Source organism: Mycobacterium sp. KBS0706 (genome assembly GCF_005938675.2).
GTDB lineage: Bacteria > Pseudomonadota > Alphaproteobacteria > DSM-16000 > Inquilinaceae > Inquilinus.
Window position 1 is genome coordinate 1 of record NZ_VCCH02000059.1, and the last position, 54,703, is coordinate 54,703.

At 69.3% G+C, this 54,703-nt stretch carries 46 protein-coding genes and 1 pseudogene; 15 read left to right on the forward strand and 32 right to left on the reverse strand.

The genetic code is table 11. From position 1 onward, the window contains the following. Together FFK22_RS26970 and FFK22_RS26975 are read left to right on the forward strand one after the other, a co-directional pair. A partial coding sequence (locus tag FFK22_RS26970; RefSeq protein ID WP_221938883.1) for a S8 family peptidase occupies nucleotides 1–2,005 on the forward strand: 2,005 nt, incomplete at its 5' end. Nucleotides 2,006–2,017: 12 nt separating this feature from the next. Next, nucleotides 2,018–3,220, forward strand: coding sequence for a hypothetical protein (locus FFK22_RS26975; RefSeq protein ID WP_138890778.1), 1,203 nt, complete (start codon nucleotides 2,018–2,020; stop codon nucleotides 3,218–3,220). Nucleotides 3,221–3,356: 136 nt separating this feature from the next. On the opposite strand, the gene FFK22_RS26980 is transcribed toward FFK22_RS26975, so the two are convergent. The 8 genes from FFK22_RS26980 to FFK22_RS27015 all read right to left on the reverse strand — a co-directional run bounded on the left by FFK22_RS26980 (nucleotide 3,357) and on the right by FFK22_RS27015 (nucleotide 13,210). Then, nucleotides 3,357–4,361: an ABC transporter ATP-binding protein gene (locus FFK22_RS26980; RefSeq protein ID WP_138890777.1), complete on the reverse strand. Its 1,005-nt coding sequence runs from the start codon at nucleotides 4,359–4,361 to the stop codon at nucleotides 3,357–3,359. After that, nucleotides 4,358–5,371 (reverse strand): ABC transporter ATP-binding protein, encoded by a 1,014-nt coding sequence (locus FFK22_RS26985; RefSeq protein WP_138890776.1) that lies wholly within the window; start codon nucleotides 5,369–5,371, stop codon nucleotides 4,358–4,360. Before FFK22_RS26985 ends, FFK22_RS26980 begins: the two co-directional genes overlap by 4 nt. Beyond that, complete coding sequence (locus FFK22_RS26990; protein WP_138890775.1) at nucleotides 5,368–6,249, reverse strand: ABC transporter permease; 882 nt, start codon at nucleotides 6,247–6,249, stop codon at nucleotides 5,368–5,370. The genes FFK22_RS26985 and FFK22_RS26990 overlap by 4 nt, the downstream gene beginning before the upstream one ends. Next, nucleotides 6,249–7,184 (reverse strand): ABC transporter permease, encoded by a 936-nt coding sequence (locus FFK22_RS26995; RefSeq protein ID WP_138890774.1) that lies wholly within the window; start codon nucleotides 7,182–7,184, stop codon nucleotides 6,249–6,251. Before FFK22_RS26995 ends, FFK22_RS26990 begins: the two co-directional genes overlap by 1 nt. Nucleotides 7,185–7,207: 23 nt before the next feature. Then, nucleotides 7,208–8,809 carry an ABC transporter substrate-binding protein gene (locus FFK22_RS27000; protein WP_138890773.1) on the reverse strand — a complete coding sequence of 534 codons (1,602 nt, stop codon included), beginning with the start codon at nucleotides 8,807–8,809 and terminating at the stop codon, nucleotides 7,208–7,210. A 33-nt stretch (nucleotides 8,810–8,842) separates the two neighbouring features. Next, nucleotides 8,843–9,955 (reverse strand): mandelate racemase/muconate lactonizing enzyme family protein, encoded by a 1,113-nt coding sequence (locus FFK22_RS27005; protein WP_138890772.1) that lies wholly within the window; start codon nucleotides 9,953–9,955, stop codon nucleotides 8,843–8,845. Nucleotides 9,956–10,028: 73 nt separating this feature from the next. Next, nucleotides 10,029–10,832 (reverse strand): MaoC family dehydratase, encoded by an 804-nt coding sequence (locus FFK22_RS27010; protein WP_138890771.1) that lies wholly within the window; start codon nucleotides 10,830–10,832, stop codon nucleotides 10,029–10,031. Between the two features lie 2 nt (nucleotides 10,833–10,834). Continuing rightward, the gene (locus FFK22_RS27015; RefSeq protein WP_138890770.1) at nucleotides 10,835–13,210 is read right to left on the reverse strand and encodes a CaiB/BaiF CoA-transferase family protein; all 2,376 of its coding nucleotides are present in this window, start codon (nucleotides 13,208–13,210) and stop codon (nucleotides 10,835–10,837) included. 160 nt (nucleotides 13,211–13,370) lie between these two features. Between FFK22_RS27015 and FFK22_RS27020 the strand changes: the two genes are divergently transcribed. Together FFK22_RS27020 and FFK22_RS27025 are read left to right on the forward strand one after the other, a co-directional pair. After that, nucleotides 13,371–14,378, forward strand: a complete 1,008-nt coding sequence (locus FFK22_RS27020; RefSeq protein ID WP_138890769.1) for a LacI family DNA-binding transcriptional regulator — start codon at nucleotides 13,371–13,373, stop codon at nucleotides 14,376–14,378. A gap of 462 nt (nucleotides 14,379–14,840) precedes the next feature. Further along, nucleotides 14,841–15,752 (forward strand): agmatinase, encoded by a 912-nt coding sequence (locus FFK22_RS27025; RefSeq protein ID WP_138890768.1) that lies wholly within the window; start codon nucleotides 14,841–14,843, stop codon nucleotides 15,750–15,752. 773 nt (nucleotides 15,753–16,525) lie between these two features. On the opposite strand, the pseudogene FFK22_RS27030 reads toward FFK22_RS27025, so the two are convergent. Further along, nucleotides 16,526–16,687 (reverse strand): annotated as a pseudogene (locus FFK22_RS27030) (sensor histidine kinase); the annotation flags it as partial. Nucleotides 16,688–16,701: 14 nt separating this feature from the next. On the opposite strand from FFK22_RS27030, the gene FFK22_RS27035 reads away from it, so the two are divergent. Then, nucleotides 16,702–17,025 (forward strand): M10 family metallopeptidase C-terminal domain-containing protein, encoded by a 324-nt coding sequence (locus tag FFK22_RS27035; protein WP_138890767.1) that lies wholly within the window; start codon nucleotides 16,702–16,704, stop codon nucleotides 17,023–17,025. Nucleotides 17,026–17,171: 146 nt separating this feature from the next. Here FFK22_RS27035 and FFK22_RS27040 read toward each other — a convergent pair whose 3' ends face one another. The 6 genes from FFK22_RS27040 to FFK22_RS27065 form a co-directional block, all read right to left on the reverse strand. Next, nucleotides 17,172–17,909 (reverse strand): ABC transporter ATP-binding protein, encoded by a 738-nt coding sequence (locus FFK22_RS27040; RefSeq protein WP_221938884.1) that lies wholly within the window; start codon nucleotides 17,907–17,909, stop codon nucleotides 17,172–17,174. Then, nucleotides 17,899–18,642: an ABC transporter ATP-binding protein gene (locus tag FFK22_RS27045; protein ID WP_138890766.1), complete on the reverse strand. Its 744-nt coding sequence runs from the start codon at nucleotides 18,640–18,642 to the stop codon at nucleotides 17,899–17,901. Before FFK22_RS27045 ends, FFK22_RS27040 begins: the two co-directional genes overlap by 11 nt. Then, nucleotides 18,639–19,613 (reverse strand): branched-chain amino acid ABC transporter permease, encoded by a 975-nt coding sequence (locus FFK22_RS27050; protein WP_138890765.1) that lies wholly within the window; start codon nucleotides 19,611–19,613, stop codon nucleotides 18,639–18,641. Before FFK22_RS27050 ends, FFK22_RS27045 begins: the two co-directional genes overlap by 4 nt. Then, nucleotides 19,610–20,488 (reverse strand): branched-chain amino acid ABC transporter permease, encoded by an 879-nt coding sequence (locus FFK22_RS27055; RefSeq protein WP_138890764.1) that lies wholly within the window; start codon nucleotides 20,486–20,488, stop codon nucleotides 19,610–19,612. The genes FFK22_RS27050 and FFK22_RS27055 overlap by 4 nt, the downstream gene beginning before the upstream one ends. Nucleotides 20,489–20,539: 51 nt before the next feature. Continuing rightward, on the reverse strand, nucleotides 20,540–21,682 hold the full coding sequence (locus tag FFK22_RS27060) for an ABC transporter substrate-binding protein (protein WP_138890763.1): 1,143 nt from the start codon (nucleotides 21,680–21,682) through the stop codon (nucleotides 20,540–20,542). A gap of 122 nt (nucleotides 21,683–21,804) precedes the next feature. Continuing rightward, the gene (locus tag FFK22_RS27065) at nucleotides 21,805–22,815 is read right to left on the reverse strand and encodes a LacI family DNA-binding transcriptional regulator (RefSeq protein ID WP_186002672.1); all 1,011 of its coding nucleotides are present in this window, start codon (nucleotides 22,813–22,815) and stop codon (nucleotides 21,805–21,807) included. A 172-nt stretch (nucleotides 22,816–22,987) separates the two neighbouring features. Between FFK22_RS27065 and FFK22_RS27070 the strand changes: the two genes are divergently transcribed. The 4 genes from FFK22_RS27070 (at nucleotide 22,988) to FFK22_RS27085 (ending at nucleotide 27,593) form a co-directional block, all read left to right on the forward strand. After that, a complete protein-coding gene (locus tag FFK22_RS27070) occupies nucleotides 22,988–24,334 on the forward strand; it encodes a sugar ABC transporter substrate-binding protein (RefSeq protein ID WP_138890761.1) in 1,347 nt (448 codons plus the stop codon). A gap of 280 nt (nucleotides 24,335–24,614) precedes the next feature. Then, nucleotides 24,615–25,562, forward strand: a complete 948-nt coding sequence (locus FFK22_RS27075) for a carbohydrate ABC transporter permease (RefSeq protein WP_138890760.1) — start codon at nucleotides 24,615–24,617, stop codon at nucleotides 25,560–25,562. Further along, nucleotides 25,555–26,394 carry a carbohydrate ABC transporter permease gene (locus FFK22_RS27080; RefSeq protein WP_138890759.1) on the forward strand — a complete coding sequence of 280 codons (840 nt, stop codon included), beginning with the start codon at nucleotides 25,555–25,557 and terminating at the stop codon, nucleotides 26,392–26,394. The genes FFK22_RS27075 and FFK22_RS27080 overlap by 8 nt, the downstream gene beginning before the upstream one ends. Nucleotides 26,395–26,417: 23 nt before the next feature. Beyond that, nucleotides 26,418–27,593: a glycoside hydrolase family 172 protein gene (locus tag FFK22_RS27085; protein ID WP_138890758.1), complete on the forward strand. Its 1,176-nt coding sequence runs from the start codon at nucleotides 26,418–26,420 to the stop codon at nucleotides 27,591–27,593. A gap of 161 nt (nucleotides 27,594–27,754) precedes the next feature. Here the strand turns inward: FFK22_RS27085 and FFK22_RS27090 are convergent, their stop codons facing one another. Next, nucleotides 27,755–28,126 carry a helix-turn-helix domain-containing protein gene (locus tag FFK22_RS27090; RefSeq protein WP_138890757.1) on the reverse strand — a complete coding sequence of 124 codons (372 nt, stop codon included), beginning with the start codon at nucleotides 28,124–28,126 and terminating at the stop codon, nucleotides 27,755–27,757. A gap of 156 nt (nucleotides 28,127–28,282) precedes the next feature. Between FFK22_RS27090 and FFK22_RS27095 the strand changes: the two genes are divergently transcribed. From FFK22_RS27095 to FFK22_RS27105, 3 genes are read left to right on the forward strand one after another with little or no spacing between them, the layout of a single operon-like run. Then, nucleotides 28,283–28,792 carry a (2Fe-2S)-binding protein gene (locus tag FFK22_RS27095; RefSeq protein WP_138890756.1) on the forward strand — a complete coding sequence of 170 codons (510 nt, stop codon included), beginning with the start codon at nucleotides 28,283–28,285 and terminating at the stop codon, nucleotides 28,790–28,792. A gap of 3 nt (nucleotides 28,793–28,795) precedes the next feature. Further along, a complete protein-coding gene (locus FFK22_RS27100) occupies nucleotides 28,796–29,785 on the forward strand; it encodes a xanthine dehydrogenase family protein subunit M (RefSeq protein ID WP_138890755.1) in 990 nt (329 codons plus the stop codon). Then, the gene (locus tag FFK22_RS27105; RefSeq protein ID WP_138890754.1) at nucleotides 29,782–31,899 is read left to right on the forward strand and encodes a xanthine dehydrogenase family protein molybdopterin-binding subunit; all 2,118 of its coding nucleotides are present in this window, start codon (nucleotides 29,782–29,784) and stop codon (nucleotides 31,897–31,899) included. Before FFK22_RS27100 ends, FFK22_RS27105 begins: the two co-directional genes overlap by 4 nt. 34 nt (nucleotides 31,900–31,933) lie before the next feature. Here FFK22_RS27105 and FFK22_RS27110 read toward each other — a convergent pair whose 3' ends face one another. The 6 genes from FFK22_RS27110 to FFK22_RS43995 all read right to left on the reverse strand — a co-directional run bounded on the left by FFK22_RS27110 (nucleotide 31,934) and on the right by FFK22_RS43995 (nucleotide 38,491). Continuing rightward, the gene (locus FFK22_RS27110; protein ID WP_138890753.1) at nucleotides 31,934–32,776 is read right to left on the reverse strand and encodes a carbohydrate ABC transporter permease; all 843 of its coding nucleotides are present in this window, start codon (nucleotides 32,774–32,776) and stop codon (nucleotides 31,934–31,936) included. Then, the gene (locus FFK22_RS27115; RefSeq protein WP_138890752.1) at nucleotides 32,766–33,698 is read right to left on the reverse strand and encodes a carbohydrate ABC transporter permease; all 933 of its coding nucleotides are present in this window, start codon (nucleotides 33,696–33,698) and stop codon (nucleotides 32,766–32,768) included. Before FFK22_RS27115 ends, FFK22_RS27110 begins: the two co-directional genes overlap by 11 nt. A gap of 20 nt (nucleotides 33,699–33,718) precedes the next feature. Further along, nucleotides 33,719–34,987, reverse strand: coding sequence for an extracellular solute-binding protein (locus FFK22_RS27120; protein WP_138890751.1), 1,269 nt, complete (start codon nucleotides 34,985–34,987; stop codon nucleotides 33,719–33,721). Between the two features lie 44 nt (nucleotides 34,988–35,031). Continuing rightward, nucleotides 35,032–36,645: an FAD-dependent oxidoreductase gene (locus FFK22_RS27125; protein ID WP_138890750.1), complete on the reverse strand. Its 1,614-nt coding sequence runs from the start codon at nucleotides 36,643–36,645 to the stop codon at nucleotides 35,032–35,034. Further along, entirely contained in the window at nucleotides 36,642–37,694 is a 1,053-nt protein-coding gene (locus FFK22_RS27130; RefSeq protein WP_138890749.1) for a LacI family DNA-binding transcriptional regulator, read from the reverse strand. The genes FFK22_RS27125 and FFK22_RS27130 overlap by 4 nt, the downstream gene beginning before the upstream one ends. Nucleotides 37,695–37,900: 206 nt before the next feature. Then, on the reverse strand, nucleotides 37,901–38,491 hold the full coding sequence (locus FFK22_RS43995) for a molybdopterin cofactor-binding domain-containing protein (protein WP_373683762.1): 591 nt from the start codon (nucleotides 38,489–38,491) through the stop codon (nucleotides 37,901–37,903). On the opposite strand from FFK22_RS43995, the gene FFK22_RS44855 reads away from it, so the two are divergent. From FFK22_RS44855 to FFK22_RS27150, 3 genes are all read left to right on the forward strand, one after another. Further along, the gene (locus tag FFK22_RS44855; protein ID WP_373683763.1) at nucleotides 38,441–38,557 is read left to right on the forward strand and encodes a DUF2188 domain-containing protein; all 117 of its coding nucleotides are present in this window, start codon (nucleotides 38,441–38,443) and stop codon (nucleotides 38,555–38,557) included. The genes FFK22_RS43995 and FFK22_RS44855 overlap by 51 nt on opposite strands. A gap of 306 nt (nucleotides 38,558–38,863) precedes the next feature. After that, complete coding sequence (locus FFK22_RS27145; RefSeq protein ID WP_138890748.1) at nucleotides 38,864–41,731, forward strand: winged helix-turn-helix domain-containing protein; 2,868 nt, start codon at nucleotides 38,864–38,866, stop codon at nucleotides 41,729–41,731. 383 nt (nucleotides 41,732–42,114) lie between these two features. Then, nucleotides 42,115–43,008 carry a sensor histidine kinase gene (locus FFK22_RS27150; RefSeq protein ID WP_138890747.1) on the forward strand — a complete coding sequence of 298 codons (894 nt, stop codon included), beginning with the start codon at nucleotides 42,115–42,117 and terminating at the stop codon, nucleotides 43,006–43,008. Here FFK22_RS27150 and FFK22_RS27155 read toward each other — a convergent pair. The 10 genes from FFK22_RS27155 to FFK22_RS27200 all read right to left on the reverse strand — a co-directional run bounded on the left by FFK22_RS27155 (nucleotide 42,974) and on the right by FFK22_RS27200 (nucleotide 54,427). Next, on the reverse strand, nucleotides 42,974–46,114 hold the full coding sequence (locus tag FFK22_RS27155) for an efflux RND transporter permease subunit (protein WP_138890746.1): 3,141 nt from the start codon (nucleotides 46,112–46,114) through the stop codon (nucleotides 42,974–42,976). The two genes, FFK22_RS27150 and FFK22_RS27155, sit on opposite strands and share 35 nt — an antisense overlap. After that, nucleotides 46,111–47,307 carry an efflux RND transporter periplasmic adaptor subunit gene (locus tag FFK22_RS27160; protein ID WP_186002674.1) on the reverse strand — a complete coding sequence of 399 codons (1,197 nt, stop codon included), beginning with the start codon at nucleotides 47,305–47,307 and terminating at the stop codon, nucleotides 46,111–46,113. The genes FFK22_RS27155 and FFK22_RS27160 overlap by 4 nt, the downstream gene beginning before the upstream one ends. A 153-nt stretch (nucleotides 47,308–47,460) precedes the next feature. Then, nucleotides 47,461–48,390, reverse strand: a complete 930-nt coding sequence (locus FFK22_RS27165; RefSeq protein ID WP_306770179.1) for an ACP S-malonyltransferase — start codon at nucleotides 48,388–48,390, stop codon at nucleotides 47,461–47,463. After that, complete coding sequence (mdcB, locus tag FFK22_RS27170) at nucleotides 48,387–49,181, reverse strand: triphosphoribosyl-dephospho-CoA synthase MdcB (protein WP_221938886.1); 795 nt, start codon at nucleotides 49,179–49,181, stop codon at nucleotides 48,387–48,389. The genes FFK22_RS27165 and mdcB overlap by 4 nt, the downstream gene beginning before the upstream one ends. An 83-nt stretch (nucleotides 49,182–49,264) precedes the next feature. Next, nucleotides 49,265–49,930: a malonate decarboxylase holo-[acyl-carrier-protein] synthase gene (gene mdcG, locus FFK22_RS27175; protein WP_138890742.1), complete on the reverse strand. Its 666-nt coding sequence runs from the start codon at nucleotides 49,928–49,930 to the stop codon at nucleotides 49,265–49,267. Then, nucleotides 49,914–50,654 (reverse strand): biotin-independent malonate decarboxylase subunit gamma, encoded by a 741-nt coding sequence (locus tag FFK22_RS27180; protein WP_138890741.1) that lies wholly within the window; start codon nucleotides 50,652–50,654, stop codon nucleotides 49,914–49,916. The genes mdcG and FFK22_RS27180 overlap by 17 nt, the downstream gene beginning before the upstream one ends. Next, nucleotides 50,641–51,573, reverse strand: coding sequence for a biotin-independent malonate decarboxylase subunit beta (locus FFK22_RS27185; protein WP_138890740.1), 933 nt, complete (start codon nucleotides 51,571–51,573; stop codon nucleotides 50,641–50,643). Before FFK22_RS27185 ends, FFK22_RS27180 begins: the two co-directional genes overlap by 14 nt. Next, nucleotides 51,570–51,884 carry a malonate decarboxylase acyl carrier protein gene (gene mdcC, locus FFK22_RS27190; protein ID WP_138890739.1) on the reverse strand — a complete coding sequence of 105 codons (315 nt, stop codon included), beginning with the start codon at nucleotides 51,882–51,884 and terminating at the stop codon, nucleotides 51,570–51,572. Before mdcC ends, FFK22_RS27185 begins: the two co-directional genes overlap by 4 nt. 9 nt (nucleotides 51,885–51,893) lie before the next feature. Next, the gene (gene mdcA, locus FFK22_RS27195) at nucleotides 51,894–53,561 is read right to left on the reverse strand and encodes a malonate decarboxylase subunit alpha (protein ID WP_138890738.1); all 1,668 of its coding nucleotides are present in this window, start codon (nucleotides 53,559–53,561) and stop codon (nucleotides 51,894–51,896) included. Between the two features lie 71 nt (nucleotides 53,562–53,632). Further along, nucleotides 53,633–54,427 carry an alpha/beta hydrolase gene (locus FFK22_RS27200; RefSeq protein WP_138890737.1) on the reverse strand — a complete coding sequence of 265 codons (795 nt, stop codon included), beginning with the start codon at nucleotides 54,425–54,427 and terminating at the stop codon, nucleotides 53,633–53,635. Nucleotides 54,428–54,703: the final 276 nt, after the last annotated feature.

Consider the following 54,703-nt stretch of genomic DNA (forward strand, 5'->3'; position numbering starts at 1 on the left):
GCGGCCGCAGGACTCTGTCCAGAGGTGGCCCCCGCTGCTGGGGGAGGAGGAGGTCCGGAACCTTCTGCTTCGGACGTTCGGCCAGACGCGATGGACCCAGGACAGCCCGATCGTGGCGGATGTCTGGATCGGCTACCTGCGCATCGCCGAGAAGGCCGCACGACGGCGCATCCTGGGGCCCCGGGATCTCGCCCTGGACGTCCTGCTGACGCCATGGACCGGCGTCACGCCCGGCCAGGTCGCGTTGTCCCTGAGGGAGCGCCTGGTATCGGAGACCCTTGCGCGGGCACGCATCGCGACGAGCTCGACCCGGGTCGTGGCGGAGATCGATTTTCAGGCATTCGTGCAGGCCGTGGTGCCGCTCACCGGCTGGTGGCAGGACCTGTGGAGCCGTCTGACATCGTTCGGAGGCGCAGGAGTGGCACGCGTCAGAGCCCCGGACAAGTCGGATGCCGCGACCCTGCTCGCAGACTACCGAGGCCCTGCGCTCGAATTGCTGCGCTACATGACCATTGTCGGCTTCGTGGCGCGATTGCAGGCGGCGAGGTCCGCGGCGGAAATCAAGGGGCTGCATGAAGTCGCCGGACGCCTGCAGCGCAGCTTCGACATGACATCTCCTGCCGCAGGACGCCAGGCGACGGGCGCGGATCTCAATTTCCTGTTCGACGGATTCCGTGACGTCGCCGGAGCTAGCCTGCAAGCAGCCGAGGCTGCCGAGGCAGCCCCGAAGCCTGGGGAGGCCAAGATCTGGCTCGCCACCTGCAACAGGGAGGCATCGCAAACGATATTCGACTCGTGCAAGACGGTGAAAGCCGACGCCGCACAGCGGGTCTTCGACACGGCCGGAAAAGGCATCACGATCGCGGTCATCGACGATGGGATCGATGCTCGGCACGCGGCTTTTCTGAGGCGGGCCGACCCTGCTGTCTCGCAGCGCCTGAAGTGCGGCCCTCCATTTACCGAAGCAGACCTGGAGTCCTCTTCGCGGATCCAGGCGACCTATGACTTCTCGGTCCTGAGGGATATTCTGGCTGCCGGAGCAAACGGCGACGCGGCGACTGTCCGGCAACTTCATCCGCGATCCACTAAGATCGACAAGCTGGTCTCCGCCGCCGTGGATTATCTCAAGATCCGGGCCGATACCGGCCGGGGCATCGACTGGGCCCTGGTGTCACCGCTCATCCTCGTCCCGCATGACGACAACTATCAGCCTCCGGCCGCCGACCACGGCACGCATGTGGCAGGCATTCTTGCCGCGGACCTGCCGAAGCCGGACGACCTGGCGCAGCCTCTGTACGGGATGTGCAAAGAGCTGAGCCTGTACGACCTGAGGGTCTTTGCGCCGGATGGAAGCGCGGACGAGTTCGCCATCGTCTCGGCCATCGAGTTCGTCGGCTGGCTGAACCGCGATCGCGCCAGTCCCGTCATTCACGGCGTGAACCTCTCTCTGGCGCTGCGCCACGATGTCGACAGCTTTGCCTGCGGCCACACGCCCGTCTGCGACGCCTGCAACCAACTGGTGGGAGCAGGGACCGTCGTCGTCGCGGCGGCCGGCAACACTGGATTCGATGGCGAGCCGGGCGAGGCGAAGCAAAGTCTGGGGACCGGTTACCGGACGGTCAGCATCACCGATCCGGGCAACGCGGAGGCTGTCATTACCGTCGGATCCACCCACCGGCGCGATCCTCATGCCTATGGCGTCAGCTACTTCTCGAGCCGAGGCCCCACCGGCGACGGTCGACTCAAGCCCGACCTTCTTGCGCCGGGGGAGAAGATCACCTCGACCATCCGGGAAAACCGGACCCAGCGGCTCGACGGCACCTCCATGGCAGCCCCGCATGTATGCGGGGCCGCGGCTTTGCTGATGGCCCGTTATCCGGAACTGATCGGTCAGCCACGCCGGATCAAGGAGATCCTGATGAAGACAGCGACCGATCTCGGCCGCCACGTCGATTTCCAGGGCGCCGGGCTGCTGGACGTCCTGCGTGCGCTGCAACTGGTCTAGGGAACGAAGCTCATGACTGTCGTTTTTGAAGCGCTCAACACCCTGTATGGAGACTGCCTGCTGCTGCGGTATCCGGGGCCGGACGGCAATGAGAGGCTGTGGATCGTCGATGGAGGGCCGAGGTCCGAACGTGTCGGCGAGGCCAGCATAGCCGTCTGGCGCGACGTGCTGCTGCCACGGCTGCGGGCCTTGAGCCCGAACCATCCGTTGCCTGTTGCGCTCGGAATGGTCAGCCACATCGACGACGATCACATCAATGGAATCTTGAGGATCACTCAGGGGCTCGTCGCCGCCTCCCCGGCCAACCCGGCCGAACTCGTCTTCAAGCGGTTCTGGTTCAATTCCTTCGACGCGATCGTTGGCCCGACGCCGTTCACCGCGCATCGGGCGAGCGCGACCCCGGCCGCGCTCGCGGGCGCGATCCTGCCCCAGATCGGCGGAGGGGACGGAGAGGCCGTGATTCAGAGCGTGGGGCAAGGAATATCCTTGAGGGCCGATCTCGAAACGCTGCATCTGGGCGGAAACCAGCCCGTCAACGGCCTGATCTCCGCGAAGGAGGGGCAGGCGTCCTACAATATCGACGGTGCCAAAGTCACGGTGCTGGGACCGCGGCAGAAGCAGTTGGACGAGTTGCGCAAGGATTGGCTGAAGGCCCTCTCGAAGCCGACCAAAGAGGCCCGCGAGACTGCGTTGCTTTCGCTGTTCCTGCCGGAGAGCAAGTTGGATCATGCCGTCGCCAATCTCTCGTCGATCGTGGTCTGGGTGGAAGTCGCGGGCAAGACGCTGCTGCTCACCGGCGACGCCCGCGGCGACGACATCGTCAAGGCCTGGTCGGAGTTGGGGCTTCCGCCGCCGCCGGTAGCGCTCGATATCCTCAAGCTTCCTCATCATGGCAGCAGCCGGAACAATCCGGAGAGTTTTCTCGATCATTTCGCCGCAACACACTACGTGTTCTCGGCGAATGGAAAATATGACAATCCGGACCCGCCGGTCATCGAAGCCGTCGTGAAGAAGCATGGGATGCGGCCCATCGTTCTTCACTTTACCAATGCGGATGTGATGTGGTCGGCGCCATACAAGCTGGAGAAATCAGGAGCCGCCGTTCAGTCTCTCCCGGCGATGCTTTCCGCCCTGCAGGCCGCCTATCCGGGACCGTGGTCGTTCCGGTGCCGGCCACACGAAGCGCCGGGCGTCGCCATCACCCTGGATGCCTAGCTGTTTCGGGAACTCTGCCCGCCCGCACCTCATCTGGATGGGGTGACGGCAGCCGGGACCGGGGGGGACGAGCACGGCGGATCCCGGCTTCCCGTTCCGGGGATCTGCTCAGGAGCGGCCGCTAAGATCGGCGCCCTCAGATCGGGATCGGGTTGGCCTTGGCGAAATGGCAGGCGGCAAAATGGCCGTCGCCGACCGGCGCCAGGGCTGGCCGCTCGCGGGCGCAGATCTCCTGCGCCAGCGGGCAGCGGGTGCGGAAGCTGCAGCCGGACGGGACGGCGGACGGGCTGGGCACGTCGCCCTGCAGGATGATGCGCGTCTGCGGCCGGTCGGGGTCGGGCTCCGGCGCGGCCGACAGCAGCGCCTGGGTGTAGGGATGGTGCGGCGCGCCATACACCGCGGCCTTCGGCCCGGTCTCGACGATCCGCCCGAGATACATCACCGCGACCCGGTCGGCGATGTGCCGCACCACCGCCAGGTCATGAGCGATGAACAGGTAGGACAGGTTCTTCCGCTCCTGCAGGTCCTGCAGCAGGTTGACGATCTGCGCCTGGATCGAGACGTCGAGGGCCGAGACCGGCTCGTCCGCCACGATGAAGGCGGGATCGACCGAGATCGCCCGGGCGATGCCGATGCGCTGGCGCTGGCCGCCGGAGAACTGGCGCGGATAGCGGTCCATGGTGGCGGGCGGCAGCCCGACCTGGCGCAGCAGCTCGGCCACCTTGTCGCGCCGCTCCTTGCGCGACCGCACCAGGCCGAACACCTCGAGCGGCTCGGCGACGATGTCGGCGACGCTGCGCCGCGGGCTGAGCGAGCCGTAGGGGTCCTGGAAGATCATCTGGACCTGCCGGCGCATCGCCCGCATCTGCCCGCGCGACAGGCCGGTCAGGTCGGTGCCGCCGACGAAGACCTGGCCGGCGCTGGGTTCGATCAGGCGCAGCAGCAGCCGGCCGAGCGTGGACTTGCCGCAGCCGGATTCGCCGACCAGCGCCAGCGTCTCGCCGCGGCGGATCTCCAGCGACACCTCGTCGACCGCCCGCACCGCCGGGCGCGGCCGCCCGAAGCTGAGGCCGCCGCCATCCTGGAAGGTCTTGGTCAGCCCCTCGGCCCGAACCAGGGTCTCGGTCGCAACGGCGCTCATCGCATCGCCCTCGCGCTGGGTGCCGGCTCGGCCGGCAGCGCCGCGGCCGTGACCCAGCAGGCCGCCCGGTGCTGCGGGCCGAAGTCGAACATCGGCGGCCGCTCCACCGCGCAGCGGTCGACCCGCAGCGGGCAGCGCGGCTGGAACGGACAGCCGGCGCCGAGGCTGCCGGCCTGCGGCACCGAGCCGGCGATCTGGTACAGCCGCCGCCGGTCGTCGTTCAGCCGCGGAATCGACTGCAGCAGCCCCTGGGTGTAGGGGTGCGACGGTCGCCGGAAGATCGAGCGGACATCGGCATCCTCCACCACCCGGCCGGCATACATCACGATCACCCGCTCGCAGATGTCGGCGATGACGCCGAGATCGTGCGAGATCAGCAGCACCGCCGTGTTCAGCGTGGCGCGGATCCGCTTCATCAGATCCAGCACCTGGGCCTGGATGGTCACGTCCAGCGCCGTGGTCGGCTCGTCCGCGATCAGCAGCTTCGGGTTGCAGGCGATGGCCATGGCGATCATCACCCGCTGGCGCATGCCGCCGGAGAACTGGTGCGGGTAGGCTCCGAGCCGGCGCTCCGGGTCGGGCATGCCGACCAGCCGCAGCATCTCGACCGTCTTGCGGCGGCGCTCCTCCCGGCTGACGGGCTCATGCAGCAGGATGGCCTCGCCGATCTGGTCGCCGATGGTCATGACCGGGTTCAGCGAGCTCATCGGCTCCTGGAAGATCATGGCGATGTCGCGGCCGCGGATCTCCGGCATCTTCGCCCGCGGCAGGGCCAGCAGGTCGGTGCCCTCGAACAGGATGCGGCCCTGCGCAATGCGGCCCGGCGGCTCGGGGATCAGGCGCAGGATCGACAGCGAGGTCATCGACTTGCCGGAGCCGGATTCGCCGACGATGCCGAGCGACCCGCCGGCCTGGATCTCGAAGCCGACGCCGTCGACCACCCGCAGCGGCGCCGCTTTCGGGCCGAATTCGACGGCCAGACCCTCGACCTTCAGCAGGGGCGCGGTCACGAGGCGGTCTCCGGGTCCAGGGCGTCGCGCACCGCATCGCCGAACAGGTTGAAGGCGAGGACCACGCAAGTGATGGCGAAGCCGGCGCCGATGATCGGCCAGGGCGACCCGAACAGGTTGTTGAGGCCGTCGCGGATGATGTTGCCCCAGCTCGGGTTCGGCGGCTGGGTGCCGAGCCCGAGGAAGCTGAGCGAGGCTTCGAGCCGGATGGCCGAGGCGACCCACAGCGTCACCAGCACGACGATCGGCGCCGCGATGTTCGGCACGATGTGGCGGAAGATGATCACCGGCGTGCTGACGCCGACCGCCACCGCGGCCTCGATATAGGGCTCCTGCTTCACCGACAGGGTCTGGGCCCGGGCGACGCGGGCGAAGCCGGGCACGAAGGCGACCGTCAGCACGGCGACGACGTTCCAGAAGCCGCCGCCCAGCGCCGCGGCGATGATGATCGCCAGCAGCAGTTCCGGAAAGGCCAGCAGCAGGTCGACGAGGCGGGAGATGACCCGGTCGACCACGCCGCCGAAATAGCCGGCGACGACGCCCATCGTGGTCCCCACGATCGCCGCCAGCACCGGCGACAGCAGCCCGAAGATCAGCGAGTTGCGGGACCCGTAGATCATCCGGGACAGCACGTCGCGGCCGAACTGGTCGGTGCCGAGCCAATGCGCCCAGGACGGGGTCTGGTTGATCTTCAGGATGCTCTGCGCCAGCGGGTTGTAAGGCGCGATCCAGGGCGCCAGCACCGCCACCACCAGGAAGACCGCGATGATCAGGGCGGCGAAGATGGTGGCCGGGCGGCCCATGACGATGCGCAGCAGGATTGCCAGCCGGTTCGGGGCTGGGGCAATAACATCTGCGGTGTCGATGATCGCGGCCATCAGCTCACCCGGATCCGCGGATCGACCACGATGTAGACGAGGTCCATCAGCAGGTTCACCAGCACCACGAACAGGGCGAAGACGATGACGCCACCCTGGATGACGGCATAGTCGCGCTCGGTAATCGCGCCGATCAGCAGCTTGCCGATGCCGGGCCGGTTGAACACCAGCTCGATCGCCACCGAGCCGGACAGCGTCGCCAGCAGGCTGAGGCCCATGCCGGTGGACAGCGGCAGCAGCGCGTTGCGCAGCCCGTGCCGGTAGATGACGCGGCGCTCGCTGGCGCCCTTGGCCCGCGCCGTCCGCACATAGTCCTTGCCGAACACCTCCAGCAGCGAGGTGCGGGTCAGCCGTCCGAGGAAGGCGGCCTTGACGAAGGCGAGGGTCAGCGCCGGCAGCACGATGTGGTGCAGCCGGTCGACGAAGCCGTCGCCGCCGCCATTGATCGGGAACCAGCCGAGATTGAGCGAGAAGGTGATCAGCAGCAGCGCGCCGAGATAGAAGTCCGGGATGGCGTAGCCGATCAGCGAGAACACCCGGACGCCGGAATCCGCGGTGCGGTTGCGGTGGGTTGCCGCCAGCACGCCCAGCGGGATGCCGGCGGCGACGCCCATCACCATCGCCGCGATGGTCAGCTCGATCGTGTAGGGCAGGTTGTAGACCAGCAGTTGCAGGACCGAGGTGTTGTTCATCAGCGACCTCCCGAAATCCAGGGTCAGGACGCCGCCGAGGAAGTTGAGGTACTGCTGCCACAGCGGGACGTTCAGCCCCATCTTCTCGCGGAAGGCCGCCAGCTGGTCCGGCAGAGCGTTGTCCCCCAGCGCCGCCAGCGCCGGGTCGCCGGGCAGGATGCGCATGCAGACGAACACCAGCGTCAGCACCAGCAGGATGGTCGGAACCGCATCCAGCAATCGCCACATCAGATACCGCACCATGGCGGGGCCCCTCCCCTGCGGGGTCAGACGATGGTCTTGGTCGCCCGGTGGAAGCGCCAGCGCGCATAGCCGCTCTTGATCGGGTAGCCGAGATCGACATTGCCCCGGCGCGCGGTGGTGAAGGACAAGGTGGACAAGCCGATCAGCGGCAGGTCGCGCAGCACCTGCAGCTCGATCTTGCGGCAGATGTCGTCATAGGTCGCGAAGTCGGTCGCCTGCAGGGCCTGGGCGAGCAGGTCGTCGATGCCCGGCATGACCACGCCGTAGTGGCTGTAATTGCCGCCGCCCTTGCCGTCCGACTTGACCTCGGATTGCTTCGACAGCTGCTGGAAATACAGCTGGGTCGGGATCGGCGGATAGCTCGAGGAATGCATCGCCAGGGTGTTCTTGTCCGACCGGTTGTCGGCGTGATAGGCGGTGTGGTCCTCGATCCGCAGGTCCATGTTGAAGCCGGCCAGGCGGATCTGCTCCTGCACGATCAGCATGGTCGAGGAATAGTCCTCGCGCTGGCTGCACAGCGACGGGAAGCTGATGCCGTCCGCGAAGCCGGCCTCGGCCAGTAGCGCCTTCGCCTTGTCCGGATCGTAGGGGTAGCGCAGCTCCTCCGGCAGATCCTCGGTCTTGAAGCCGGCCGGGAAGAAGTCGGGCTGCAGCCCCGCCATGGTGCCACCCATCGGCGCCAGCGCCTGGGCCACGGCCGGCCGGTCGATCGCATGCATCAGCGCCTGCCGCACCTTCAGGTCGTCGAAGGGCTTGCGGGTCAGGTTGACATGCAGGGTGTTGAACGACCCCGGCACCGTCATGTCGATCTTCAGCGTCGGGTCGCGCTGCTGCATCGAGGCGACCCAGCCGGGGGCGCGCACCGCCTCCATGATGTCGATGTTGCCGGACAAGAGGGCCAGGGTCCGCGCCGAGGTGTCGGCGATGTAGACGCATTCGACGGTGCTGATCTTGGCCTTCGGGCCCCAATAGCCGTCATGGCGCTTCATCACCGTGCCGACCTGGGTGTCGAACTTGGTCAGCTCGTAGGGGCCGGTGCCGACGGCGTCGGTGCCGAAGGCCTCGCCCATCTGCTCGGCCGCCTTCTTGCTGACGATCGAGGTGTTGTTGTTGAACACCGAGGTGCCGAGGAACAGCGCGTCCGGGCTCTTCAGGGTGATGGTCACCGCATAGGGCCCGTTCGCCACGACATCGGCGATGTTCGACAGGATCGTGACGTTGGTGCCCGACGTCATCGCCCGCTTGAACGAGTAGACCACGTCCTCCGACGTCATCTCGCCGAAGCCCTTGTGGAACTGCACGCCCTGGCGCAGTTGGAAGGTCCAGGTCTTGGCGTCCGGCGACGAGGTCCAGCTGGTCGCCAGCGTCGGCAGGTACTCCTCCGGCTTGATCGCGAAGGCGCCGTCCTCCGGGCGGACCAGCTGCTCGTAGATCTGCTCGGTCGCCCAGTTGTCGGAGCCCTGGGTCGTCAGGTTCGGGTCGCTGTAGCGCGGCCCCTTCGCGGCGATGCCCATGCGGATCACATCCGCGTTCTGGGACGCATCCTGCGCCCGGGCGCCGCCGAAGCCCGCCAGCGCCGCGGTCGCGACGCCGAGCTGAAGCACATTTCGCCTGCTGAATCCCATGGCCGTCTCTCCCTTGTCTCTTATCGACGCCGGTCAGCGCCGCTTGTTGATTTCCGCCTCGTCGACCTCGAGCCCGAGCCCCGGGGCCTGCGGCACCACGAAGCGGCCGTCCACCGGCCGGGGCGGATCCTTGAACCCGATATCCATCCGGCCCGACGCGTCGGCGTATTCCGCCGGCTTGGTCAGATGCATGAGCGCCGCCAGCACATGCAGGTTGGCGACATGGCCGATGATCGGCTGGGTCTGATGGGGCACCAGCTCGACCCCATGGGCATGGCAGATCGCGGCGCATTGCATCAGCCCGGTAATGCCGCCCATCTTGACGATGTCGGGCTGCACCATGCGCACCCCGGCATGGATGATGTCGACCAGCGCCTGCAGCGTGTAGGTCTGCTCCGCCGCCGACACGGTGATGTCGAGCCGCTGCGCCACCTCGCCCATGCCGCGCACGTCGTAGTGCTGCACCGGCTCCTCGAACCAGACGTAGCCGAGCTCCTCGAGCGCGCGGCCGACCCGCATGGCGCCACCGACCGAGTAGCCGTTGTTGGCGTCGAAGGCCAAGGGGAAGCTGTCGCCGACGAGCTGGCGCACGGCCCGGGCCTTGGCGATGTCGCCCGGGATGTCGAGGTCGAGCATCGAGCGGTCGCCGTCGCGGCGGATCTTGATCGCCGCCGGCGTCTCGCGCCGCCAGCGCGCCTCGACCACCCGCACCGTCTCGTCCACCGTGCGCCCGGCATTGCCGCCGATCGAGGCGTAGAACGGCACCTCGCTGCGCCAAGCGCCGCCGAGCAGCTTGTGCACCGGCAGGCCGAGCGTCTTGCCCTTGATGTCCCACAGCGCGATGTCGACCGCGGCCAGGGCGCCGGTCAGCGCGCCTTCCGGCCCCAGCTTGATGTTGCGGTGGAGCTGCCGGTCGTACAGCACACCGGTGTCGAAGGCGTCGGCGCCGACCAGACCCGGCGCCAGGTCGCGCTCGATGATGCCGATCGAGTGCTGCCCGCCCTGCATCGGCGAGGCCTCGCCCCAGCCGACCACGCCGTCCTGCGTGGTGATCCGCACCAGAGCGCTGCGCCGGCCGGGCGGGTCGCCGGGTTGCCAGCCGACCTGGAAGGCTTCGATCGATCTGATGGTCGCGCTTGGGGCCATAGGTTCGCTCCCGCGTCGAGTGGGTTACCTTACTCTCTTTGCATCCGTATGCAACACCGCTGCAGGCGGATGGTCACGCATAGATCGAGGTCCGGCGGAACCGCGCCGCCACCCGGGCGCCGTCGACCACCAGGAGCTCCTCGGTCTCGAAATAGTGCCGGCCCTTCCGCTCATAGGCGGCGGTGACAGTGCCGGAGGTGGCGAGGCGCTGGCCGGGCGACACCGGCGCGAAATGCTCGGCCTCGCCCGACACGAACACGACCGGTGCCGGGAAGCGGAAGCTGCGGTTGGCGTCGAACATCGTCCGCCGGATCAGGCAACCGGAGTGGACCAGCCCGCCGGCGAGATACAGCGGATGGCGCTCGTCGAAGGCATCGAGCGAGCGCCGGAACTCCTCCCCGGTCAGCACCGCGTTGCGCGAGCCGAGGCGCGTCCCGACCGCCATGCCGCCGGGGTCGACCGCCCGCGGCGGGTCCGGCAGTGGCAGGACCGGGCAATCCGCCACCGGGGGTGGCACCGGATCGGCCAGGGGCATCCCCACCCAGCCGGTCGCGACCTCCTCGCCCTCCTCGTTGCGCAGGCTGACCTCGGATCGGCGGTTGGGGCCGGTATCCGCCAGGGCCGAGACTTCGGCCGTGAGCACGTCGCCGTCATAGACCGGCCGGCGGAACCGCGCGCCCATCCGGCCATGCCGCAGCCAGTCGACACCCCAGGAATCGACGGCGATGCGGCTGATATGGCCATAGACGAAGGCCCCCGGCACCAGGGCCGCCTTGAAGCCCATGCGCCGCGCCACCGCGTCGTCATGCACCGAGCCGCGATAGCCGGGATCGTCGTCGAGGCGGATCGGGATGCGCAGCGTCCTGGGGAAATCCATGGTCAGGCCCCCGGCCGGGGTTCGGTGGCCATGGCGCCGCTGGCTTCGGCCGCCGCGACCTCCTCCGGCGTCAGGCCGAGGATGTCGCGCAGCACGCGATGGTTGTCGGCGCCGAAGCGCGGCGCCGCCCGGCGCTGGCTGCCCGGCGTGGCGTCGAGATGGATCGGCAGGCCGGGATGCGGGTGGCGGCCGGCATCGGCATGCTCCAGCACCGTGAAGAAGCCGCGGTGCGCCAGGTATTCGCTGCGCGCGAGGTCCTGCGGGGTCTGCACCGGCGCCGCGGGAACACCGGCCGCCTGCAGCCGGGCCGCGACCGCGTGCTTGTCCTGGCTGCGCGTCCAGTCGGCGATGATCGCGGTCAGTGCCTCGATGTTCTGCTGCCGCACCGCCAGCGTGGCGAAGCGCGGATCGGCGGTGAGGCCGGGCTGCCCGATGACGCCGCACAGGGCCTGCCATTCCGTCTCGGTCCCGGGGGCGATCGCCACCCACTGGTCGTCGCCGCGCGCCGGGAAGGCGTCATGCGGGGCGGCATAGGGCGAGCGGTTGCCGTTCGGCGCGGGATCCTGGCCGGTTTCGATCGCCGCCAGCAGCTCCGGCCCGATCAGCTGCATCGCGGCCTCGACCTGCGGCACCTCGATATACTGCCCCTCGCCAGTGCGCTGCCGGTGCAGCAGCGCCGTCAGGATCGCGGCTGCGGCGTTGAAGCCGCCGATCGGGTCGAGATAGGAGGGGCCGGTGGTCTCGGGCTGGCCGCCCGGATAGCCGATCATGCTGGACATGCCGGTCGACATCTCCATGGTCGGGCCCAGAGCGGCGTAGCGCGCCATCGGGCCGTCGGCGCCGAAGGCCGGCAGCTCGGCCACGATGATGTCCGGCCTGATCCGGCGCAGGCTGTCATAGTCGAGGCCGAGCTTGGCCAGCGTGCCGGGGCGGAAGTTGCAGATCACCACGTCGCTGACCGCCGCCAGGCGGCGGATGATGTCACGCCCCTCCCCCGTCTTCAGGTCGAGGATGCAGGACAGCTTGTTGACGTTCTGCGAGTTGAAGTGGAAGGCGCGGTCGTAAGGCCGGTCTCCGGGCACGCCGTCCGGGAAGTTGATCGGGTTCGGCACCTCCTTGTTGAGGCGCCAGGAATTGACCCGGGTCGGGGATTCGACATGGATCGGCTCGGCCCCGAGGAAGCCCAGCACCCGGCCAGCCATCGGCCCGGCCCAGGCGGTGGTCAGCTCGAGCACGCGCAGGCCCGCCAGGGGACCGGTTCCGGCAGGGGCAGCGCCCCTCCCCGGCCGTGGGGCGGCCGGCATCGGCGCCCTGCCATTATCGGCGCCGAGGCGCGGCGCGGCGGAGCGGACCCGGCGCGGCGTGCCGCCCAGCCGGAACGGCGGTCCGAGGATCAGCCGCCCCTCGGCCGTCTGCCAATAGCCCCGCGCGGCGAGATGGGCGCTGCCGTGCAGCTCGGTCGGGCGATAGGCCTTGGCGGCGATCACCTCCTCCCGCTGCAGCGTGGCGACCAGCTCCTCGGCGCTGAGATCCGCGACCTTGTCCTGGATGATCGCGAACAGCTCCGCCCAATGGGCCCGGCGCGGGATCGGGGCGGCGAAGCGCTCGTCATGCTCGATCGGCCCGAGCCCGAGCGCCCGGCAGACCGCGGCCCAGCGATGGTTGTAGATCCAGATGCAGACCCAGCCGTCGCGGCAGCGCACCTGGCCGGCCGGGATGTTCGGGTCGCCCCGGCCCTTCACCGTGCCGTTGTAGATGTGCTGCAGCACATAGGGGAAGCACATCGCCGCGGCGGTCTCGGCCTCGTCCACGACGACGGCCTGGCCAAGGCCGGTGCGCTCGCGGGCGAACAGCGCGGCGGTGACCCCGACATAGGCGGCGAGGCCGGCGGCGAAGGACGCGCGGCGGCCGCAGCCATGCAGCGGCTCGCGGCCATGGGCGCCGTTGTTGTGCATCATGCCGGACAGGGCCTGCAGCACGATCTCCGGCCCCTTCCAGGCGGCGAGCGGCCCGTCGGCGCCGAAGGGGCTGACCACCGTGGCGACACAGCGCGGGTTGAGGGCGAGCACCTCGCGCGGCTCGGATCCCGGCGGCAGGATCGCGACATCGGCACCGCGCAGCAGTTCATCGAGGGCCTGCCGCCCGGCGGCGCTGCCCGGGTCGAGGCTGACCGAGCGCTTGCCGGTGTTGAGATGGAAGAACAGCAGCGATCCGCGATCGCCCGCCTCGCCGAACGGTGGCTGGCAGCGCAGGGCCGATCCCTCCGGCGGCTCCACCAGCACGACCTCGGCGCCGAAATCGGCCAGCAGCCGGGCGCAATACTGGCCGCCGACGGTCTCGGACAGGTCGACGACGTTCAGCCCCGCCAGTGCAGACATCGCCGCGTCGCCTCCCTGTCCCTCGCTTTGACCGGAACGGTATCGAGTCTTGCATCCGTATGCAATACCTCTGCATAGTGCTGGAGACGATCACGGCCGGGCGGGATTCCGCCCGCGCCCGTGCTATGGCTGCGGCGGGCGACAGCGAAGGGAAGCGACCTTGAGTTCCGGAGACCTGCGCAAACCGATTACGGCGCGCCAGCTGGCGCGGATGATCGGCGTCAGCCAGTCCGCGGTCTCGCGCGCCTACACGCCCGGCGCCTCGATCTCGGGCGAGATGCGCCAGCGCATCCTGACCATGGCGGACAGCCTGGGCTACAGCCCCAACGCCATCGCCAGCACCCTGTCGAAGCGGCGCAGCAACATCGTCGGCATCGTCGTCTCGGCGATGCAGAACCCGTTCTACCCGGTGCTGATCGAGAAGCTGTCGCGCGGCCTGCAGCAGGTCGGGCAGCAGAGCCTGCTGTTCAACCTGACCCATGGCGCCGACATCAGGCAGCAGCTGGCGGCGCTGCGGCAGTACAGCGTCGATGCCGTGGTCATCGTTTCGGCCGCCCCCCTCTCCGGCGCGGCACTGACCTGGGCGACCGAGGGCCGCACGACGATCATGATCAACCGCACGGTGCCGGATTCGAGCCTGGCCAGCGTCTGCTGCAACAATGCCGACGGCGCCCGCGCCATCGCCGACCATTTCCACGCGCTGGGCCGCCGCCGGGTGGCGTTCGTGGCCGGCGTGCCGCATGCCAGCGCCAATCTCGAACGCCAGCACGCCTTCATCGCCCGGCTGGCGGAGCTGGGCATGACCCTCACAGCTTCCGTCGCGGGCGGCGAGTACAGCTACGAGGCCGGCTACCGCGCGGCGCTCGAGGTTGCCCGCAGCAGCCGCACCGACGCGATCTTCTTCGCCAACGACATCCTGGCGGTCGGCGGCGTGGACGCGCTGCGCGACGAGCTGGGCCTGTCCGTGCCGGGCGACGTGGCGGTCGCCGGCTTCGACGACATCGCCATGGCCGCCTGGCCGCGCTATGCGCTGACCACCTTCCGCCAGCCGCTCGACGCCATGGTCGAGCGGACGGTGCTGCTGGTGACCGGCAAGGCGGAGCCGGCCGAAGGCAACGTCCATCTGCTGCCGGGGGAGCTGATCGTGCGGAAGACCACCGCCGGCTGAGGCGACGGAACGGAACCGCCGAAACCTTCCTCCCAGCCTGGCGCGGCCCCTTCCCTCTTCCCGCCCCTTTGATCGTCATTCCCGCGCAAGCGGAAGCTCCCTCCGTCGGGCCGGGACGAGATCCCCGCTTTCGTAGAGCGGGGATGACGAGGTCTTCGGGACCAGCAGGTTCCATGGAACCTATCATGAACGAGAGCGAAACGACTGCGCAATGAACATTACGTGAACATCTGTCCCGCCACAGGTCACGTGTTTTCGCCCGGGGCGCCCCCGCCACTGAATTCGGCGTTGCCGGAGGACGCCATCGGAATTTCAGCTAATCTCAGCGGCCCTTGAGATCGACTCTTCGATTCTTTTCCATCCAGGGGGCGGTCCCGCTGGATGGCCACGCCCCTGCGGGGCTCGCCATGACGGGTCAGTGTCTTGGGCTGTCGGTTCAAGCCATCATCAGGCCATCGAGACATGACTCCATCGCCCCGCTTTCTCGACCTTCCCGATCGCCTCGCCGAGGACCGCACGCCCCGGGCGGTGATCTTCGGGGCCGGTCACGGCAGCACCTATCCCGGCCGGGACAGCAGCGGCCACGCCCTGGCCGCCGCCGCCATCCGCGCCGCGAGCCAGGAGGATGCCGGGCTGGTCGAGCACTGGGATTTCGATCTCGGCGGCCCGCTGTTCGACGGCGGGCCGACCTGCTGCATCGACGCCGGCGACATCCCGACCGCCCTGCACGACAATGCCGGCAACCGGGCGCGGATCGAGGCGAAGACGCGCGAGATCCTGGCCCTGCCGGCCGTGCCGGTCCTGCTCGGCGGCGATTGTTCCGCGACCATCCCCTTCCTCGCCGGCTTCGCCGATCACGGGCCGGTCTGGATCCTGCAGATCGACGCCCATATCGACTGGCGCGACGAGCTGCACGGCGAGCGCCACGGCTATTCGAGCCCGATGCGCCGGGCGAGCGAGATGCCGAATGTCGCCGGCATGGTGCAGGTCGGCCTGCGCAGCGTCGGCAGCGCCCGCCTCGCCGAGATCGAGGCGGCGCAGCGCTACGGCAGCCGCTTCGTCACCGCCCGCGAGGTTCACGCCGGGGGCGTCGACGCCGCCCTCCGGCATATCCCGGACGGGGCGCGGGTCGTCGTCACCCTCGACTGCGACGGCCTCGATCCCGGCATCATGCCGGGCGTTGCGGCGCGGACGCCCGGCGGTCTCACCTACACCCAGGCGATCGACCTGATCGCGGGCCTCGGCCGGCGGGCCGGGATCGTGGGCTTCGACCTGGTCGAGCTCTATCCCCCCGCCGACATCGACGGCCTGTCGGCCCTGATCGCCGCACGCCTTCTGGTCAATGCGATCGGCACCATCGTCCGCCAGGCTTGAAAGCCGGGATCTTCGCAATCCAATGGCGGCACCCGACCTGTCCCCAAAGATCCCATCTCACGACAGAGGCGCAGTCCAACGCGAATGGAGGGCGGCTGAAACTGCACTGCAGCGAAATCCATCAGGCTGCGGCGCGTCGAGCAGCTGACGTACCCTGCAAGACCGGCTCGCCGATCCATTGCCCGGTCAAGTCGCCAGCAAGCGCCGCGGCACCGATACTATCGTATAGTTCCGTGGTGGCGGGGGTTCATGCATGAATCGCTCGTTGCCGCGTTTCTCTCCGCTACCCGGCGAGGGGTTTCGTCCCTCCAGGCGGCCACACTCACGGCGCAATGGGAGCCTTCCTGGCGCCAGTTTATCGACCTCGGAGCGCATAGACGAAATCGGAGGAGGATATGATCAAACTATTCGTTGCGATTTCAGCGGTGGCGGTCCTCGGGATGACAGGAGGATGTGCCGACCAGAAGACATCTCCGGCACAGAGCGCCGGGCCCGTCGCCTGTCAGGAGGTCGGGACGACCGGGTGCAAGCCGGATCCGTCCTTTGGCCGCCAGGGTATGGTGGGTTGCCAGGAGGTCGGAACGACCGGGTGCAAACCGGATCCGTCCTTTGGCCGCGAGGGTATGGTGGGCTGTAAGGAGGTCGGGACGACCGGGTGCAAGCCGGATCCGGCACTCGGGGTTCAACGGCCCCAGACCCCAGGCATGCCGGCTGGGACGTAGCAGCAGCCGTCAACAATCGCAGGGCGCGCCGGAAGGGCTGATGCCGCGGCGTCAGCCCACCCCGTTGCCGGATCCCGGCGCTACCAGCGGCAGGATCACGGTGAACCGCGTCCCCTGCCCCGGCGCTGAATCCACCGTGATCTGGCCGCCCAGGCTGGCCGTGACCAGGTTGTAGACGATGTGCAGCCCCAGCCCGCTGCCGCCGGCGCCGCGGCGCGTGGTGAAGCCTGGGCGGCGCCGACCGCTTCGTGTTCACCGCCGCGTCGCACAGCGCGGTCGGGGCCAATGCCGACCGGATCACCGATTTCAGCCACGCCCAGGGCGACCGGATCGACCTGTCGGCGATCGACGCCAGCACCGGCGTTGCCGGCGACCAGGCCTTCAGCTTCATCGGCTCCGGCGTCTACACGGGCGTGGCCGGCCAGCTGCGCCACGCCGTGGCGGGCGGCGTCACCACCATTGCCGGCGACATCAATGGCGACGGCACCTCCGACTTCCACATCCAGCTCACCGGCGCCATCGGCCTCGAGGCCGCTGACTTCGTTCTGTAACCAAGACCGGCACCGTCTTCGCCGCGGCCGAGGCATCGACCGCGGCGATTCCGTTCAGATTTCGGCCTTGCCGGCGCGGTCGAGATCTCCGGCCGCGACGGCGGCGGCGGCTTGGATCTGGAAGCTCCGGGGTCGCAGCCCTGCCGTCAGGCCGCCGTCATCCCGCCGCCGAGGAACATCTCGCCGATCCGGGGGTCGGCCAGGATCGCCTCGGCCCGGTCCCGCAGCCGGGTGCGGCCGAGCTCCAGCACCAGCCCATGATCCGAGATCTGCAGGGCACTGCGGGCGTTCTGCTCGACCATCAGCACGGAGACGCCCTTGTCGCGCAGGCCGGTCAGGATGGCGAAGGTCTCCTGCACCATCAGCGGCGACAGGCCGATCGACGGCTCGTCGATCAGGATCAGCTTCGGGTCCAGCAGCAGCGCACGGGCGATCTCCAAGAGCTTCTGCTCGCCGCCCGACAGGGTCGAGGCCTGGCGGTCGGCCTTGTGCCGCAGCATCGGGAACCGGTCCATCGCCGCCTCGATCCGCGCCGGCAGGTCGGCGACGCCTGTCGCCGCCACGCCGCCAAGCTCGAGATTGTGGCGGACGCTGAGCTCCGGGAAGATGTTGCGGCCCTGCGGCACGTAGCACAGGCCGAGACCCAGGAGGCGGCGCGGCGTGGCGTTGGTGATGTCGGCGCCGTCGAAGCGGACGCGGCCGGAGCGCGCGGGCAGCAGGCCGAAGACGGTCTTGAACACGGTCGACTTGCCGGCCCCGTTCGGCCCGATCATGGTGGTGATGGCCCCGCGCGCCACCTTGAAGCTGGTGCCGTTGAGGATGGTCATGCGGCCATAGCCGGCGACCACGTCCTCGAGCTCCAGGATCGGCGCGTCAGTGTCCAAGATAGGCCTCGATCACGTCGGGGTTGCTGCGGACCTCGTCCGGCGCGCCCTGGGCGATGATGCGGCCCTCGGCCAGGACCAGGATCCGGCTGCACAGCGACATCACGAATTCCATGTTGTGTTCGATCACCACGAAGGTCGCCCCCTCCTCCCGATTCATCGCGGCCAGGCGGTCCTTCAGTCCGGCCAGCATGGTCGGGTTGACGCCGCCGGCCGGCTCGTCCAGCAGGGTCAGCTTCGGCCCGGCCATGAAGGCCATGGCGGCGTCCAGGAGCTTCTGCTGGCCGTAGCTGAGGCCGCCGGCCTTGGCGTCGGCCAGGTGCTGCAGCCGGAAGAAGGCGATCATCCGGTCGGCCGCGGCGCCCAGCCCGGCATCGCGGCGGCCGAACAGGCGGGACAGCATTGACCCCTGATGCTCCTGTCCCGCCAGGATCAGGTTCTCGCGCACGGAGAGAAGCGGGAAGATCTGCAGCAGCTGGAAGGTGCGGCTCACCCCCATGCGGTTGAGGTCGCAAGGGCGCAGCCCGGTCACTGCTCGGCCATCGATCCGGACTTCGCCGGCGCTGGGCCTCAGTTGGCCCAGGATGCAGTTGAACAGGGTCGACTTGCCGCTGCCGTTCGGCCCGATGATGCCGAGGATCTCGCCCGGATGGACGGCGAAGGATACGCCGTCGACCGCGGCGATGCCGCCGAAGCTGCGGCGCAGGTCGTTGACCTCCAGCACCGGGCTCATCGCGCCGCCTCCCCGGCTGGGGCCGGATTGCGCCGGACCGAGTGGAGCAGCCGGTCGGCGAGGCCGAGCAGACCGGTCGGGCAGGCCGCCATCAGCGCCATTACCAGGAGCGCGTAGAGGATCAGGTAATAGCCCTCGGTGAAGCGCAGCCATTCCGGCAGCAGCACCGCCACCAGCGCGCCGAGGAAGGGCCCGAAGAAAAAGCCGGCACCGCCGACCACCACCATCAGCAGCAGGTTCAGCGACAGGCCGAGGCCGAACGGCGTCGGGTCGACGAACTGCACCAGGGGCGCGTAGAGCGCGCCGGCGAAGCCGCCGAGGGCCGAGCCGAGGGCGAAGGCGATCAGCGTGTATCGCCTGGTGTCGACGCCGAGCGACAGCGCCCGCACCGGGTTCTCGCGCAGCGCCACGAAGGCACGGCCCCAGGGCGAACGCAGGATCCACCACAGCCCGGCCGCCACCAGCACCAGCATGCCGAGGCAGAAATGGTAGAAGGCGGTGGCCTGGCCGGTCTTCCAGCCCAGCACCACCGGCCGCGGGATGTCGCTGATGCCGGTGATGCCGCCGGTCAGCCATTCCTCGTTGCGGAACACCAGATAGGCCAGCGTGGTGAAGGCCAGGGTGACGAAGGCCAGATAGTGGTGCTGCACCCGCAGCGCCGGGTAGCCAAGGATCCAGCCGATGGCGAAGCTGATCGCCCCGGCGGCCAGGAAGGCGGCGCCGAACGGCCAGTCCTGGGTGGTCAGGATGGCCGCGGTGTAGGCGCCGATGCCGACGAAGGCGGCCTGGGCCATCGACACCTGGCCGGCATAGCCGAGGGTCAGGTTCAGACCCATCGCGGCGATGGTCATCACCAGCCAGGTGCTGATCAGGTAGATGCCGTAGGATTTGAGGCCGAAGGGCAAGGCGGCCAGCCCGGCTATCGCCAGGGCCAGCGCCAAGCCGGCCAGGATGCGGCGGCGCCCGCTCATACCGTGCGCTCCTCGGCCCGGCCGAGCAGGCCCTGCGGCCGGAACAGGATCACCGCGATCAGCAGCAGCAGCGGCACGGCGGCGCGGTACTGGGCCGAGACATAGGCGGCCATGAGGTTGTCGATCACGCCCAGCAGCAGCCCGCCGGCGATGGCGCCGCGGATCTGGTTGAAGCCGCCGACGATGGCGGCGATGAAGGCGGCCAGACCCAGCGTCTCGCCATTGGAGAACTTGGCCAGGTAGATCGGGCTGACCAGCAGCGAGGCCAGCGTCACCAGTCCGGCATTGATCAGGAAGGTGTAGAGGATCATGCGTTCGACCGGGATGCCGAGGATGCGCGCCACGGTTGGGTTCTGCGCCGTGGCCTGCATGCAGCGGCCGGTGCGGGTGCGGCTGAGGAACAGCTGCAGCGCCACCACGGCAACCACGGCGACCGCGATCACGGCGAGGTCCTGCAGCGACAGGGTGACACCGCCGAGCGACAGGTCGCCGGCCGGCACCAGTGCCGGGAAGGTCTGGGCCTCGGCGCTGTAGAACTCCTTCACCGATTCCTTCAGGAACACGCCGAAGGCGATGGTGGCGATCACCAGCGGCAGCACGCCGTGGCGCAGCATCGGGTCGACCAGCAAGCGCTTGAACAGCACGCCGAGGATGATCAGCGCCAGCACCGCGCCGATGCCCACCGCCGGCCAGAACGGCAGGTCGCCGAAGCGCATCGCCGCCAGGATGAGGAAGGCCGGCAGCATCACGAACTCGCCCTGGGCGAAGTTGATGGTCTGGGAGGTCTGCCAGAGCAGGGTGAAGCCGATGGCGACGAGGGCGTAGATCGCACCCGTCGCCAGGCCGGAGGCGAGAAGCTGCAGGACATTCGCCATGGTGGGGATCCTCGGGCCCCGGCCCGCGCCGGGCGGGCCGGATGCGTGGGGCTACTGGCCGAGCTTGGGCAGGGTCTTGACGATCACCTGACGGCCGTTCTCGACCTCGGCCAGGAAGCTGACGCGGTCGACGTCGCCATTGGCGTCCCAGCTGGTGTCGATCAGGATCCCGGGCTCGTCCTGGGTGGTGATGGTCAGGCCGTGCAGCGTCTCGGCCAGCGCCACGCTGTCGACCTTGCCGATCTTCTGGGTGGCATAGCGCACGGCATAGACCGCCAGGTAGGCCTTGATGGCGTTATGGTCCGGCAGGTAGCCGTAGCGCGCCTGGAAGCGGTCCCGGAAGGCGCGGATGGTGTCGAAGGGCGCATCGGCCGACAGCCCGACATGGCCGCGGACGCCGTTCGCCGCGTCGCCGGCAAGGTCGATCACCTTCTGGTTCAGGAGCGTGGTCTCGCCGATCAGCGGGATGGCGACGGCCTGCTTGCGGGCCTCGCGCAGAAAGCGCGCGCTCTCCTCCTCATTGGTGTAGACGATGGCGGCGTCGGCGCCGGAGGATTTCAGCTTCACCACATCGGCCGCGAAATCGGCCTGGCCGGATTCGGTCGACAGGTCGGCCACCACCTCGATGCCATGCGCCTTCATCTGCTCGAGGATGGCGTCGTGGCCGCCCTTGCCGAAATCGTTGTTGACCCAGACCACGGCGACCTTCCTGGCCTTCAGGTCGTCGGCCAGGTAGGTCGCCAGCTTCGGCATCGCCGCCGCCTGGCTGATCGAGGTGCGGAAGATGTAGGGATTGCCGGAATGGGTGATCTCGGTCGCCTCGGCGCCGGTGAACTGCGGTACCTCCGCCTGCTGCGCCAGCATCATGTTGACCTTGACCGAGCCGGAGAAGATCGGCCCGAAGATCACATAGGGCTCCTCGTCCAGCGCCTTCTGCACCTGGGCGCGGGAGACGCCGGGATTGGTCTGGGTGTCGTAGTGCGAGACTTCGAGCTGGCGGCCGAGGACGCCGCCCTTCTGGTTGATCTCGTCGACCGCCATCTCGATCGCGTTCTTCCAGTTGGTGCCGACCGTGGCGCCGGCGCCCGACAGCTCGATCACATCGGCGATGCGGATCGGGTCCTCGGCCCGCGCCGGCCCGGCCAGGGCCAATGCCAGGGCGATGCCCATGCCGAAGGCGGTTCGCAGTCCCATCTCGTCTTCCCTCCCCTGTCAGCCTGTTGTTCTGCGGGTGATTCCGGCCGACTACCACAGGGAGGATCGTGCGACGAGGGGCCTGACGTCAAATATCGGACAAAAAGCGCAGCACGGCCGGATCAGCCGATCTCGCGGCAGGAATCGCGGACCACCAGAAGCGGCGCGAACACGTCGCGCACCGGCTCGGCCGGCGGTGGGCCGGCGAGCCGCGCCAGCAGGCATTCCACCGCCCGCTCACCGATCGCCTGCACCGGCTGCACCACCGCGGTCAGGCGGGGCGAGAAGGCGGTGCTCCATTCGAAATCGTCGATGCCGGCGACCGAGACGTCCTGCGGGCAGTTGAGGCCCTGTTCGGCGATCGCCCGCATCACCCCGATCGTGGTCAGGTTGCTGGTCGAGAAGATCGCGGTCGGCCGCGGCTGCCGCTGCAGCAGCGCCGCCGTGGCCCGCATCGCCGTCTCGATGTGGAAGTCGCCGCAGGCGGCGAGGTCGTCGTCGAGGGGAATGCCGGCCTCGGCCAGCGCCTCGTGGTAGCCTTCGAAGCGCTCCGTCGAGATCGAGATCCCCGGCCGGCCGGTGACGATGCCGATGCGGCGATGGCCGCAACGGATCATATGCTCGACTGCCAACCGTGCCGCGGCGCGGTTGTCGACGGTGACGGAGTCGAAATCGGCGAGGCCTCGCAGGGTGCGGTCGACCAGCACCGCAGGCCCGGTGACGAGGCGGCGGATCGCCTCGGCATTGCCGGGCTCGACCCCGCTCAGCACCAGGATCAGCCCGTCGGCGCGCTGGGTGCGCATCAGCCGCAGGGCGCGCAGCTCCTTCTCCGGGTCGTCGGCGGTGGCGCACAGCACCAGGGCGTAGCCGGCGGCGTCGCAGGCCCGCTCTGTCGCGGCGGCCAGGGCGGCAAAGAGCGGGTTGGTGATGTCCGGGATGACCAGGCCGATGGTGCGGGTGCGGCCGGTCTTCAGGCTGCGCGCCACGCCGTCCGGGGCGTAACCCAGCTCGTCGATCGCCGCCATCACCCGCAGGCGCAGCGTGGCACTGACCGGCGCCGTTCGGTTGATCACCGCCGAGACCGAGCCGATCGATACCCCGGCCCGGCTCGCCACATCCCGCAATGTCGTCATGATGCCCGAAGCCGTTGCCAAGTCCCGGATCGGATGATAGCCTTTCTGAAACGTTTCAGACAAGTCGACGGCGCCGGATCCCGAGCGATCGGACGGTCGCCGGGCTGCGACATCGCCGGGCCCCGAGCGGCCCAGGCCGAAGCATCGCGTCACGACAAAGGGGAGGACCGCCATGACCCGCCGCAACGGCACCACCATGCTCAGCCGCCGGACCGTCCTGGCCGCCGGCACCGCCCTCGCCGGCGGCAGCCTGCTGCCGATGCCGTATCTGTCCCGCGCCCGGGCGGCCGACGGGCCGCTGAAGTTCTGGCAGTTCTACGCGCCGGGCGGCGCTGTGCCCGGCCAGGTGCAGTGGTTCCAGGACATGGTGAAGGGCTGGAACGACAGCCAGGAGGTCAAGGTCGAGCTGGAATACATCCCGACCTCGCAATACATCAACGGCACCAAGCTGCAGACCGCCTTCGCCGCCGGCGAGGGACCGGACATCTTCCTGATCAGCCCCGGCGACTTCCTGCGCTACCACAATGGCGGCGCGCTGCTGGACCTCGCCCCCTATGTCGCGGCCGAGACCCGGGCCGATTATTACGACACCGCCATCGCCACCAGGCTGGTCGATGACGGCCTGTTCGGCCTGCCGATGGAGGTCGAGCCGATGGCAATCTATTACAGCGTCAAGGCCTTCAAGGAGGCCGGCCTGGGCGAGGCCGACATCCCGAAGACCTGGGACCAGCTGCTGGAGGTGGCCAAGACGCTGACCAACGACAAGCGCTTCGGCATCCTGTTCGAGACCAATCCCGGCTACTACCAGAACTTCACCTGGTACCCGTTCCTGTGGCAGGGCGGCGGCGAGATCGTCGGGAAGGACGGCAAGAGCGGCTTCAACTCCGACGCCGCCCGCGCCGCGCTGAAGTTCTGGCAGGACGCGGTCGCCCTGGGCGTCGCGCCGCGCAAGCCGCTGGGCTACGGCGCCAACGACATCGCCGCCAATCTCGGCTCCGGCTTCTGCGCCATGCAGAATGTCGGCATCTGGGGCATCAGCGCCCTGCGCAACGCCGACCCGAACTTCGAATACGGCGTGTTCAAGCTGCCGCTGCCGCCGGGCGGGCAGGACCGCACCGTCGCCGGCGGCTGGGCCTTCGTCGCCAACGCCAACGGCCGCAACACCGAGGCGGCGGGCAAGTTCTGCGCCTGGGCGCTGGGGTCGATGGAGCCGGGATCGGTGCAGCGCGTCGCCGACTGGTGCACCAAGGCCAAGAGCGACATGCCGCCGCGCAAATCGGCCTTCGAGAAGGCCACGGCAGACCAGGCCTATGGCAGCGGCGCGATGAAGAGCTTCGCCGAGCAGGTGTTCCCGACCGCCCGCGGCGAGCCGCGGGTGCCGCCCCAGGTCTACAAGGCGATCTCCGACGCCATCCAGGCCTGCCAGCTGAACGGCGAGGATCCGGGCAAGCGGGCCGAGATGGCGGCGCAGCAGATCGACAGCTTCCTGGCCGGCTACGACGGCGCGCCGATCCTATGAGGATAGCAGGACAGGTCTCGACGGCGGAACGTGTTGCCTCTCCCGCTTGCGGGAGAGGTCGGAGACGCGAAGCGGCTCCGGGTGAGGGCCTGCGGCCTCGATCACCGGAACCGCCGCGCCAGCATCGAGAACGGATTATCCGCTCGCTTGCGGCAAGACCTCGCCCTCGGCAAGACCGAGCCGTCCCCTCACCCGGACATCCTTCGGATGTCCGACCTCTCCCGCAAGCGGGAGAGGCAACGCGAGAGCGAGGGAGGCACCGGGAAGGATGGCCGGCGGCATGAGTGCGGCGTCTTCGACCGCGATTCCACAGACGGCAGCAACGGCGAAGCGCCGCCGCCTGTCGGCCCGGCACCGGGAGTGGATCGCCGGCTACCTGTTCGTGCTGCCCGACGCGCTGGGCCTGCTGGTCTTCGTCGGCGGGCCGATGCTGCTGTCGCTCAGCCTCGGCTTCTTCGGCGTCACCGGCTTCGGCGGATACCGCTTCGTCGGCCTGGCCAATTACCGCCGCATGCTGGCCGACCCGCTGTTCCTGGAGAGCCTGAAGGTCACCCTGCTCTATGTCGTGCTGCTGGTGCCCAGCCTCTATGTCACCGGGCTGGGGCTGGCCCTGCTGGTGCACCGGCGCAGCCGCTTCTCCGGCCTGTTCCGGACGCTGTTCTTCCTGCCGCACATGGTCAGCCTCGTGGTGGTCGGACTGATCTGGCAGGTGCTGCTGATCGACAAGATCGGCGTGATCAGCCGCCTGTCCGCCGCGATCGGGCTCGGCGGCCTGTCCTGGCTGGGCGACCCCAGCCTGGCGCTGTACGCCATCGTCGGCGTCAGCGTCTGGTTCCTGATGGGCTACTACATGCTGATCTTCCTGTCCGGGCTGCAGGACATCCCGCGCGAATATCTCGACGCGGCGCGGATCGACGGCGCCGGGCCGGTCGCGGCCTTCCGCCACATCATCCTGCCGCTCTTGCGCCCGACCAGCTTCTTCGTGCTGCTGGTGTCGACCGTCGCCGCGGTGGCCGGCGCCCAGACCTTCGACCTGGTCTATGTCATGACCAAGGGCGGCCCGGCCAACTCGACGTCCCTGGCGATCTATTACATCTACGAGCAGGCGTTCCAGTTCGGCGAATACGGCTACGCCGCCGCGATGGCCTCGGTGCTGGTGATCATCCTGCTGGCCTTCACCGCCATCCTGTTCCGGGCCACGCGTGGCGGGCGCTTCGACTATGACTGACGCCGCCACCCTCCCCGCCCGCGCCTTCCGCCCGGCCGGCGCGGTCTGGTTCCTGGCCTCGGCCCTGGCGGCAATCATGGCCGTGGCGCCGCTGCTGTGGATGCTGTCGATCGCCTTCAAGGGGCCGGACGAGGTCTTCGACCCCGGGCTGATCCCGGCGCGGCCGACGCTCGACAACTTCCTCTACGTCTTCACCGAAGTCGATTTCCTGCGGTTCCTGCTGAACACGCTGGTCGTCGCCGGGTCGGTGACGGTGATTGCGCTGCTGTTCCACTCCATGGCCGGCTACGCCCTGGCCCGGCTGCGCTTCCCTGGGCGCGAGGCGATCTTCCTCGGCATGTTCGCGACCTTCCTGATCTCGCTGCCGGTGATCATCGTGCCGCTGTTCATCCTGGTGCGGCAGCTGGGGCTGGTGAACTCCTATGGCGGCCTGATCATCCCGGCGATCTTCAACGCCTTCGGCATTTTCCTGCTGCGCCAGTTCTACCTGAACGTGCCGCGGGAGCTGGAGGAAGCCGCGTTCATCGACGGCGCCGGCTATTGGCGGGTGTATTGGAGCATCGTGCTGCCGCTGTCGCGGCCGATCCTGGCCGCGCTGGCGATCTTCTTTTTCCTGGCCAATTGGAACGCCTTCCTGTGGCCGCTGACCATCACCACCGACCCGGAGCTGTGGGTGGTGCAAGTCGCGGTCGCCAGCTTCCAGGCCCAGTACTCCGCCTCCTGGAACTACATCATGGCCGCCTCCACCGTGGTGGCGCTGCCGACCCTGCTGCTGTTCGTACTGTTCCAGCGGCAGATCGTGGAATCGATCAAGACCGGCGGCCTGAAATAGCCGTCCGCACGAGAGGAAGCATCATGCAGAGCAATGCCGGATTGTCGCCGCTGCGCGGCCTCGCCAAGCTGCGCCAGGCCCGCACCCGGCGCTTCTCCAGCTGGGACCGCACCGGGGGCAATGACGACCGGCTGCACATCGCCCCGGGCGAGACGGTGACGATCGCCGAGGCCTCGGGCGCGGGCGTCGTCACCCATATCTGGGTCACGGTCAACTGCGCCAGCCGCCACGCGCTGCGCAAGATCGTGCTGCGCGCCTGGTGGGACGGCGAGGCCGAGCCCAGCATCGAATGCCCGCTGGGCGACTTCTTCGGCATGGGCCACGGCCAGACCCGCAACTTCGTCAGCCTGCCGCTGCAGATGAGCCCGCAGGACGGCAAGGCGCTGAACTGCTATTTCCCGATGCCCTTCGCGGCCGGCATGCGCTTCGCCGTGACCAACGAGGCCGAGCACGAGCTGCTGTTCTACTACTATATCGACCTCGAGCTGCACGACGCGCTGGAGGACGGGCTCGGCCGCTTCCACGCGCAGTGGCGCCGGGCCGCGCCGCAACCCTTCGACGAGGCCGGCCTGACCAATGAGGAGGTGCTGTTTGGCGGCGTCACCACCGATGCCAAGAAGAACCACACCATCCTCGACGCCGCCGGCCATGGCCACTATGTCGGCTGCCTGCTGAGCGTCTATTCGCTGCGCCGGTCGCGGAACTGGGACTGGTATGGCGAGGGCGACGACATGATTTTCGTCGACGGCGAGCCCGGGATCTCGGTGCCCGATGCCGGCCGCAAGCGCCAGATCGCGGCCGAGGCGCCGCAGCCGGTGATCGCCGACCGGCCGGAGAGCGCGCCCGGCGCCAACGATGCCTGGCCGCCGACCCTGCACGGCACCGGCACCGAGGATTACTTCAACACCGCCTGGTGCCCGAACCAGGAGTATTCCGCGCCGTATCACGGCATCATCGCCGGCGGCGGTCCGAACTGGCAGGAGCCGGTGACGCTGTACCGCTTCCACATCGAGGACCCGGTGGTGTTCCAGCGCTCGATCCGCGTCACCATCGAGCGCGGCCACGCCAACCGGCGCGACGACGAGGTGTCGAGCACCGCCTTCTGGTACCAGGCCGAGCCGCACAAGCCCTTCCCGCCCCTGCCTGCCGCGGCGGAGCGGCTGCCGAGCTTCCGGGCACCGTTCGAGGACAGGGGCTGAGGCCGGCCGCAAACCGCGGCTCGGACGAAGCCGGGCGGCGTGGTCACATCCCGGCGCATCCTCCGCGATGTCGTCGCTCATGCTGCTGGTTTTCTGCCCCGGCGATCCTGTTCGTGCCGAACCTGATCTTCAGCCCGTGACCGCCGTGGACGGTCCCCTCCCTACGATGTCGGTGCCAGCATACCGTGCGGTTCCCGACGCTGCCGGACCGCGCCGATCCGCTCCGCATGCTGCTCGCCCCAATCGGCCAGGGGGCCCAGCGCCTGGTTGAGCGAGGCGCCGAGTGCGGTCACCGAATACTCCACCCGCGGCGGCACCTCGTGGAACGCCTCGCGGTGAACCAGGCCGTCCGCCTCCATCTCCCGGAGCTGCTGGATCAGCATCTTCTCGCTGATCCCCGGCACCAGCCGCTTCAGCTCTCCGAACCGGCGAGGCTCGACCTGGATCTCCCACAGGATCAGGGCCTTCCATTTACCACCGATGACCTCCAAGGCGGGTCCCAGGCCGCAACTGTAGGGCTGCTCTCCCCTCATGATGTCCTCACGTCCCGGAAGTCCTGCAAGGCAGCAATTCTTACCTCTGGGTAAGTACCTGACTTTTAAGTAGGTACTTGAGGAAAATCAAGGAGTCCATACCTTCCGCTCAGACCGAACGAGCCGAATCTCGGCGCAGCAGGAAGGGCGAGACGCATGGACGCCGAACCGACCACCATCGAGGTCCCCGAGGATGCTGCGGCGGACACGACCCTGCGGGTCAACGGCCGCTCATGGCACGTCAGGATCGATCCTCGCGTCACGCTCCTCGACGCGCTCAGGGACCATCTCGGCCTGACCGGGACCAAGAAGGGCTGCGACCGCGGCGAGTGCGGCGCCTGCACGGTGCATATCGACGGCCGCAGGGCGCTGTCGTGCCTGACGCTCGCGGTCATGGCCGACGGCCGCGAGATCACCACGATCGAGGGGCTTGCCGAGAGCGACCGGCTGCACCCCGTGCAGGCCGCCTTCATCGAGCATGACGCGTTCCAGTGCGGCTTCTGCGCCCCGGGGCAGATCATGTCGGCGGTCGCCTGCATCCGCGAGGGGCACGCCGGCTCGGACAGCGAAATCCGCGAGTTCATGAGCGGCAATCTCTGCCGCTGCGCTGCCTATCCCCAGATCGTCGCCGCGGTGCGGGCCGCGGCGGTTGCAACCGGGATCTGACCCATGCAGAGCTTCGCCTATGAGCGGGCAGCGACCCTCGCGCAAGCGATCGGGGCCGCGGCCGAGCCGGACACGATGGTGATCGCCGGCGGCACCGAACTCCTCAACTGGATGAAGGACGGCATCGCCGCGCCGCGGCGCCTCGTCGACCTGAATGGCCTGTCCGGCCTCGACCGCATCGCGATCGACGATCGCGGCCTCAGGATCGGGGCGCTGGCCCGGATGAGCGACGTCGCCGAGCATCCGGCGATCCGGCGCGACTGGCCGGCCGTCTCGCAGGCGTTGCTGCAAAGCGCCTCCGCCCAGATCCGCACCATGGCCTCGATCGGTGGGAACCTGATGCAGCGTACGCGCTGCCCCTATTTTCGGGCCGAGGTCGATCTGCCCTGCAATCGGCGCCGGCCGGGCAGCGGCTGCGCGGCGCTGGCCGGCGAGGACCGGTCGGCCGCGATCTTCGGCTGGACCGAGCAGTGCGTCGCCACCCACCCATCGGACGTGGCGGTGGCCCTGGCCGCGCTGGACGCCGTGGTGCATGTGGATGGCCCCGGCGGGCCGCGCTCGATCCCGGTCACGGACTTTCATCCTCTGCCCGACCACGGATCGGTCCGAGAGACCGTGCTGGAGCCCGGCGAGCTGATCACCGCAATCGAGCTGCCGGCCGCCGCCGTCGCGCGCCGCTCGCACTACCTCAAGCTGCGCGAGCGGGCGTCCTACGAATTCGCGCTTGTCGCGGCGGCGGTCGGGCTCGACCTCGACGGCGCGGTGATCCGCGAGGCGCGGATCGCGCTCGGCGGCGTCGCGGCGAAGCCATGGCGCCTGAGGGAGGCGGAAGAAGCCCTGCAGGGCGTGACGCTGACGGACGAGCCCGCCCTGCGGCGCGCTTTGGACGCCGGCTTCGCCGAGCCGCGGCCACTGCGCCGGAACGGCTTCAAGGTGGAGCTCGCCAAACGCGCCGTCATTCGGGCGCTGCAGATCGCGGGAGATGTGGCATGAGCGGCGGAATCGGGCAGTCGGTCAGCCGCCGGGACGGTCCGGCGAAGGTCACCGGCGCGGCGCGCTACGCCGCCGACACGCCGGTGGCCGGCGCGGCCCACGCCGTGATCGTGCCGGCGACGCGGCCCAAGGCGCGCATCGCGGGGATCGACCTCGGCCGGGCATCGGCCGCGCCCGGCGTTATCGCCATCTTCACGCATGAGAATGCGCCGCGCTTCGGCAAGGTGACCGTGGTGCTGGCGGAGGACAACCTGCCGCCCCTGCGGGGCGACCGCGTCCTCTACGAAGGCCAGCCCGTGGCGCTGCTTGTGGCGGAGACACTGGAACAGGCGACGGACGCGGCGCGCCTCCTCCGCGTCTCCTATGACGAGGAGCCGTTCGACGCGGATTTCCATGCCGATCCGGACAGCGCCGAGCCGGTCACCGAGTTCTTCGGTCTGCCGCTCGACACCGCCTGGGGCGATGTGGCGACGGCGCGGCAGGAGGCCGATGCCACGATGGAGGCCACGTATGTCACGGCCGACCGGCATCACAACCCGATCGAGCCCGGGGCGATCCTGGCGGTCTGGCAGGACGGGCAGCTGACCGTGCACGACGCGACGCAGGGCGTGGCGGAGGAACGCGAGGCGCTGGCCCAGGCGCTCGGGCTCGATCTGGCGCAGGTGCGGGTCCGGAACGACTTCATCGGCGGCAGCTTCGGCGCCAAGCTCTGGGGCCTTCCCCACCAGCTGCTCGCGGCGATGGCGGCGCGGGAGCTGGAGCGCCCGGTGAAGCTGGTGCTGACCAGGGCCCAGTCCTACACGGCCTCGGGCTACCAGTCGGCGACCCGCCAGACGGTGGCCTTGAGCGCCCGCGCCGACGGCAGCCTGACCGGCCTTCAGCACGATGTGGTCGCCGCCGGCGCCTTCATCGGCCACTATATCGAGGCGGCGGGCTGGGACACGCCGGCGATGTATGCGACGCCGAGCTTCAAGATCAGCCATCGCCGCAGGCGCCTCGATCGCGCCAGCCCGTCGGCCATGCGCTCACCCTTCGGCGGCGTCGGCCTGGTCCCGGTCGAGATCGCCATGGACGAGCTCGCCCATCGCCTCGACCTGGATCCGCTGGAACTCCGGCTCCGGAACTATGCCGAGACCTATCCGGCCGATGGTCGCCCCTTCTCGTCCAAGCGGCTGAGGGAATGCTATGCGGAGGGCGCGCGCCGGTTCGGCTGGTCCGGCCGGTCAGGGGCGCCGCGCTCCATGCGCGACGGGCGGGACCTGATCGGCTGGGGCATGGCGACCGCGGTGCTGCGGGCGTTCCGCTTTCCGGCCGCGGCGCGGGCCGGCATCGACCGCGACGGCCGGGTACTGGTCGAGACCGCCTCGCACGACGTCGGCCAGGGGCTGAGCACGATCCTCCGGCAGATCGCCGCCGACACGCTCGGGGTGGCGGTCGAGCACGTGGACCTGGCGATCGCCGATACGACGCTGCCCCGGACCACCTTCACCGGCGGCTCCTCGACCTCGATGAGCGTCGGCTCGGCGGTGCAGGCGGCGGCCACGGCCCTGAAAGAGCAGCTGATCGAGGCCGGCGCCAACGGGCCGGAGGGTTACGCCGGCACACTGGCGCGGCTGGGCGTCGAGCGGCTGTCGGCCGACGGCGAGTGGTCACCGGCCGACAATGAGGCGACCCCGCCGATCTTCAGCTTCGGCGCCGTGTTCGCCGAGGTGCGGGTCGACCGCGACATCCCGATCCCCAGGGTCAGCCGCGTTGTCGGCGTCTACGACGCCGGCCGGATCCTCAATCCCAAGACCGCGCGCAGCCAGATGACCGGCGGGGTCATCTGGGGAATCGGCCAGGCGCTGCTGGAGCGCTCGGAGATGGACACCCGCCTCGGCCGCTTCATGTCGAAGAATCTCGCCGGCACCCTCGTCCCGGTGAACGCCGATGTGGGCGAGATCGATATCGGCTTCGTCGAGACCTCCGACCCGCATGCCAGCCCGCTCGGCGCCCGCGGCATCGGCGAGCTGGGCGCCATCGGCATCGGCGCGGCGATCGCCAACGCCGTGTTCCATGCCACCGGAGTCCATGTGCGCGAGTTGCCGATCCGGCCGGAGCATCTGATGGAGTGACAGGCCGCCCTTGTCGCTGGCCGCAGCCGCAGGCTCACCCCTTCAGCCCGGTGTGCGCCAAGCCTTCGATGAACTGGCGCTGGGCGATCACGAAGACGATCAGCACCGGCAGCGCCGTCAAGGTCACCGCCGCCAGCTGGACGTTCCACATCGGCCCGCCATAGGCGTCGACATACTGGGTCAACGCCTGCGGCAGCGTGAATTTCTCGGTCGAGGACAGGAAGACGATCGGCTCGAGATACAGGTTCCAGCTGTGCAGGAAGGTAAAGATGGCGACGGCGCCCAGCGCCGGGCGGGCCAGCGGCAGGGCGATGCGCCAGAACAGCCCCAAGCGGCCGAGCCCGTCGATCCGCCCCGCCTCCTCCAGCTCCGGCGGCAAGGTGATGAAGAACTGGCGCATGATGAAGGTCGCCAGCACGCAGGGCGCGCCCAGGATCGGCACCAGGATCAAGGGCCAATGGGTGTTGACCAGGCCGAGCCCCAGGAAGAAGCGGAACAGCGGCACGATCGTGACCTCGCTGGGCACCAGCAGCGCCAGCAGCACCACCATGAACACCAGGTTCTGGCCGGGGAAGCGGATGCGGGCGAAGGCGTAGCCGGCCAGCGAGGCCACAGCCATCGTCCCCAGCGTCACCACCGCGGCGATGTACAGGCTGTTCCAGTATTGCAGGGCGAAGGGCTGCAGCGCGAACACCTGGGCATAGGCGTTGAGGTCGAGGCGGCGCGGCAGCAGCGCCGGTGGGAAGGCGAAGATCTCCTGCACCGGCTTGAAGGAAGAGGTCACCATCCACCAGGTCGGGAAGACGAAGGGGATGGCCAGCACGCACATCAGCCCGTAGATCGCCAGGCGCGCCCGGGGAGAGAGCTCAGCCCTCATGGAACACCCAGCGGCGGCGCAGCTGCCATTGCGCAAAGGTCAGCACCGCGACGATGGCGAACAGCAGCACCGCCAGGGCCGAGCCGTAGCCGAAGGCGTGGAACTGGAAGGCCTGCTGGTAGAGGTAATAGACCAGCACGGTGGTCGAGATGCCCGGCCCGCCCTGGGTCAGCACCGCGATCTGGGCGAAGACCTGCAGCGACCCGACGATGGTGATGATCGAGGTCAAGAGGATGGTCGGGCTGATCAGCGGCAGGGTGATGCGGCGGAACTGGGCGAAGCGGCCGGCGCCTTCGATCCGCGCCGCCTCGTACAGGTCGCGCGGCACGGTCTGCAGCGCGGCCAGGAACAGCACCATGTTCAGCCCGACATTCTTGAACACCTGGACCACGATCACCGACAGCATCGCCGTGGTCTCGCCGCGCAGCCAGTTGGGGCCGGTGACGCCGAACACGGCCAGGATGCCGTTGATGCCGCCATCTTTCTGCAGCAGGAAGCCCCAGACGATGGTCCAGGCCACCAGCGACACCACGACCGGCGAGAAGAACAGCGCCCGGAACACGGTCATGCCGCGCAGCCGCTGGTTCAGCAGCACGGCCAGCAGCAGCGCCAGGCTGAGATTCAGCACCACCAGCCCGGCCGAGAACAGGGCCGTGGCACCCAGCACGCCCGGCAGCTCCGGATCCTCCAGCAGCAGCCGGTAGTTGCCGTCGCCGACATAGTCGAAGCTGCCGGCCAGGACGTTCCATTCATGCAGGCTGTACCAGGCGACCAGCGCCAGCGGCATCAGCACGAACAGCGCCACGCCAGCCAGCTGCGGCGCGACGAAGAGGTAGCCGGCCAGGGCGTCGCGACGCCGCATCGTCCAGAACGGCGCACGCGGGGCGGCGGCCTCCACGGTGTCGACGGGGCCGGCCGTCATGGTGGATGTCCGCGCCATCGTCAGCGCGCCAGCAGCGGCCGGATGCGGCCGCACACCGCCTGCAGCGCCGCGGCGACATCGGCGTCGGGTTGCCACAGCGCGTCCAGCCCGGCCCGCACCACCTGGGCGATCTGGGCGTTGCCGGTGTGGCTGGGCTTCACCGCGCCGATCTCGATGCCGCGCACCACCACCGCCTGGATCTGCTCCGGCTTCAGCATCGGGTTGGCCTTGGCCAGCAGGTCGACGGCGAGCTGGCTCTTGCGCGGCGGCGGGAAGAACTGCGCCAGCTTGGCCGAGTTCTCCGGATTGCTCAGGAAGGCCAGGAAGGACGCCGCGGCCTGAGCGTTCGCCCCGGCCTTGAACACGCCGATGCCGGCCTGGCCGATCACCGCATATTCGCCGGCCGGACCCTTCGGCAGCGGCACCAAATCCCAGGCGAAGGTGCCGTCCTTCAACAGGGCCGCGCGGCTGATCTGGGTGATGGTCATGGCGGCGTCGCCGGCGAAGAAATCGGCCGGCGTGCCCGGTCCGGGCATCGCCTGGTCGGTGAACACCGCCTTGTGCAGGAACTGCATCGCCTCGGCCATCGCCGGCTGGTCGAAGCCGCAGGCCTTGCCGTCGGCGCTCCAGGGCGCGGCGCCCCAGCCGTTCCAGATGGTGGCGAGGTTGTCCCACAGCTTGTAGTCGAAATCGCGCACCACCAGCCCGGCCTTGCCGGTCTTGGCATGGACCGCGGCGGCGTCGGCGACGGCGTTGCCCCAGCTCCATGTTCCCGCCGCGATGCGCTCGGCCGGCGGCGTCACCCCGGCCTGCTTCACCAGGTCGAGATTGACGAAGACGCCGAAGGGCGAGGTCGAGAACGGATAGGCGTACAGCACCTCGTCGCGGCGCCACAGCGCGGTGGCGCTGGGCAGCAGGTCGTCATAGCCGTAGCCCGGCGTCGCCCGCAGGACGTCCTGCAGCGGCAGCAGCACGCCGGAGGAGACGAAGTCGGGCGCCGAATTCTCGAAGATCCAGGCCAGGTCCGGGGCGTTGCCGCCGGCGATCTGGGTGGTCAGCGCCGTGGTGTAGCCGTCGAAGGGCAGCGTCTCGAAGGTGATCGACGCCACCTCCGGATGGTCCTTGCGGTAGGCGGCGGCGATGTCGTCCAGCAGCTGCAGATGCGCCTTGTTGCCGGTCCAGACCGTCATCCTGAGCGCGGTGCCCTCCGCGCGGGCCGGGGTCCCGAAGGCTGCCGCGGCCAGCAGGCCGGCCGCGGCGGTGGCGAAGATGCGGCGTCCGAGCGTCATGGCGTCCTCCCCCTAGTGCTTTTCTTTGAGTCTGGCGATGCCGGTCAGTACCCGACGATCTCCGGCCAGTGCAGCTCGACCCCCTGCCCTTCCAGCCTGGCCTGGAAGGCGGCCAGCCGGTCCGGCCGCGCCCGCACCGCGCGCGGCGGCAGGTCGTGCTGCAGGCACCAGGCGGCGAGATGGCCCGCCACCTCGCCGATGTTCCATTCCACGGGGTGCAGCCGGTAGCAGCCATTGGTGATGTGAGTGGTGCCGATCGCCTTGCCGGCCGGCAGCAGGTTCTCCATCCGCCGCGGCAGCAGCGCGCCGAGCGGGATCTCGAACGGGCAGGAGCCGACATCGATGTAGTTGTCGCCGCCGGTCGAGGGGTGCAGGTCGATCCGGTACATGCCGACGCCGACGGCATCGCGGTAGCGCATGGCGCCGCGAGCGCCGCGCACCGCCAGCGACAGGTCCTGCTCGACCACCGTGGTCTCGGCGCGGATGCGGCGGGATTCGCGGATATAGGGCGCCTGGGCCAGCCCGTCGAGCGTGCCGGTGACGTCGCTGCGCAGCCGCAAGCCCGGGAAGCCGGCGCCGCCATCCAGCCGCGGCGCCTCGGTCTGCAGCCAGTACAGGACGCAGCGCGACAGCTCCTCGGCCCCGGCGAGGTGGCGCTGCGCCTCTTCCTCCGGCACCTCGAACACCGGCCCCTCGAAATAATCGATCATTGGCCAGTTCACGAGGGTGATGTCGCTGGCATAGGTGCCGGCAGTGAAGTTGCGGCGGGCGGCGATGCGTCGGAAGGTCCACAGGTTGCCGTCGCCCGGGTTCAGCCGCTGGTCGGCATTGACCGCCAGCGGGTCGTCGTCCGGGTTCGGGGTGAAGCTGCGCTCGACGATCTCCAGCGTGCGCGGATGCGGCGACCGCCAGCCGAGCAGCGGCCCGCCCCAGAACTCCGGCCGGTAGTCGCGCCAGAAGGCGTAGTTCGCCGGCCGGTCGATGACGTGGTTGCCGTCGACATGTTCGATGGCGAAGCAGATCGACACCGCCTGCATGTTCAGCGGCTGTGCGGTCCAGGGCGCGCTCGGCTCCCCGGTCTCGCTGCGGGATTCGAAGCCGGTGACGTATTCGGTGCCGGTCAGCGGCAAGAGCGCGCCGGTCTCGGTCGCGTCCAGCACGTAGCGGCCGGACGCCACGATGTCCGGCCCGCCGTCGCGATGGGCGAGGCGGACGGCGCGCACCCGGTCGCCGTCGACATCGGCCGCCACCGGCCGGTAGGGCTGCAGCACGCGCAGGCGGCCGGAGCCGCGCCACGGCGCCAGCATCGCCTCGATCACCGCCAGGCCGACCCGCGGCTCATGGCACAGCCGGCTGACCCAGCCGGCGCCGGGGTTGAGGTCGCGCCAGGCCCGGGCGCCCTCGGTCAGCGGATAGTGCCGGCGGTAATGCTCGCGGATGCCGTCGCGCAGCGCCCGGTAGCTCGCCGTGACGCCGAAGCGCTCGACCCAGGAATGCTCGTCCGGCGGCACCGCCTGGCTGGTCAGCTGGCCGCCGAGCCAGTCGTACTCTTCGGTCAGGATCACCGAGCGGCCGGCCCTGAGCGCCGCCAGCGCTGCCGCGACGCCACCCAGGCCGCCCCCCACCACCAGCACATCCGCATCGAATTCCCGGGTCAATTCCGCCGCCCTTTCCGCTTGTCTGGCACCGGGCCGAGGGTCTGCCCCTCGGCCAGCTCGCAGGGCAGCAGCCGCTGCCGCCCCTCTTCGTCTCCGTTCATCACCAGGGTCAGGATCTCGACCGCCTGCCGCCCCATCTCCTCGCGCGGGATGCGGAAGCAGGTGAAGGCGATGTCGGTCGCGACCGGCCGGGTCGGGTTGCCCAGCGCGATCAGCGACAGGTCGCCCGGCACCGCCACGCCTCGGTCGCGGGCCGCCCGTTCCAGCAGCACGGCGTCGGCCTGGTCCTCGACCAGCGCCACGGTCGCGCCCACGCGCAGCAGCCCGTCGACGAGATCGCCGGGGTCGCGGTCCTGGGCGGGCTCGTGGATCCACTCCACCCCCGCCTCCTCGACCGCGGCGCGGAAGCCGGCCCAGCGGTCGTCGGAGGATTCGGCACCGGCGGCCGGGCCGACGAAGGCCAGTCGGCGATGGCCGAGGGCGACAGCCCGCCGCACAAGGGCCGCGGTGGCGGCGGCGTAGTCGGCGCCGACATAGGGCACCGGGCCGCCGGCATCGTCGCGGCGGCCGATGGCGACGAAGGGGTAGCGATCGGCGACCAGCCGGGCCAGCTCGTCCCGGTCCAGCGTCCGGCCCAGCAGGATGCAGCCATCGGCCAGGCGCAGCCGGTTGTTCTCGTGGAAGATCCGTCGGCGCCCGTCGGCCACCGGCGCGCTGGTGAACAGCAGCAGGTCGTAGCCATGCCGCTCCGCCGCCCCTTCCACGCCCAGCAGAAACGGCGTGTAGAAATCGGCCTGCCCGCTCGGGAACACCGGCTCGTAGGTGAAGACGCCGAGCAGCTGGTTGCGCCGCCCGACCAGCTTCTGCGCCGCCGGGTCGGCGACATAGCCGGTGGACCGGATCACCTCCAGCACCCGCTCGCGGGTCTCCTGCGGGATCCGGGCCGAGCTGTCGCCGCGCCGGTTGAGCACCAGCGACACCGTCGCCTGGCTGACTCCCGCCAGCCGCGCAATGTCCCGCTGCGTCAGCCGCGCGCCTCCTCCCGACATCGCTCGCCTCTTGATAATACGTATTATCTCAGATAATAATCAAACCCTGCCGGGCTGGTCAACCCTCGACTGGGTTCTGCTCTTGGCGGAAAGGCCCGACCCGGGGCGTGGTGGGGGATCGGCCCCGGGTCGGGTTGGGAGCGCTCAGGGAAGTGGAGCGCTGATCCTGAGACGAAGCTGGATGGCCTTCTATTCCAAGATTCTGATCATGCCACCTCGGGCAGCCGGTCCAGCAGCTTGTCGAGCGTGATCGGATAGTGCCGCACCCGCACGCCGGTGGCGTTGTGGACCGCGTTGGCGACCGCCGCGGCCACGCCGCAGATGCCGAGCTCCGCGACGCCCTTGGCCTTCATCGGCGACGAATACGGGTCCACCTCATCCAGGAAGATCATGTCCTGATGCGGGATGTCGGCATGAACCGGCACCTCGTAGCTGGCGAGATCGTGGTTGACGAAGAAGCCATGGCGCTTGTCGACCGCCAGCTCCTCCATCAGCGCGGCGCCGACGCCCATGGTCATGGCGCCGATCACCTGGCTGCGCGCCGCCTTGGGATTGAGGATACGGCCGGCGGCGCAGACCGAGAGCATGCGCCGCACCCGGATCTCGCCGGTGGCGGCATCCACCGCCGCCTCGACGAAATGCGCGCCGAAGGTCGATTGCTGATGCGTCTCGGTGACATCGCCGAATTCGATCGTGTCCTCGGCGACTTCCCGACCCAGGCCGCAGCCCGTGTCTGGGCCCGCGACATGGCCCGCCAGGTCTCGGCCGGCGGGCAGGACGCCCAGGTCGTGGTCCAAGGCCGCGACGGCCGGATCAAGGAGGAGCGGACCTACGGCCATGATCCGCGCCGCCATCCGGGGTAGACCGGGCGCCATCTTCAAAATGACTGAGGCCGCTCCCAGGGACGACGGGGTACCGCTCCAGGGCGCCATCGCTCCGCGACCCGTGGCCGGCACGAGCTTCTGGTCACGAGTCATCAGCCGCGCGACGGCCTGCTCGCGGATCGGACGCGAAGGGTAGCTCACCGCTCGGTCGACCGGCAGCCGCACCACACCGGTGCCCTTCTGCTCCAGACGGACAAGCGGGCACCGGCACGGTCGGAATGGACAAGCCCGGAGAGCCCCCATACTCTTCGTCCAGTTGGAAATTGCTGAAAGAGGATCAGCGCCGTGGTCGACGCGTCCGCCTCGCGCGAACGCGCCTATTCGTTCGGCCCTTTCCGCCTCCTCCCGTCCCGGCAGCTGCTGATGGAAGGGGAAAGACCAGTCCGACTGGGCAATCGGTCACTCGAAGTTCTGACCGCATTGGTCGAGCGTCCGGGCGAGTTGGTCACCAAGCGAGAGCTGATGGCCCGCGTCTGGCCCGGTGCCATCGTCGAAGAGGCCAATCTCAGGGTCCATGTCGCGGCGTTGAGAAAGGCGCTCGGCGAAGGCCGACCCGGGCATCGCTACGTGGCGAATGTTTCCGGCCGCGGCTATCGCTTCGTCGCGGCGGTCGAACGCTCCGAGCCGGTCCTCGCGGCGCAGAGCCCCGCCGCCCCGCGCATGCACAACCTGCCGCCTTCCCTGATGCGGATCATCGGCCGCGCCGATACGGTCGGTGCATTGCTGAGGCATCTGCCGCAGCACCGGATCGTCTCCATCGTCGGGCCCGGCGGCATCGGCAAGACAACCGTGGCACTCGCCGCAGCGGACGCCCTGATGTCCGCCTATGATCATGGGACCTGGTTCGTCGATCTGGCGCCGTTGCGTGATCCCCGGCTCGTGCCGAGCACTCTGGCTTTCGCGCTCGGGCTGACGATCCGCTCGCAGGATATCGTCAGGGACCTGATGGACTATCTGCGGGACAAGCGATTGCTGATCCTGCTCGACAATTGCGAGCACGTGATCGGAGCAGCGGCCGCCATGGCGGAGCACATCATCACCGGCGCTCCGGGCGTGCACATCCTGGTGACCAGTCGTGAACCGCTGCGGTTGAGAGAAGAGCACCTGCACCGCCTGCCGCCGCTGAAAAGCCCGTCCAGCCGGTCCAACCCAACAGCTGCGGAGGCCCTCAGCTTTCCGGCCGTGCAGCTCTTTGTCGAACGCGCGACGGCCAGCCGGGATGATTTCGAGCTGGGCGATGTCGAGGCGCCCATCGTTTCCGATATCTGCCGCAAACTGGACGGGATCGCCCTCGCGATCGAGCTCGCGGCCGCCCGCATCGACGCCTTCGGAATCCACCAGATCTCGGCTCTGCTCGACGAAGGATTCCCGTTGAAGACCCAGGGGAGACGGACAGCTCCGGCGCGGCAGCAGACCTTGGCCGCGACATTGGATTGGAGCTATGAGCTGCTGTCTGAGGATGAGCGCATCATCCTGCGCCGCCTTGCCATATTCGCCGGCGATTTCACGCTCGAATCCGCCTGTGCCGTCGCAGCAGGCGGTCACATTGCTGGTCCCGAGGTCGTCGGGGGCGTGGAGAATCTGGTGGCGAAGTCCCTGGTCTCGGCGGATGTGAGTGGCGTCGCCGTGCGCTACCGACTGCTCGACACCACGCGTGCTTATGCGATCGCAAAGCTCCGCGAAAGCGGAGAAGCACCACGCGCCTCGCGCGCTCATGCCGAATTCTACCGTGACCTCCTGGACCACGCGCAGGCCGAGTGGACTCGTCGCTCCACCGACGAGTGGCTGGCCATCTATCGTCAGGAGGTCGACAACATACGCTCGGCGCTCGATTGGGCATTCTCGACCGGCGGCGATCCGGCCATAGGCGTCTCGCTTTCCGCCGCCGCCGCAGTCCTGTTGTTTGACCTGGGCCAACTCTATGCCAGCGTGGCGAATGCCGAGCGGGCGCTCGCCGTGATCGAGGCGGAGTCTCGTCACGATCTGCGGAACGAGATGCGGCTGCGCTCTGCGCTTGGAGCGTCTGTGGTTTATACGCAGGGGCCCGGCGAAGCCACGGACGCCGCCTGGTTGCGCGCCCTCGAACTCGCCACCGAGCTCGGCGAAGCAGACTACGAGGCACGGGCGCTGTGGGGCTTATGGAACGCCAGGCTTTATGGCGGGGCTCCACGGATCGCTTTGGGCTTTGCCGAGCGGTTTTGCAATCTGGCGGCAAAACTCGGCGAGACCCCAAAGCTTCTTATGGGTGAACGCCTGATCGCGATCTCGAAGCATTATCTGGGTGAGCAGGCAGAGGCCAAGCGAATTCTTGAGAATATGCTTTCGCGCTATGAGCGTGATTTGCATCGATGGCATACTGCTGGCTTTCGCGTGGATCATAGAATTGTCGGGCGCGCGAATCTTGCCCGAATTCTCTGGTTGCAGGGGGCACTCGACCAGGCGCGGAGCATGTCGCAGGGATCTCTGGCAGACGCTCACGCACTCGGCCATGTCATGACGCTGCAATACGTCTTGAGCGAGACCGCAATACCGCTCGCACTGCTGGCCGGCGACCTGGATGCGGCAGGACGCCTGATTGCAATGCTGCTCGAACCTGCCACCAAACATGGCTTCTTCATTTGGGAGGTCTGCGGCCGCTGCTTCGAGGCGATCCGGCTGGTTCGATCAACCAACGTCAAGACCGGGCTGCCACTGTTACGAGCTGCAGTCAGGACGCTGCGGCAGACGGGGTTCGAGGCACATTCCACGTTCATTCTGAGCATGCTGGCCGAAGCGATGTGTGATGCCGGCGAGATCGAGGAGGGATTGATCGCGGTCGATGAAGGGTTGGCTCGGTGTGCGACCTATGAGGATCGCTGGTGTATGTCGGAACTCCTCCGCGTGAAGGGCCGGCTTGCCTGGGCCGAAGGATCGATTGCGGCGGCGGAGGAGAACTTCCAGGAGGCCTCGGCTTGGGCGCGGCGGCAGGGCGCCTTGTCGTGGGAATTGCGGGCCGTTACGTGTCTGGCCCAACTCCGCTACCGAAGCGGCAAGATCCCGGAGGCCTATGCGCTCCTCTCTTCCGTGTACGACCGCTTTACCGAGGGCCACGAGACGAGCGATCTCAGGACGGCCCGCGCCTGGATCGCCACCCTTCGGCCGGATCCGGATTGACGGGACTGTCAGCTCAGTTGCAACCGCGCACCGGCCGCCAAGGCCGTGATCCCCATCGCGCGAAGCCGAGCTCGCAATGGTTCTTAGCTTTTTTTTACAACGGTAAACTACCGGTTATTCGGTGTTCGCACGCATCATTCCGGCAGCAGGGCATCGAGTGACGCCCTGCCCTGGATGAAACCCGTTGACCGAAAGGGCGCACGATCACGTCGCGCTCGGCAGAGCAATACCAACTGAAGCGGCGCTGTCGTGCTCCAGGGCGCCGGACATCGCGACCACCCGGTCTCGATCCCGATGATGCAGATCTGGCCCGACGGCGTCGGGCGGCCGAATAACCGCCTTCCATGCCGAGGCCTGGAGATCTGGCTTGAAAGGATCCGGCGATGCAAGCGTCGAGCGACCATCGAGATCAAGCACATCCTCATGCCGAGATCGGCCGGGCCACCGCCGGCGGCGACCCGGGTCCGGCCCGGAATCGGGGTGTGGGGCTCGACGCGGCCGGAATCGAGGGCGCGGAGGCGGAGCGCGACGAGAGCGAACGGCGTTGCCGCGAGGCGCAGCTGGAGCTGTCTCACGAGAACCGGCTCGCGACCCTGGGGTATCTCGCCGCCTCGATCACCCATGAAATAAAGCAACCCATTGCCGCAGCCGTGACCAACGCCATGGCCGGCCTGCGTTGGCTCGACCGCCCAAGGCCCGACCTGGACAGGGCTCGGGCGGCCTTCGATCGCATCGTCCGGGACGGCAATCGCGCGAGCAACACACTCGGCCGGATCCGCGCCCTGATCAAGAAGGCGCCGCCGCGGAACGACCGCCTGGAGATCAATGAGGCGATCCGCGAGGTGATCGAGCTCACCTGTGGTGAAACGATGAAGAACGCGGTCTCGGTTCGGACGGAACTCACGGACGGCTTGCCGTTGATCGAAGGCGATCGGGTCCAACTGCAACAGGTCGCCCTCAACCTGGTCATCAATGCCGTCGAAGCCATGAGCGGGGTCAGCGAGGAAGCGCGAGAGCTGCTGATCAGCACCGGCCGGACCGAGGCGGGCGACGTGCGCGTCACGGTGCAGGATTCGGGTCCGGGTGTCGACCCGAACGGCGTGAACCGCCTGTTCGAGGCCTTCTACACGACAAAGCCCAGCGGAACGGGCATAGGCTTGGCGATCTGCCGTTCGATCGTCGAGGCGCATGGCGGCCGGCTGTGGGCCGAGACGAACCGGCCGCAGGGAGCCGTCTTCAAGTTCACGGTGCCCGCCCAGCCGGAGAGCGCTTCGTAACAGGAGCCATAGCCGCCTGCCGCCACTGGCCGAGACGGCCGAGATAGAGGTAGACGATCGGCGTGGTGAACAGCGTCAGCGCCTGGCTGACCATCAGCCCGCCGACGATGGCGTAGCCGAGCGGCTGGCGGATCTCCGACCCGGTGCCGGTGCCGACCATCAGCGGGACGCCGCCGAGGATCGCGCACATCGTGGTCATCAGGATCGGGCGGAAGCGCGACAGGCAAGCCTCGCGCACTGCCTCGACCGGGGACTTGCCGGCCCGCTGCGCCGCCAGGGCGAAGTCGACCATCATGATGCCGTTCTTCTTGACGATGCCGATCAGCAGCACGATGCCGATGATGCCGATCACGTCGAGCGGCATCCCTGCCGCCTTCAGCGCCAGCAGCGCGCCGACGCCGGCCGACGGCAGGGTCGACAGGATCGTCACCGGGTGGACGGCGCTTTCATACAGCATGCCGAGGATCAGGTAGACGGCGATCAGCGCCGCCGCGATCAGCGCCGGCTGGCCGGCCAGGGCGGTCTCATAAGCATGGGCCGTGCCCTGGAAGGCGCCCTGGATGCTGGCCGGCAGATGCAGCCCCGCGACCGCGCGGTCGACATCGGCCACCGCGGTCCCGATCGAGCTGTGCGGCGCCAGGTTGAAGGACACCGTGACCGACGGGAACTGGCTCTGATGATTGACCACCAGCGGCGCCGCCGTCGGCACCTGATGCGCGATCTCGCTCAGCGGCACCGGCTGCCCGGCGGACGAGCGCAGATAGACCGACCGCAGCGCGTCCGGCCCCTTCCGGAAGGCGGGATCGACCTCCAGGATCACGTAGTACTGGTTGAGCGCGGTGAAGACCTTGGTCACGACCCGCTGGCCGAAAGCGTCGTAGAGGGCGTTGTCGACGTCCTGCGGGGCGATCCCCAGGCGCGACGCGGCGTCCCGGTCGATCTGGATCGAGAATTGCAGGCCCGCGGTCTCCTGGTCGCTGGTGGCGTCGACGACGCTGGGCAGTTGTGCCACCGCGGCGACCACTTTCGGCGCCCAGGATGCCAGCTCCTGCGCGTTCACGTCGGTCAGCGTGTACTGGTACTGGGTCTTGGCCGTCCGGCCGCCGATCGTGATGTCCTGGGCGGCCTGCATGTAGAGGCGGATGCCGGTGACCGGCTGCAACGCCTTGTCGAGCCGCGCGATCACCTGGTCGGCGCTGGAGTCCGGGCCGCGCTGCCCCTGCGGCTTCAGCGAGATGTACATGCGCCCCTGGTTGGGCGAGGGGTTGGTGCCGCCAGGCCCGATGTAGCTCGCGACGGAGGCGACGGCCGGATCGCGGAGCAGCACGTCGACGACCTGCTGCTGCTTCTCGGCCAGGGCCCCGGTGGACACATCCTGTGCAGCCTCGGTGACGCCGGCGATCAGGCCGGTGTCCTGCTGCGGGAAGAAGCCCTTCGGGATGGTGACGAACAGATATCCGGTCAGCGCCATGGTCGCGATCATGACCATCAGGGTCGCGCGCTGGTGCCGCAGCACCCGGTCGAGCGCCGCTTCATAAGCCCTGGCCAGCCCATTGAACCCGGCTTCCAGCAGCCGGTACAGCCGGCCGTGCCGCGCCGTGCCCTCGCCCTGCGTCTTGAGCAGGCGGGAGGCGAGCATCGGCGTCAGCGTCAGCGACACCAGGGCCGAGACGGCGATGGCGACGGCGACGGTGACCGCGAACTCCTGGAACAGCTTGCCGACGACTCCGGCCATCAGCAGCAGCGGGATGAACACAGCCACCAGCGACACCGAGATCGACAGGATGGTGAAGCCGATCTGCCCCGCGCCGTCCAGCGCCGCCTGCAGCGGCGTCTTGCCCTGCTCCAGGTGATGGACGATGTTCTCGACCATCACGATCGCGTCGTCGACGACGAAGCCGACCGCGACCGACAGCGCCATCAGCGACAGGTTGTCGAGCGAGTAGCCGAGCACGGCCATCACCGCGAAGGTGCCGACGATCGAGATCGGCACCGCGATGCCCGGGATGATCGTCGCCCAGACATTCCGCAGGAAGAGCAGGATGGTCATCACCACCAGGCCGATGGTCAGGACCAGCGTGAACTGCACATCGGCGACCGAGGCGCGGATGGTGGTGGTGCGGTCGGAGACCACGGCGATCTTGATCGCCGGCGGGATCGACGCCTCGAGCTGAGGCAGCTCGCGCCGGATGCTGTCGACGGTCTGGATCACATTGGCGCCCGGCAGGCGCTGGACCGCCAGGATGATGCCGCGCTGGCGGCCGTACCAGGCCGCCAGCTGGTCGTTGGCCGGCCCGATCTCGGCATGGCCGATGTCGCTGACCCGGATCGGCGCGCCGTTCTTGTAGCCGATGACGGCCTGATTGTAGCTGGCGAGCGTGGTCAGCTGGTCGTTGGTCTGCAGCGCATAGGCCTGCTGCTTGCCTTCGAGCGTACCCTTCGGGTCGTCGACCGTGATCGCCGACAGGGCGGTGCGGATGTCCTCCAGCGTCAGGCCCTGGGCCGCCAGCTGCTGCGGATTCACCTCGACCCGCATCGCCGGCTGCTGCTGGCCGCCGATGGTGACCAGCCCGACGCCCGGCACCTGCGACAGCTTCTGCGCCAGGATGCTTTCGGCATAGTCGTCGACGGTGGTCAGCGGCAGGGTGTCGGAGGTCAGGGCCAGGATCAGGATCGGCGTGTCGGCCGGATTGGTCTTGCGGTAGGTCGGCGGCGTCGGCATGGTCTTCGGCAGGTCGCCGCCGGCCGCGTTGATCGCCGCCTGCACGTCGCCCGCGGCGGAGTCCACGGTGCGGGAGGGGTCGAACTGCAGCGTCACCTGGGTGAAGCCGAGCGCGCTGGCCGAGGTCATCTGCGACACGCCCGGGATCTCGCCGAACTGGCGCTCCAGCGGCGTCGCCACCGACGACGCCATGGTCTCCGGATCGGCCCCGGGCAGCTGCGCCGTGACCTGGATCGTCGGCAGGTCGACCGACGGCAGGGCCGCGACCGGAAGGGAGCGGTAGGCGACGATGCCGACCAGCACGACGCCGATCATCAGCATCAGCGTGGCGACCGGCCGCCGAATGAACGGGCCGGACAGGCCACCAGTGGACGCGGTGCTCATGGCTGAATCCCCAGCGTGTCGGTCTGCGAGTTCATCAGAGGCGCATCGGCGGCGTCGGCCGGACCGCGTGCGGTCACGGTGTCGCCCCGCTGCAGGCCGTATTGCCCGTCGCTGACGACGGTCTGGCCCGCCGCCAGGCCGGAGGTGACCAGCGCCGTCCCGCGCACCATCTGCGCCACCTGGATCGGCTGCGGCACCACGGTCCCATCGGGCCGCACCACCCAGGCGAAGGCGCCGTCCGGCCCGCGCTGCACCACGGCGGCGGGCACCGTCAGGCCATCGTGTTGCACGCGCAGGACCAGCCGGGCCTGCACGAACTCGCCCGGCCACAGCATCTTCTGCGGGTTCGGGAAATCCGCCCGCAGCGTGATCGTGCCGCTGGCCGCATCGACGGTGTTGTCCAGGGTCTCGAGCGTGCCGGTGTCGAGCTTGCCCGTGCCGTCCTGCGACCAGGCCTCGACCGTCAGCCCGGCCGTTCCGGCGCCCGCCATCTGGCGCTGGATGTCGGGCAGTGCCGCCTGCGGCAGCGTGAACAGGACGGCGATCGGCTGGATCTGGGCGATGGTCACCAAGCCGTTGGCGTCGGTCGGGTGGACGACGTTGCCTTCGTCGACCAGGCGGAAGCCGGTGACACCGGTGATCGGCGCCGTGATCTTCGTGTAGCCGAGCTCGACCTGGTCCTGGTCGATCACCGCCTGGTCGCCTTTGATCGAAGCCTGGAGCTGGTCAATCATCGCCTGCTGGGTGTCGACCTGCTGGTCGGTGGCGTAGCCCGAGCGCTCCAGCGGCTTGTAGCGGCCGAGATTGGCCTGGGCATTGGCCAGATGTGCCTGGTCGCGGGCCAGGGCGGCCTGGTCCTGCTCCAGCTTGGCCTGATAGATCCGCGGGTCGATCGTGACCAGCAGATCGCCCTTCTTGACCGTCTGTCCCTGGTCGTAGGCGATCTGCTGGATCTGGCCCTCGACCTGGGTGCGGACGGTGACGGTGTTGAAGGCCTGGACCCGGCCGAGCCCGTCCAGCTCGATCGGCACGTCCTGCTTCGTCACGGTCGCCTCGGCGACGGGCACCGGCGGCACGACGGGAATCGGCGCCGCGGACGAAACGGGATCGAAAATATCGGAGCCGAGGACGAAGAGAGAGCCGGAGAGTCCGGCCACCACCCCCACGGCGGCGAGAAGCAATTTGCGGCGCATGATCGACCCCTGTTCTGTTCGGGCGGCCTCAGGATTTCCGAAGCCGTCACAGGGTAGGTTTGGGGCGGTGCGCCGCTCCATCGCACATGGGGACGTCGACGCCCTGCGTTCGTTGGCAGGGACCTATACCTTGGTCTTGAACAAGGCGCGGCGTCAGGCGCCGAGCCAGCGGCGAATGCCATCCAGCGACCGGAAGGCGGTGACGCTGTGGACGGCGATGCCCGGCATCGCCTCGTCGGCCATCCGTGCCAGGGCGTCTCCGGGGCCGAGCTCGAGCACGCGCTGCGGGTGGGCGCCGCGGCAGGCATCCATGCAGGCGGCCCAGTCGACGGTCTGACCAATCTGCAGGGCGAGCTTCCGCAGCCCATCCTGCAGGCGCAGGACAGGCGCACCATCGACGCCGCTGATCAGCCGCACGCCTGGAGACAGGTACGTCCCGGCGACCCGTTGGCGCAGCAACTCTCCGAACCGCGCGCCGGCATCGCGCAGCAGCGGCGTGTGCGACGCGACCGACACGGGCAGCCTGACGGCGCGGCTCGCGCCCCGCTGCCCGGCCTCGGCCAGGGCCGGCTCCAGGCCGGCGACGGCGCCGCCGATCAGCATGTGCAGGGGACCGTTGACGATGGCGATGTGGAGGTCGTGCGCCCGGCAGATCGCTTCGATCTCCGCGCGCGGCAGGCCCAGCACGGCGCCGAGCCCGGATGCGGTGCGCGAGGCTTCGTCCATCAGGACGGCCCGCCTGGCGGTCAGATCCAGCGCGGTCGCCGCGTCGATGATGCCGGCGATTCCCCACGCGGGCAGCTCGCCGGCGCTGTAGCCCGCGACGGTGACGGGGCGGGGCGAGGCCGACCCCAGCACTGCCCAATATGCCAGCGCCTGGGTGCAGCAGAGGATCTGCGCCGCCCTGTTGGCGTGCAGCTCGGCTGGGCTCGCCCGGCGGACGAGATCCCGCGGGTCTCGGCCGTCGAGCACGCGCCGGGCGGCGGCGAAGACGGGCGCCGCCTCGGGCGCCGCGCCGATCAGGTCGAACATGCCTGCCGCCTGGGCACCCTGCCCGGAGCAGAGGATGGCGATGCCCGTCACGGCTCGCTATCGACGGCATCGAGGAAGATCGTGGCGGCGAGCAGGTCCGCGCATCCGCCCGGGCTGAGACGGCGCCGGACGAAGGCCTGGTGGATCGCCACTGCATGGGCCTGCCAATCGGCCTGCCCCACGCCGCCATCGGTCAGGAACTGCCGGGCCATGCGTTGGGCATCCTGCAGCCCGGCGGCGCCGCCGCGATGCAGCAGGTTGGTGTCCTCGACCTCGGCCATCAGGGCGAAGCAGGCCTGGACGCGGGCAGCGCCCTCGTCATCGGCGAGCGCGCGTCCCTGCCGCAGGGCCGGCAGCCCGATCTCCCGGACCCGCGGGAAGCCGGCCGCGGCCTCGGCGCGGGCGCCCCCTGCCCCGAACCGACGCAACACGTCGCTGCCGTGGCTGCGGAGCGGGATCGGGCCGCACAGGATCGCGCCGCCCCAACGCCGAGCGACGATCTCCGTCAGCCGCGCGGCGGAGAGACGCGTGTCTTCCGCCGAGGCCACACCGGCCGCGGCGCAGAGCAGCCCGAGGCCGAAGATCGCGCCGCGATGGGTGTTCACGCCGCCGGTGGCGGCGAGCATGGCCGCCTCGGCCTCCCGGCCGATCTGCCGGAGCTGGTCCATCTCCGCCCCCGCCCCGCCGGCCATGGCCAGGCGGCCAAAGAACGGGCGGATCGCAGCGGCGCTGCGGCGGAAGGTGGTGTGGTCCATGTCGTCATGGCTGCCGCTGTCGACATGGCTCACCAGGCCGGGCTTCGGCCATGTCTCCAGCTCGGCGACGAGTGCGGCCGCAGCCATGTCGCCCCGCCGCTCGGCGATCGCAACGGGTAGGCCGGATACCGGCTGCCGGCGCGTGATGCCGGCGTCCCGCGCCGGTCGGCTCACGCGAAGAGGGTGTGCACGCATCGGATGTCCGCTCCGTCCATGGATTTGACCAGCACGGCCCCACCGGGCCGCCGAAACTGCTGGTGAAGCTCCCGCCAGTTCACCCCGCTGCCGGCCGTGAGGGCGATCTCGCCGTCGAGCCGCACCGGGCCGGCGCTGTCCAGCCGGCCGAGCGTGTCGAGCAGGTCGGGCAGTGCCGTAGCCGTCGGCCTGGGCCAGATCAGGTCGATGTCCGATCCGGGCCCGAGATAGGGCAAGCCGGTCAGGCGCTGCCATAGCAGGGCGCCGAACAGGACCGGCCGCAGCGCCAGCCGCTCGCCCAAGGCGATCAGCCTTTCGACCTGCGGCCGCCAGCCCGCCGGGACCGAGCCCGCCGACGCGTCCAGCGGGACGGCGGCGACGGTCTCCGCCACCAGATCGGCGGGGATGGACAAGGCGAGGCGCAGCTTGCCGTAGGCCGGCGGCAGGGGCAGGCCGACGGCGAGGCCGGCCTCCCCATCATCGGCAGCCGGGCGGCGTGCGATCACCGGCCAGCCGCGCTCCGCCCAGCCGGCGACGAGCCGGCGCGGTCCGAACCCCAGGTCCTGGAAGCCGGGCGACGCGGCCAGGACCGCTGCCCACCGGTCCGGCGTCACCCGCAGCAGATCATGACGCTGCAGCATGACGGCTCTCGACCACCTGCGCCGCCACGCGGAGGGCCAGGTCCGACGCCAGGCGCCGGCCGCCGCGTGCGGCGCCGAGCACATCCCTGGCGTCATGGCCGGAGCTGCGCGCCAGCGCCGCTTCGAGCTGGGCATCAAGCGGCCGGCCCGGATCCCAGGTCTCCGCCACCGCGCCGACCTCGGTCATCGAGGCAAGGCCCGGAGCGAAGACAGGGGTCGTCTGCGACAGAGCCCTGAGCTTGCCCTCCGGCAGCTTGGTGACGCGGGCGATCGACGGCAGGTCCATCACCGCGGGCTCCGCTCCCGGCAAGGCGACGAGCATGTCCGTCGCCAGGCCGGTGGCGAGGAACGCGCCGGCCGCCGCCTTGCCGTAATTCAGCCCGACCGTGCGATGGCCTTCCCGGCTGGCCAGCAGCAGGCATTTGGCGAGATGGGCGAGATACTCGTTGAGGCCCAGCATCTCGTCGCGGCGGGCCATGCGCTGGCTGCGCGTGTCCACCATCACCAGGATCGGCGTGTCGCCGCCGCCGGCGATCACCCGCAGCACCCGCTCGGCCAGGGGCAGGACGCCCTCGATCCCGAGCGGCTCTCCGCCGGCGATGCCGATCACCCCGACCGCGCCGCGATTGCCGCGACGGCCCGTCCCCAGGATCAGCTTGTCGGGGCGCACGACCACGTCGTGGCCGGCGGGGAACAGCCCCGCCAGGATCTCATCGACCGTCATGATCCAGTCCTTTCACCTTCGCGGCGAGCGCGGCGAATGCTTCGTCGTCCATGTCGCGCACGGCCTCCGGATCGGCGATGCCGAGGATGGTCCACATCTCGGTGGCGCTGCTGCAGGCGCCGAGCCGGGTCTGCCGCGACGCGAGCCGGTCCTGCTCGGCCTGCAGCGTCCGCAGGTCGAAGGCCGGAACCCGGTCGAGCAGGGCGAGGGCGGCCTCGCGGAAGCCGGCCATCGTGTCCCCGGCATAGGCGTCGGCGCCGCCGATCAGGCGGCGGGTCCGGCCGCCGGTGACGCTCCAGACCAGGGCCTTGTCCTTGGAGTCGAATTCCTCGACGCCCTGATTGGTCTCGATCACCTCGGGGCCGGTGACGCCGAGCCGGCCCTGCTCCGAGATCGCGATCCGGGAGCAGGTGGCGGCGGTGAGGCCCGCGCCGCCGAAGGCGCCCGAGCGTCCGCCGACCAGGGCGATGACGGCGACGCCCGCGCTCCGGGCCTCGGCGATCGCCCGCATCACCTCGGCGACGGCGAGTTCACCGGCATTGGCCTCCTGCAGCCGCACGCCGCCGCTGTCGAGCAGCAGCAGGACGGGGAGATCGGCACGGTCGCGCGCCGCCCGCAGCAGGCCGACCAGCTTCGCCCCGCTCACTTCGGCGAAGGTGCCGCCCATGAACTGGCCTTCCTGGGCGGCGACCAGCACCTCCCGGCCGTCCAGGCGCCCGCGCCCGATGATCATGCCGTCGTCGAACGCCGCGGGCAGGTCGAACAGCGCCAGGTGCGGGCTCTGCACGCGATCCGAAGGCGGCAGGAATTCGGTGAAGCTGCCCGGATCGAGCAGGCCGGCGATGCGCTCGCGGGCGGAGGCCAGGAACCAGCTCGCGGAATCGCCGCTGGCCGGCCGGACGGTGGCAGTGTCGGTCATCGTGCCGCCTCCATCATCCGGACGCCCTGCATCAGCCGCAGCGCCACCGTGTCCGGCCGGGCCCCGCCGTCATTGATCGAGATGCGGAGCCCACCCGGGGAGGCGCGCTCGACGAAGTCGGCGACGACCGCCTTCCACACCTCGTCATAGCCGCGCACCGGCGTGGCGATCTCGACGGAGCACTCGGTGTCCGGCAGCGCGCGTTCGAGCAGCACTTCGAGATTGCCGGACGCGACGACGCCGACGATGGCGCTCCGGGCCTGCCCCGCAGCCGGCCGGCCGGGGGCGTATCGAAGCTTGATGATCACCATGGCAGCCTCCTACCAGTTGCGGAATTTGCGGGGCGGGTCGTAGAGATTGCCCGACCAGTGCATCAGCTCCTTGACCGAGTGCGCGGCGAGCAGGCTCTTGTGCGTGTCGAGCGGGTCGATGCCGAGATCCTCCGGCCGCCGGATCACCTTGCGGGCCTGCAACTCCTCGACGACGCGGCGGTCACGGGCGCGGCCGACCGGCGTGTAGCCGGCGACGCCGCGGATCGCCTGCTCGCGCTCATAGGCGGTGCGGCACAGCAGGAGGTTCGCGATCCCCTCCTCGGTGACGATATGGCTGACGTCGTCGCCATAGATCATCACCGGCGGCAGATCGAGGTGCAGCGCCTCGGCCAGCTGGATGCTGTCGAGCTGCTCGACGAAGGTCGGGACCAGCTTGTCGCCGAAGGTCTCGACGATCTGGACCACCAGCTTGCGGCCGCGCGGTAGCTGCGCCTGCCCGTCCGCCGCTTCCCGCCCCGCCTTCAGCCAGGCTTCGCTGGCATGGCGCCGGCCATGCGGGTCGGAGCCCATGTTGGGCGCGCCGCCGAAGCCGGCGATCCGGTCGCGCGTCACCGTCGAGCTGTTGCCCTGCAGGTCGATCTGCAGGGTCGAGCCGATGAACAGGTCGGTCGCGTAGAGGCCGGCGGCCTGGCAGTACATGCGGTTCGACGCCATCGAACCGTCCCGGCCGGTGAAGAAGATGTCCGGGCGGGCGCGCATATACGCATCCATGCCCACCTCCGACCCGAAGCTGTGGACCTGCTGCACCCAGCCGGTCTCGATCGCGGGGATCAGGGTCGGATGCGGGTTCAGGGCGAAATGGGTGGCGATGCGGCCCTTGAGGCCGAGCCGCTCGGCATAGGTCGGCAGCAACAGCTCGATCGCGGCGGTGTTGAACCCGATGCCGTGGTTCAGCCGCCGGACGCCGTATTCCTCGTAGATCCCGCGGATCGCCATCATGCCGGTCAGGATCTGGGTCTCGGTGATCTGCGCCGGGTCGCGGGTGAACAGCGGCTCGACATAGAAGGTCTCGGGAGCGACGACCACGAAGTCGACCCGGTCGCCAGGCACGTCGACACGCGGCACCTTGTCGACCAGCTCGTTGACCTGGGCGATGACGATGCCCTGCTTGAACGCCGTGGCCTCGATCACCACGGGCGAGTCCTCCGTGTTCGGGCCCATATAGAGGTTGCCGTCGCGATCGGCGCAGCGCGCGACGGTCAGCGCCACATGCGGCGTCAGGTCGACGAAGTAGCGCGAGAACAGCTCGAGATAGGTGTGGATCGCGCCGAGCTCGATCTTGCCGGCGTTGAGCGCCCGCGCCAGCGCGGCGCCCTGCGGCCCGGAATAGGAGAAGTCGAGCCGGCGGGCGATGCCGGCCTCGAACAGATCGAGATGCTCGGCGAGGACCAGCCCGGACTGCACGATATGCAGGTCGCGGACGGTGTCCGGATCCACCGCGGCGAGGCAGCGGGCGAGGAAATCCGCCTGCTTCTGGTTGTCACCCTCGAGGCAGACGCGGTCGCCCGGGCGAAGGACCGCTTCGAGCAGCCTGGTTGCATCGTCGGGCGCGACCAGCTTGCCCCGGGCGTAGCGGCCGGCCGCCGCCAGCCGCTGTTCGCGAGATTGTCTTCCGGTGTCCCACGGGCGCTGTGGGACGTTCGGTCGGATGGTCATGGCTGGATCTCCGGCAGGGAGAATGCGGCGCCGCCGTTCCGTGGGACGCGAGGACGCCGCGTCTCATGGCCTCAATTGGTCACGTCGCCTGCATGCCGGGCGGCGTCCTCGATCACGGCGGCGACCTCCTTGGGGCGGGATTCGTAGACCGAATGGCTGGCGCCCTCGATCACGGTGACGTGGCTGTGGGCGCGCTCGTAGTAGAAGCGCTCGAGGTCCGGATTGATGATCTTGTCGGCGGCGGCGACGATGCCCCAGCTCGGCTTGGTCTTCCAGGCGGCCGCGGTCATCGGCGTGGAGAACACCGCCGCCGCGGTCGGGACCTGGGACTGCGCCTCGAACTTCGCCTGGTCGAGCGGCAGGTCGGCGGCGAAATGGGACGGGAACAGGTCGGGCTTCAGAGTGGTGTAGCCGTCGGCCGTCTTCACCACCGCCCCGGGCGTCTGCTGGGTGACGCTGGGCATCTTCTTGCCCAGGGCCGCCTCGTCCTCGCCGACATCCGGCGCATGGGCGGCGACATAGACCAGGGCGGCGACATGCGGGTCCTCGCCGGCCTCGGTGATGATCGACCCGCCATAGCTGTGGGCAACCAGGACGGTGGGGCCGTCCTGCTGGTCGAGGATGCGCTTGGTGGCGGCGACGTCGTCGGCCAGGCTGGTCAGCGGCTGCTGCACCATGGTCACGTGGAAGCCGTCGCGGGTCAGGATGTCGTAGACCGGCTTCCAGCCGGAGGCATCGACCCAGGCGCCGTGGACCAGCACGATGTTCTTGATCGGCGCATCGGGGGCGGCCCAGGCGGCCGCGGGAGCGACGGAGGCCAGCAGCGAGGCCAGCAGGAGGATGCGCTTGCTGTTGAACGCGGACATGAAGCCACCTCGAATATGAAGTTGCAGGAGGTTCCCGAGCGCCCCGGAAGCGGCGTCGTCGGGATCACGGGACTGACGGTACGGCCGCGCCGGCCCGCCCTCCATTGGACGGGAGGGCGGCCGGGACCGTGCATTCCGGTCGCCGCACAGAGACTTTGGTATAGGGCCTGGGGCCGGATCGCCCTCGCCGGCGGGCAGGCGAGAACCGTTGGCCCGGGCCGCGGTTCAACACCTAAGTATAGGCTCAGCCCTACGAACACGGAGCGGCGCCGATCC

Excerpts from the sequence above, each read along its gene's own strand:
- FFK22_RS26975 (WP_138890778.1), top strand. The coding sequence starts at position 2,018 with ATGACTGTCGTTTTTGAAGCGCTCAACACCCTGTATGGAGACTGCCTG.
- FFK22_RS26980 (WP_138890777.1), bottom strand. The coding sequence starts at position 4,361 with ATGAGCGCCGTTGCGACCGAGACCCTGGTTCGGGCCGAGGGGCTGACC.
- FFK22_RS26990 (WP_138890775.1), bottom strand. The coding sequence starts at position 6,249 with ATGGCCGCGATCATCGACACCGCAGATGTTATTGCCCCAGCCCCGAAC.
- FFK22_RS26995 (WP_138890774.1), bottom strand. The coding sequence starts at position 7,184 with ATGGTGCGGTATCTGATGTGGCGATTGCTGGATGCGGTTCCGACCATC.
- FFK22_RS27000 (WP_138890773.1), bottom strand. The coding sequence starts at position 8,809 with ATGGGATTCAGCAGGCGAAATGTGCTTCAGCTCGGCGTCGCGACCGCG.
- FFK22_RS27005 (WP_138890772.1), bottom strand. The coding sequence starts at position 9,955 with ATGGCCCCAAGCGCGACCATCAGATCGATCGAAGCCTTCCAGGTCGGC.
- FFK22_RS27010 (WP_138890771.1), bottom strand. The coding sequence starts at position 10,832 with ATGGATTTCCCCAGGACGCTGCGCATCCCGATCCGCCTCGACGACGAT.
- FFK22_RS27015 (WP_138890770.1), bottom strand. The coding sequence starts at position 13,210 with ATGTCTGCACTGGCGGGGCTGAACGTCGTCGACCTGTCCGAGACCGTC.
- FFK22_RS27025 (WP_138890768.1), top strand. The coding sequence starts at position 14,841 with ATGACTCCATCGCCCCGCTTTCTCGACCTTCCCGATCGCCTCGCCGAG.
- FFK22_RS27045 (WP_138890766.1), bottom strand. The coding sequence starts at position 18,642 with ATGAGCCCGGTGCTGGAGGTCAACGACCTGCGCCGCAGCTTCGGCGGC.
- FFK22_RS27050 (WP_138890765.1), bottom strand. The coding sequence starts at position 19,613 with ATGAGCGGGCGCCGCCGCATCCTGGCCGGCTTGGCGCTGGCCCTGGCG.
- FFK22_RS27055 (WP_138890764.1), bottom strand. The coding sequence starts at position 20,488 with ATGGCGAATGTCCTGCAGCTTCTCGCCTCCGGCCTGGCGACGGGTGCG.
- FFK22_RS27060 (WP_138890763.1), bottom strand. The coding sequence starts at position 21,682 with ATGGGACTGCGAACCGCCTTCGGCATGGGCATCGCCCTGGCATTGGCC.
- FFK22_RS27065 (WP_186002672.1), bottom strand. The coding sequence starts at position 22,815 with ATGACGACATTGCGGGATGTGGCGAGCCGGGCCGGGGTATCGATCGGC.
- FFK22_RS27070 (WP_138890761.1), top strand. The coding sequence starts at position 22,988 with ATGACCCGCCGCAACGGCACCACCATGCTCAGCCGCCGGACCGTCCTG.
- FFK22_RS27075 (WP_138890760.1), top strand. The coding sequence starts at position 24,615 with ATGAGTGCGGCGTCTTCGACCGCGATTCCACAGACGGCAGCAACGGCG.
- FFK22_RS27080 (WP_138890759.1), top strand. The coding sequence starts at position 25,555 with ATGACTGACGCCGCCACCCTCCCCGCCCGCGCCTTCCGCCCGGCCGGC.
- FFK22_RS27085 (WP_138890758.1), top strand. The coding sequence starts at position 26,418 with ATGCAGAGCAATGCCGGATTGTCGCCGCTGCGCGGCCTCGCCAAGCTG.
- FFK22_RS27090 (WP_138890757.1), bottom strand. The coding sequence starts at position 28,126 with ATGAGGGGAGAGCAGCCCTACAGTTGCGGCCTGGGACCCGCCTTGGAG.
- FFK22_RS27095 (WP_138890756.1), top strand. The coding sequence starts at position 28,283 with ATGGACGCCGAACCGACCACCATCGAGGTCCCCGAGGATGCTGCGGCG.
- FFK22_RS27100 (WP_138890755.1), top strand. The coding sequence starts at position 28,796 with ATGCAGAGCTTCGCCTATGAGCGGGCAGCGACCCTCGCGCAAGCGATC.
- FFK22_RS27105 (WP_138890754.1), top strand. The coding sequence starts at position 29,782 with ATGAGCGGCGGAATCGGGCAGTCGGTCAGCCGCCGGGACGGTCCGGCG.
- FFK22_RS27110 (WP_138890753.1), bottom strand. The coding sequence starts at position 32,776 with ATGAGGGCTGAGCTCTCTCCCCGGGCGCGCCTGGCGATCTACGGGCTG.
- FFK22_RS27115 (WP_138890752.1), bottom strand. The coding sequence starts at position 33,698 with ATGACGGCCGGCCCCGTCGACACCGTGGAGGCCGCCGCCCCGCGTGCG.
- FFK22_RS27120 (WP_138890751.1), bottom strand. The coding sequence starts at position 34,987 with ATGACGCTCGGACGCCGCATCTTCGCCACCGCCGCGGCCGGCCTGCTG.
- FFK22_RS27130 (WP_138890749.1), bottom strand. The coding sequence starts at position 37,694 with ATGTCGGGAGGAGGCGCGCGGCTGACGCAGCGGGACATTGCGCGGCTG.
- FFK22_RS44855 (WP_373683763.1), top strand. The coding sequence starts at position 38,441 with ATGGCCCGCCAGGTCTCGGCCGGCGGGCAGGACGCCCAGGTCGTGGTC.
- FFK22_RS27150 (WP_138890747.1), top strand. The coding sequence starts at position 42,115 with ATGCAAGCGTCGAGCGACCATCGAGATCAAGCACATCCTCATGCCGAG.
- FFK22_RS27155 (WP_138890746.1), bottom strand. The coding sequence starts at position 46,114 with ATGAGCACCGCGTCCACTGGTGGCCTGTCCGGCCCGTTCATTCGGCGG.
- FFK22_RS27160 (WP_186002674.1), bottom strand. The coding sequence starts at position 47,307 with ATGCGCCGCAAATTGCTTCTCGCCGCCGTGGGGGTGGTGGCCGGACTC.
- mdcB (WP_221938886.1), bottom strand. The coding sequence starts at position 49,181 with ATGGCTGCGGCCGCACTCGTCGCCGAGCTGGAGACATGGCCGAAGCCC.
- mdcG (WP_138890742.1), bottom strand. The coding sequence starts at position 49,930 with ATGCTGCAGCGTCATGATCTGCTGCGGGTGACGCCGGACCGGTGGGCA.
- FFK22_RS27180 (WP_138890741.1), bottom strand. The coding sequence starts at position 50,654 with ATGACGGTCGATGAGATCCTGGCGGGGCTGTTCCCCGCCGGCCACGAC.
- FFK22_RS27185 (WP_138890740.1), bottom strand. The coding sequence starts at position 51,573 with ATGACCGACACTGCCACCGTCCGGCCGGCCAGCGGCGATTCCGCGAGC.
- mdcC (WP_138890739.1), bottom strand. The coding sequence starts at position 51,884 with ATGGTGATCATCAAGCTTCGATACGCCCCCGGCCGGCCGGCTGCGGGG.
- mdcA (WP_138890738.1), bottom strand. The coding sequence starts at position 53,561 with ATGACCATCCGACCGAACGTCCCACAGCGCCCGTGGGACACCGGAAGA.
- FFK22_RS27200 (WP_138890737.1), bottom strand. The coding sequence starts at position 54,427 with ATGTCCGCGTTCAACAGCAAGCGCATCCTCCTGCTGGCCTCGCTGCTG.